General features: G+C 68.7%; 46 protein-coding genes, 1 tRNA gene and 4 pseudogenes. 32 read left to right on the plus strand and 19 right to left on the minus strand.

Going from position 1 to position 57,671, the window contains the following annotated elements; genetic code table 11:
- Positions 1-284: 284 nt before the first annotated feature.
- Both GA0115254_RS43975 and GA0115254_RS30845 read right to left on the minus strand, forming a co-directional pair.
- Complete coding sequence (locus GA0115254_RS43975; protein ID WP_141720944.1) at positions 285-557, minus strand: hypothetical protein; 273 nt, start codon at positions 555-557, stop codon at positions 285-287.
- A gap of 15 nt (positions 558-572) precedes the next feature.
- A complete protein-coding gene (locus GA0115254_RS30845) occupies positions 573-1,088 on the minus strand; it encodes a MarR family winged helix-turn-helix transcriptional regulator (protein ID WP_093898568.1) in 516 nt (171 codons plus the stop codon).
- Positions 1,089-1,205: 117 nt separating this feature from the next.
- Here GA0115254_RS30845 and GA0115254_RS30850 point away from each other — a divergent pair, with 117 nt between their 5' ends.
- Both GA0115254_RS30850 and GA0115254_RS47910 read left to right on the plus strand, forming a co-directional pair.
- The gene (locus GA0115254_RS30850; RefSeq protein WP_093898569.1) at positions 1,206-1,619 is read left to right on the plus strand and encodes an organic hydroperoxide resistance protein; all 414 of its coding nucleotides are present in this window, start codon (positions 1,206-1,208) and stop codon (positions 1,617-1,619) included.
- A 22-nt stretch (positions 1,620-1,641) separates the two neighbouring features.
- Positions 1,642-1,992: pseudogene (locus tag GA0115254_RS47910) on the plus strand (DUF6009 family protein); the annotation flags it as partial.
- Positions 1,993-2,011: 19 nt separating this feature from the next.
- Here GA0115254_RS47910 and GA0115254_RS46725 read toward each other — a convergent pair.
- Positions 2,012-2,218 (minus strand): DUF6300 family protein, encoded by a 207-nt coding sequence (locus GA0115254_RS46725; RefSeq protein WP_256102866.1) that lies wholly within the window; start codon positions 2,216-2,218, stop codon positions 2,012-2,014.
- A gap of 674 nt (positions 2,219-2,892) precedes the next feature.
- Between GA0115254_RS46725 and GA0115254_RS30865 the strand changes: the two genes are divergently transcribed.
- The 7 genes from GA0115254_RS30865 to GA0115254_RS30895 all read left to right on the plus strand — a co-directional run bounded on the left by GA0115254_RS30865 (position 2,893) and on the right by GA0115254_RS30895 (position 12,875).
- Positions 2,893-3,363: a hypothetical protein gene (locus tag GA0115254_RS30865; protein WP_370740971.1), complete on the plus strand. Its 471-nt coding sequence runs from the start codon at positions 2,893-2,895 to the stop codon at positions 3,361-3,363.
- Positions 3,333-4,751 (plus strand): hypothetical protein, encoded by a 1,419-nt coding sequence (locus GA0115254_RS30870; protein WP_093898572.1) that lies wholly within the window; start codon positions 3,333-3,335, stop codon positions 4,749-4,751. The genes GA0115254_RS30865 and GA0115254_RS30870 overlap by 31 nt, the downstream gene beginning before the upstream one ends.
- Positions 4,748-6,202, plus strand: coding sequence for a VWA domain-containing protein (locus GA0115254_RS30875; RefSeq protein ID WP_093898573.1), 1,455 nt, complete (start codon positions 4,748-4,750; stop codon positions 6,200-6,202). Before GA0115254_RS30870 ends, GA0115254_RS30875 begins: the two co-directional genes overlap by 4 nt.
- Before the next feature lie 12 nt (positions 6,203-6,214).
- Positions 6,215-7,327 (plus strand): ATP-binding protein, encoded by a 1,113-nt coding sequence (locus GA0115254_RS30880; RefSeq protein ID WP_093898574.1) that lies wholly within the window; start codon positions 6,215-6,217, stop codon positions 7,325-7,327.
- A complete protein-coding gene (locus GA0115254_RS30885) occupies positions 7,324-10,119 on the plus strand; it encodes a DUF5682 family protein (protein ID WP_093898575.1) in 2,796 nt (931 codons plus the stop codon). The genes GA0115254_RS30880 and GA0115254_RS30885 overlap by 4 nt, the downstream gene beginning before the upstream one ends.
- A 253-nt stretch (positions 10,120-10,372) precedes the next feature.
- Complete coding sequence (locus tag GA0115254_RS30890) at positions 10,373-11,857, plus strand: peptidoglycan D,D-transpeptidase FtsI family protein (RefSeq protein WP_093898576.1); 1,485 nt, start codon at positions 10,373-10,375, stop codon at positions 11,855-11,857.
- Positions 11,858-12,359: 502 nt separating this feature from the next.
- Positions 12,360-12,875: an HIT family protein gene (locus tag GA0115254_RS30895; protein ID WP_256102859.1), complete on the plus strand. Its 516-nt coding sequence runs from the start codon at positions 12,360-12,362 to the stop codon at positions 12,873-12,875.
- A gap of 305 nt (positions 12,876-13,180) precedes the next feature.
- Here the strand turns inward: GA0115254_RS30895 and GA0115254_RS30900 are convergent, their stop codons facing one another.
- Both GA0115254_RS30900 and GA0115254_RS30905 read right to left on the minus strand, forming a co-directional pair.
- Positions 13,181-14,002 carry a LysR family transcriptional regulator gene (locus tag GA0115254_RS30900; RefSeq protein WP_093898577.1) on the minus strand — a complete coding sequence of 274 codons (822 nt, stop codon included), beginning with the start codon at positions 14,000-14,002 and terminating at the stop codon, positions 13,181-13,183.
- 184 nt (positions 14,003-14,186) lie between these two features.
- Entirely contained in the window at positions 14,187-15,014 is an 828-nt protein-coding gene (locus GA0115254_RS30905) for an EamA family transporter (protein ID WP_176740373.1), read from the minus strand.
- Between the two features lie 149 nt (positions 15,015-15,163).
- Here GA0115254_RS30905 and GA0115254_RS30910 point away from each other — a divergent pair, with 149 nt between their 5' ends.
- The 3 genes and pseudogenes from GA0115254_RS30910 (at position 15,164) to GA0115254_RS30920 (ending at position 20,388) form a co-directional block, all read left to right on the plus strand.
- Positions 15,164-16,033, plus strand: a complete 870-nt coding sequence (locus GA0115254_RS30910) for a LysR family transcriptional regulator (protein WP_093898579.1) — start codon at positions 15,164-15,166, stop codon at positions 16,031-16,033.
- Between the two features lie 490 nt (positions 16,034-16,523).
- A pseudogene (locus tag GA0115254_RS30915) lies at positions 16,524-17,934 on the plus strand (amino acid permease).
- 813 nt (positions 17,935-18,747) lie between these two features.
- Positions 18,748-20,388 (plus strand): cytochrome bc1 complex cytochrome b subunit, encoded by a 1,641-nt coding sequence (locus GA0115254_RS30920; protein ID WP_093898580.1) that lies wholly within the window; start codon positions 18,748-18,750, stop codon positions 20,386-20,388.
- 9 nt (positions 20,389-20,397) lie between these two features.
- Here GA0115254_RS30920 and GA0115254_RS30925 read toward each other — a convergent pair whose 3' ends face one another.
- Positions 20,398-20,787 carry a cytochrome c oxidase subunit 4 gene (locus GA0115254_RS30925; protein ID WP_093898581.1) on the minus strand — a complete coding sequence of 130 codons (390 nt, stop codon included), beginning with the start codon at positions 20,785-20,787 and terminating at the stop codon, positions 20,398-20,400.
- Complete coding sequence (gene ctaD, locus GA0115254_RS30930) at positions 20,784-22,421, minus strand: aa3-type cytochrome oxidase subunit I (RefSeq protein WP_256102867.1); 1,638 nt, start codon at positions 22,419-22,421, stop codon at positions 20,784-20,786. The genes GA0115254_RS30925 and ctaD overlap by 4 nt, the downstream gene beginning before the upstream one ends.
- 626 nt (positions 22,422-23,047) lie before the next feature.
- Here ctaD and GA0115254_RS30935 point away from each other — a divergent pair.
- A complete protein-coding gene (locus GA0115254_RS30935; protein ID WP_141720945.1) occupies positions 23,048-23,968 on the plus strand; it encodes a helix-turn-helix domain-containing protein in 921 nt (306 codons plus the stop codon).
- A 150-nt stretch (positions 23,969-24,118) separates the two neighbouring features.
- Complete coding sequence (locus GA0115254_RS30940; protein ID WP_141720946.1) at positions 24,119-26,827, plus strand: M4 family metallopeptidase; 2,709 nt, start codon at positions 24,119-24,121, stop codon at positions 26,825-26,827.
- A 252-nt stretch (positions 26,828-27,079) separates the two neighbouring features.
- Here GA0115254_RS30940 and GA0115254_RS30945 read toward each other — a convergent pair whose 3' ends face one another.
- Positions 27,080-27,268: a DUF6381 family protein gene (locus GA0115254_RS30945; protein ID WP_093898585.1), complete on the minus strand. Its 189-nt coding sequence runs from the start codon at positions 27,266-27,268 to the stop codon at positions 27,080-27,082.
- A gap of 216 nt (positions 27,269-27,484) precedes the next feature.
- Positions 27,485-27,652 carry a hypothetical protein gene (locus GA0115254_RS44810; RefSeq protein ID WP_176740367.1) on the minus strand — a complete coding sequence of 56 codons (168 nt, stop codon included), beginning with the start codon at positions 27,650-27,652 and terminating at the stop codon, positions 27,485-27,487.
- A 228-nt stretch (positions 27,653-27,880) separates the two neighbouring features.
- Between GA0115254_RS44810 and GA0115254_RS30955 the strand changes: the two are divergent.
- The 5 genes and pseudogenes from GA0115254_RS30955 (at position 27,881) to GA0115254_RS30975 (ending at position 31,133) form a co-directional block, all read left to right on the plus strand.
- Positions 27,881-28,638, plus strand: a pseudogene (locus GA0115254_RS30955) (GntR family transcriptional regulator).
- A gap of 50 nt (positions 28,639-28,688) precedes the next feature.
- Positions 28,689-29,948, plus strand: coding sequence for an MFS transporter (locus GA0115254_RS30960; RefSeq protein WP_093898587.1), 1,260 nt, complete (start codon positions 28,689-28,691; stop codon positions 29,946-29,948).
- A gap of 97 nt (positions 29,949-30,045) precedes the next feature.
- Positions 30,046-30,180 (plus strand): annotated as a pseudogene (locus tag GA0115254_RS30965) (transposase); the annotation flags it as partial.
- A 68-nt stretch (positions 30,181-30,248) separates the two neighbouring features.
- A complete protein-coding gene (locus GA0115254_RS30970) occupies positions 30,249-30,641 on the plus strand; it encodes a helix-turn-helix domain-containing protein (protein WP_176740369.1) in 393 nt (130 codons plus the stop codon).
- Between the two features lie 81 nt (positions 30,642-30,722).
- Positions 30,723-31,133, plus strand: coding sequence for a VOC family protein (locus GA0115254_RS30975; protein ID WP_093898621.1), 411 nt, complete (start codon positions 30,723-30,725; stop codon positions 31,131-31,133).
- A gap of 15 nt (positions 31,134-31,148) precedes the next feature.
- Here the strand turns inward: GA0115254_RS30975 and GA0115254_RS44815 are convergent, their stop codons facing one another.
- Both GA0115254_RS44815 and GA0115254_RS30980 read right to left on the minus strand, forming a co-directional pair.
- Complete coding sequence (locus GA0115254_RS44815) at positions 31,149-31,295, minus strand: hypothetical protein (RefSeq protein WP_176740370.1); 147 nt, start codon at positions 31,293-31,295, stop codon at positions 31,149-31,151.
- Between the two features lie 225 nt (positions 31,296-31,520).
- Positions 31,521-32,324 carry a helix-turn-helix transcriptional regulator gene (locus GA0115254_RS30980; protein WP_093898589.1) on the minus strand — a complete coding sequence of 268 codons (804 nt, stop codon included), beginning with the start codon at positions 32,322-32,324 and terminating at the stop codon, positions 31,521-31,523.
- A gap of 48 nt (positions 32,325-32,372) precedes the next feature.
- Between GA0115254_RS30980 and GA0115254_RS30985 the strand changes: the two genes are divergently transcribed.
- From GA0115254_RS30985 to kdpC, 13 genes are all read left to right on the plus strand, one after another.
- A complete protein-coding gene (locus GA0115254_RS30985; RefSeq protein WP_093898590.1) occupies positions 32,373-32,858 on the plus strand; it encodes a DUF2000 domain-containing protein in 486 nt (161 codons plus the stop codon).
- A gap of 275 nt (positions 32,859-33,133) precedes the next feature.
- Positions 33,134-33,712, plus strand: coding sequence for a sugar O-acetyltransferase (locus GA0115254_RS30990; protein WP_093898622.1), 579 nt, complete (start codon positions 33,134-33,136; stop codon positions 33,710-33,712).
- Positions 33,713-33,726: 14 nt separating this feature from the next.
- Positions 33,727-34,311, plus strand: coding sequence for a TetR/AcrR family transcriptional regulator (locus tag GA0115254_RS30995; RefSeq protein ID WP_093898591.1), 585 nt, complete (start codon positions 33,727-33,729; stop codon positions 34,309-34,311).
- Between the two features lie 111 nt (positions 34,312-34,422).
- On the plus strand, positions 34,423-35,025 hold the full coding sequence (locus tag GA0115254_RS31000; RefSeq protein ID WP_093898592.1) for a DUF1349 domain-containing protein: 603 nt from the start codon (positions 34,423-34,425) through the stop codon (positions 35,023-35,025).
- A gap of 320 nt (positions 35,026-35,345) precedes the next feature.
- A complete protein-coding gene (locus GA0115254_RS31005; RefSeq protein WP_093898593.1) occupies positions 35,346-35,549 on the plus strand; it encodes a cold-shock protein in 204 nt (67 codons plus the stop codon).
- 314 nt (positions 35,550-35,863) lie between these two features.
- Positions 35,864-35,936 (plus strand) — tRNA-Ala (locus GA0115254_RS31010).
- Between the two features lie 628 nt (positions 35,937-36,564).
- Positions 36,565-39,930 carry an outer membrane protein assembly factor BamB family protein gene (locus tag GA0115254_RS31015; RefSeq protein WP_256102860.1) on the plus strand — a complete coding sequence of 1,122 codons (3,366 nt, stop codon included), beginning with the start codon at positions 36,565-36,567 and terminating at the stop codon, positions 39,928-39,930.
- A gap of 15 nt (positions 39,931-39,945) precedes the next feature.
- Positions 39,946-41,202 (plus strand): HoxN/HupN/NixA family nickel/cobalt transporter, encoded by a 1,257-nt coding sequence (locus GA0115254_RS31020; RefSeq protein ID WP_256102861.1) that lies wholly within the window; start codon positions 39,946-39,948, stop codon positions 41,200-41,202.
- Positions 41,203-41,470: 268 nt separating this feature from the next.
- On the plus strand, positions 41,471-43,990 hold the full coding sequence (locus GA0115254_RS31025) for a sensor histidine kinase (protein ID WP_093898594.1): 2,520 nt from the start codon (positions 41,471-41,473) through the stop codon (positions 43,988-43,990).
- A gap of 250 nt (positions 43,991-44,240) precedes the next feature.
- Complete coding sequence (gene kdpF / locus GA0115254_RS31030) at positions 44,241-44,330, plus strand: K(+)-transporting ATPase subunit F (RefSeq protein WP_093898595.1); 90 nt, start codon at positions 44,241-44,243, stop codon at positions 44,328-44,330.
- Positions 44,331-44,342: 12 nt separating this feature from the next.
- Entirely contained in the window at positions 44,343-46,007 is a 1,665-nt protein-coding gene (kdpA, locus tag GA0115254_RS31035) for a potassium-transporting ATPase subunit KdpA (protein ID WP_093898596.1), read from the plus strand.
- Positions 46,007-48,136 carry a potassium-transporting ATPase subunit KdpB gene (kdpB, locus tag GA0115254_RS31040; protein WP_093898597.1) on the plus strand — a complete coding sequence of 710 codons (2,130 nt, stop codon included), beginning with the start codon at positions 46,007-46,009 and terminating at the stop codon, positions 48,134-48,136. The genes kdpA and kdpB overlap by 1 nt, the downstream gene beginning before the upstream one ends.
- A 35-nt stretch (positions 48,137-48,171) precedes the next feature.
- A complete protein-coding gene (gene kdpC / locus GA0115254_RS31045) occupies positions 48,172-48,801 on the plus strand; it encodes a potassium-transporting ATPase subunit KdpC (RefSeq protein WP_256102862.1) in 630 nt (209 codons plus the stop codon).
- Between the two features lie 338 nt (positions 48,802-49,139).
- On the opposite strand, the gene GA0115254_RS47915 is transcribed toward kdpC, so the two are convergent.
- The 8 genes from GA0115254_RS47915 to GA0115254_RS31080 all read right to left on the minus strand — a co-directional run bounded on the left by GA0115254_RS47915 (position 49,140) and on the right by GA0115254_RS31080 (position 57,303).
- Complete coding sequence (locus tag GA0115254_RS47915) at positions 49,140-49,448, minus strand: hypothetical protein (RefSeq protein WP_176740371.1); 309 nt, start codon at positions 49,446-49,448, stop codon at positions 49,140-49,142.
- Between the two features lie 92 nt (positions 49,449-49,540).
- Positions 49,541-50,893 (minus strand): aldehyde dehydrogenase family protein, encoded by a 1,353-nt coding sequence (locus GA0115254_RS31050; RefSeq protein ID WP_093898598.1) that lies wholly within the window; start codon positions 50,891-50,893, stop codon positions 49,541-49,543.
- A 37-nt stretch (positions 50,894-50,930) separates the two neighbouring features.
- Complete coding sequence (locus GA0115254_RS31055; RefSeq protein WP_093898599.1) at positions 50,931-52,706, minus strand: asparagine synthetase B family protein; 1,776 nt, start codon at positions 52,704-52,706, stop codon at positions 50,931-50,933.
- A gap of 82 nt (positions 52,707-52,788) precedes the next feature.
- Positions 52,789-53,331 (minus strand): hypothetical protein, encoded by a 543-nt coding sequence (locus GA0115254_RS31060; protein WP_093898600.1) that lies wholly within the window; start codon positions 53,329-53,331, stop codon positions 52,789-52,791.
- 99 nt (positions 53,332-53,430) lie between these two features.
- Positions 53,431-54,342, minus strand: a complete 912-nt coding sequence (locus tag GA0115254_RS31065) for a hypothetical protein (RefSeq protein WP_256102864.1) — start codon at positions 54,340-54,342, stop codon at positions 53,431-53,433.
- Positions 54,339-55,526 (minus strand): hypothetical protein, encoded by a 1,188-nt coding sequence (locus GA0115254_RS31070; RefSeq protein ID WP_093898601.1) that lies wholly within the window; start codon positions 55,524-55,526, stop codon positions 54,339-54,341. Before GA0115254_RS31070 ends, GA0115254_RS31065 begins: the two co-directional genes overlap by 4 nt.
- Positions 55,523-56,587 carry a hypothetical protein gene (locus GA0115254_RS31075; RefSeq protein ID WP_093898602.1) on the minus strand — a complete coding sequence of 355 codons (1,065 nt, stop codon included), beginning with the start codon at positions 56,585-56,587 and terminating at the stop codon, positions 55,523-55,525. The genes GA0115254_RS31070 and GA0115254_RS31075 overlap by 4 nt, the downstream gene beginning before the upstream one ends.
- Positions 56,584-57,303: a cupin domain-containing protein gene (locus GA0115254_RS31080; protein WP_093898603.1), complete on the minus strand. Its 720-nt coding sequence runs from the start codon at positions 57,301-57,303 to the stop codon at positions 56,584-56,586. The genes GA0115254_RS31075 and GA0115254_RS31080 overlap by 4 nt, the downstream gene beginning before the upstream one ends.
- Positions 57,304-57,671 lie beyond the last annotated feature (368 nt).

The raw sequence follows: 57,671 nt of genomic DNA on the forward strand, positions 1-57,671 counted from the left end.
GGCACCGCTTCTTGCCGCTGGTTGTCGTCGCCATTGCCCTTCGGTGAGCTCAAACACTTCCGTGCCTTCGTCGGCGCAGCAACTGTGTTCATCTGCTTTTGCCGGGTGGTCGTCTGAACCGGGGGCCGGTACATGGACAAGCGCGACGGCCGTTCGGAGAGTCGTCAGAGACCGGACGGGTCGTTGGAGAGCCAGTCGGCGTGCCGGTTGAGAATCCGGTCCCGTCCTTCAGGAGCAGAGAGGGAGACGTCGGCACGACCGTCGTGGGGATGGTGCATGCGCATTCAGGGCGGCGCCGGAAGGGGCGGCTCGTTCGCCGAACGGATCGCCGCTGCCCTGGGCGCGGGGGTGCCGTAATCGCCGTCCTCCCACGAGTCGGCTTCGTCACCGGTCTGGGCGCCGACACCGTCATCGATCACAAGCCCCGGCTCTTCGAGGACCTTCGTTTGTAGCGCCAAGTGGTCGTCGGCGTGGCGGGCGTCGGCGGCGGTCTGTTCGTCGGCGGGGCAGCCGGGGCGCCTTCCCCGCTTCCCGGGACCTTCTGCAGAACCGCCCACGTCTGGCGAGGGACGCTACTTCTCGGACACCGTGTCGGCGCAGCTCGGGTTCTCCTCCAGTGCTGCCGTGTCCAGGGCTGCCGTGAGTCGGTTGAGGCGGGCTCGCAGGTTGCTGATCTCGTCGAGGTCGAAGCCGGTGGCCGCGGCGATCCGGCGCGGCACGGCCAGCGCCCGCTCGCGCAGTGCCGTGCCCTCGTCCGTGAGGTGGATGTGCACCGACCGCTCGTCCTGGGCGCTGCGCTCGCGCCGTACCAGGCCTGCCGCCTCCAGTCGCTTCAGTAGTGGTGACAGCGTGCCGGAGTCGAGCCGCAGGTGCTCTCCCAGCGCCTTCACCGGCAGCTCGCCGTGCTCCCAGAGCGCCAGCATCACCAGGTACTGGGGATAGGTGAGCCCGAGGTCCTTGAGGAGTACGCGGTAAACGCTGCCGAAGGCGCGTGACGCGGCGTTCAAGGAAAAGCAGATCTGCTGGTCGAGGCGGAGGTAATCGGCCTCGGACGGGGCCTCGCGGCTCGGGCTGGACGTGGAGGTCATGGATCCAGCATAACTCTGCGCGTCATTAGGTTGTGCACAATTTGATTGTGTGCTTTCCTTGAGTGGAAGCGGCCGGACAGCGCCGCTGGGACATTACTTTCGAGAGGAATCGCTTTCATGGAAGCGCTCTACACCGCCGTCGCCACTGCCACCCACGGCCGTGAGGGCCGCGCCGTCACCGCCGACGGCAAGCTGGATCTGCAGCTGGCCATTCCGGTGGAGATGGGCGGCAGCGGCCAGGGCACGAACCCGGAGCAGCTGTTCGCCGCCGGTTACGCCGCCTGCTTCGCCAGTGCGCTGGGGCTCGTCGGTCGTCAGGCCAAGATCGACGTCAGTGACGCCGCCGTGACCGGTGAGGTCGGAATCGGCAAGCAGGGTGAGGGATTCGGTCTCGCGGTCACGCTGCGCGTGGAACTGCCCGAGGCCGTCGACGAGGCCACCGGCCGCAAGCTGGTCGAGCAGGCCCACCAGGTCTGCCCCTACTCCAACGCGACCCGCGGCAACATCCCGGTCGAGCTCGTCATCGAGTAGTCCTGCAGGTGGCGATGGGCCGGTGCCTGGGACCAACCCCCAGTGGGGACCGGCCTCGCCGTGTGTCTGCTCCACGCCACCCCCTCCGCGATTCGGGGCCGGCTGCGCGTATGGGTTTCAGCGGTCCCGGCGGCGGCGGGGGAGCGGTACACACAGCCACGAAGCCCAAGCAGCGTGGCTCGAAGGCACCGAGCTCCTCGTCTGCGTCCGCCGAACCCCTGGCAAAGCTCCCACCGACGCAGTAGATCCCCGCTGTGCCCGCGACAGGTGCGTGATCGGGTACATCGAACTCGCCGCCGATGCCGACCTGGACAGCGGGCTGTACCGGGGTCGCGTGTCCTTCCTCCTGCCCCGTGTCCGACAGGGCCGGCGAGAAGGTCCCGCGTACTCGGTCACGGCTCCACAGCGGGCGACTCCTGCCAGGACCAGCCGTGTTCGGCCATCTGTTCCTCCGTCCACTCCATCAGCGCCCGGGCTGCGTCCTCGGTGCGCGTCACGTCCCGCCCGCCGCCTTCGGCAAACCACCGCAGCAGTGCGTCGGCGGTGACCCTGTCCGCGTCGCAGGCAACGTACAACTCCAGGTGCCGGCCGCCTCCCAGTGTCGTCCTGTGGCATCACGACGCCGGTGATCAACTGCGTTCCGGCACCCCCCGTTCATGGTCTGAGGACCGTGTGCCCGAGCGGGCCGCCCCGCCCCGGCGCACTGCCCGCGGTGCGGAAGTGGCGACACTGTGCTCAAGCCGGGCGACGACATAGTGAAGCGCGGTCGGTGCCTCCGCTGCGATGAGGAATTCCAGACCACGCCCAGCCTGATCTCCGGGAGTTACCGCATCGACGGCTCTACGGCGCGTCTGGCGTCCGCTTCACGCGGGTTGGCGGCGCGCCCCATGCTTTCGGGTGACGATCTCAACGAGTTGGTCAGCGCCTCTTGGCCGGGTCTCAGGCCGACCTCCTTCGCACCTCTGCCGGCCCGCAGCCTCGCTCGGATCGCCGGGCGCCGCGGGGGTCAACTGGTTGGGTTGCCATCGGCTCCCGTCGTCGGAGCCCGGTCACCTACTGTCCGCACCCGGAGAACCACCGCCGGATATCCGCCTCATTCCGTGGCCTTGTTGCTGGTTCCGGGAGCGGTGCGTGGCGCGGCTGTGCGTCCGCGATCGGCGTTGTCAGTGGTCGCAAGTATGTTCAGTCGTGTCCCGCCGTTGTGGCGCGGAAGTCCTCTTGGTGCATAGGAGATGGTGCGTTGTCAGACTGGGAGAGGTCGAGCACGGCACGGGTGACAGCGCCGGCACGGCCGCGCAAACTTGCCAAGGTTCCGTTCGTCGAACTGGCGGACGGACGCTTGCAGGGCGTGGTGTCCAGCGGCTCGGACATTGAGCGGGTCTATGTCTCGTCGGTCGTGGCAGGCACTTACGCGTTCGCTTGCAGCACCAACAACAACCGGCCCTGTGGTGGTGCGCGGGGCTCGTTCTGCAATCACGTCCGAGCCCTGATCAACGAGGCGGTGCTGCAGTACGGCGCCGAGCGCGTCGCCCGCTATCTCAGGGTCGAGATCGTGGACGGGGAGCCGAGCGCGCTCACCATCACCACCGACATGAGCAACAGACGTCCACCGCAGGGGGACACCAAGGCTGCCGCGCCGGTCTTCAGCAGGTTCCTGCGTCACCTGGCCTACCTGGAACTCGCCCCGACCACCGCACCGTTGCCGGAGATGCAGTGGTTCCCGCCGACCAGGGCGGTGGCGTGATGCGCGCCGACCTGCTCTGCGAATCCATTGCCGGGCTCGACGAAGCCCTGACGGCCGTCGACGCCTTCGACCGGGCTCTCGCCGCCGGCCTGCTCCGCCCGCAACCGGCCCAGGCCGCCGACCTGACAGAGCTCGCCCGCGCCGTCGAGGGGACGCCGCTGGCCGTCAGGGTCGCCGAGGCAGTCGAGAAGGCGGCGGACGGAGCGGCGAGCGAAGACCACTTCGTCGCCCTCGCCGCTGCCCGTACTGCACTGCTCGGCTCCGTCCACGACGCACTGATGACCCGCGTCGAAGAGGCGACCGGCCGGCCCGGCAGCGAGGAGACCGTCCCGGTGCCCGGCGGGCAGCAAGCGGCGAACCTGCTTGCCGCCGCCCGCTCCTGGCTGTCGGATCTGGCGCGCTCCGGATGGCAGGGCATCGACCACGACCTGGTCTCCGGGGCGGCGCACGTTGTCTCCGCGATGCTTCCGGACCCGGCCCTGCGCCGCCTGGCGACGCTCCTCGACGGCTTCTCCGCCGAACTCGCCGCATCCTGCCCGGGTGCGGCCCTGGAAAGGATTCCGGCACGCCGCTGGGCCGACCTGTGGTCGCGTGCGATGCTGCTGACGCTGCCCGGTGCGGCCGGGACGCCCATGACCGGGACGGCCACCGGCCGCCTGCTGCCCCTCGGCGTCGACCTGCAGGAACACGGGACTGCCGCACAGGCCCAGGTCCACGCGGTGTTCGAGCCCGCGGACGGTGCGGCGCCCCGCCTGTTGCGCGCCGGTGTGTCGGTGCCGAAGCCCGACACGGTCGTCGGAGCCGGTGTCTGGCAGCTGCTCCGCCCCCACATGTCGCTGCTGACGGCCGTCAGCGAGGGCCGCTCGATGAACCTCGTCGGCATGCCGGTCACCGCCGAGGGCGACCTGCTCTGGAGCGACGAGCACGCGCACCCGAGCGAGCCCGCCGACGCCTTCGCCACCGCCCGCGTTGCCCTGCCCACTGCCACCGGCACGGCGACGGCACCCCTGGACCGGCACCCGGCGCGCATCGCCGTACCCGTGTTCCTGGAGGGCTACACCGCCCAGAAGGACGACGACACACTGACGTTCACCGTCGCCGGACACCCTCTCGCTGTCGATACCGACCGCATCCCGACTGCCGGACCGCTCACACCCGACGCCGTTGCGGCGTCCGATGCGTGCATCGGGCTGCTCCGCTGGGACGCCGGGACGTATCGCGTCCAGCCTCTGGCCGTCGAGACGACCGTACGGAAGAAGGCTGTTGCGATCCATGCGGGTGCATGGGCCGGGGGAACGACCGACAAGGCCGGCGTCAAGGCCGAGAAGGCCGCCACCGACGCCGTGGCCGTGCTGCGGGAGCGCGCGGGGAGGCTGCTGCGGAAATGACGGAGCACACGACCGAACAACCGGCCGGGTACGCGACCTCACAGAACCCGGAGGCGGACCCCCACGACAACCGCCGTCAGGTCCTGTACTGGCGCCTCCTCGCCCGCCTCTTCGACCATGAGGAGCAGGCTTCGCTGGAATCGGCGAGCCTCGCCGTCGTCGATGACATCGGTCTGCCGTCCGCGCTCCTGGACCCGCAGGAATCCGTCGACTCGATCGTGCAGCGCCACCCGGAGCTGGCTGCCGAGTTCGACGGTCTGATGGCCCCCGAGCCCGACGACGAAGGTGCGTGCGACCGGGCCGCCGAAGTACGGCGCGCGGCGCTGGTGTCGAAGGTGCTGCTCAATGTCTTCGCCTCCGGCTCCGGCACGGTCACCGCCGGGCAGCTGGCGCGCTGGCAGTCCGACGCCGGCTGGCTGGAGCGTGCGCTGGGCTGCAAGCCCGGCGAGCTGCGTGGCGGCCGCGCCGGTGGGGCCGGGGGAGGCGTGGCAGGACCGGGCGTCACCCCGGCCGGCACCGGTGGCCCGGGCACGACGCCCGATCTCGGCCGGTTGATCTCAACGATAGGCCCGGAACTCGGCGCCATCGAGGCCGACCTCGTCAAGCGGATGTGTCTGCGCGAGGTGCTGGCCAACCCCAAGCTCGCCGCGCAGCTGACCCCGAGCATGTCACTGATCGAACAGCTGCTGAGAGACAAGAACAACCTCTCGGGCGTGGCCCTGGCCAACGCCAAGGCCCTGATCCGCCGTTTCGTCGACGAGGTCGCCGAAGTGCTCCGCACCCAAGTGGAAAAAGCCACGGTAGGCGCCCTGGACCGCTCCGTCCCGCCCAAGCGGGTGTTCCGCAACCTCGACCTCGACCGCACGATCTGGAAGAACCTCACGAACTGGAGCCCGGAGGAGGAGCGGCTTTACGTCGACCGCCTCTACTACCGGCACACCGTCCGTAAGACGACGCCCCAGCGGCTGATCGTCGTCGTGGACCAGTCGGGCTCGATGGTCGACTCGATGGTGAACTGCACCATCCTGGCGTCGATCTTCGCCGGGCTGCCGAAGGTGGACGTCCACCTGATCGCGTACGACACGCGTGCCATCGACCTGACGCCCTGGGTGAACGACCCGTTCGAGGCCCTGCTACGCACCAACCTCGGCGGCGGCAACGACGGTCCCGTCGCGATGGCCATGGCCCGTCCGAAGATCACCGACCCCAAAGACACCGTGATGGTGTGGATCTCCGACTTCTACGAATTCGACCGCTCCCAGCCGCTGTTCGAGGGCATCGAGGCCGTCCACCGCTCCGGAGTGAAGTTCATCCCCGTCGGTTCGGTCACCAGCTCCGGCCGCCACGAGGTCAACCCCTGGTTCCGTGAACGCTTCAAGGCTCTCGGTACGCCGGTGCTCTCCGGCCACATCCGCAAGCTCGTCCACGAACTCAAGACGTTTCTCGCTTAGAAAGGCCCTGCCATGTCCGACCTGTTGCGCGCCCCTGCCGAGATCAAGTACGCCGAGGAACTGGACTGGCTGGAGTCCATCGACGACAACCCCAAACCCTTCTCCTGGCGTCTGTCCCCGAAGATGGTCCGCCTGTTCATCCTGGGCTCCGAGCGTTCCGACGGCCTGGAGCGGGAAATCCCGCAGAAGTGGTACGGCGATCGCAGTTTCGTCGAGCGCTCCATCGTCACGTTGGCCTCCGACCGCGGGCTTCTGCTCATCGGCGACCCCGGCACCGGCAAGAGCTGGCTGGCCGAGCTGCTGTCCGCCGCGATCTCCCGCAACTCCACGCTGGTCGTGCAGGGTACCGCCGGCACCACCGAGGACCACATCAAGTACTCCTGGAACGTGTCCATGGTCATCGCCAAGGGCCAGTCGCGGCAGTCGATGATTCCCTCGCCGATCATGACCGCGATGGAGGCCGGCGCGATCGGCCGTTTCGAAGAACTCACCCGCTCCACCAGCGACGTCCAGGACGCGCTGATCTCGATCCTGTCCGAGAAGTACATCTCGGTCCCGGAACTGGACAGCGACAACATCGTGTTCGCCAAGCCCGGCTTCTCGGTCATCGCCACCGCCAACAGCCGCGACCGGGGCGTCAACGACCTGTCCTCGGCGCTCAAGCGCCGCTTCAACTTCGTCCGCATCCCGGTGGTGACGAACAAGAAGAGCGAGGCGGAGATCGTCCGCTTCCGCACCGAGGAGCTGCTGCGGCGCCACCAGATCGAGCTGGACGTGCCCCCGACGCTGCTCGACGTGCTGCTGCAGAGCTTCGCGGACCTGCGCGCCTCGGCGGCCGCGGCCGGCAGCGACGACGAGAAGCTGGAGTCCGCGCTGTCCTCCGCCGAACAGATCGGTGTGCTCGAGGACGCGATCCTGCACAGCAACTTCTTCGGCGAGCGCGCCCTGAGCGCCCGTACGCTGGCTTCCTCGCTCGTCGGGTCACTGGCCCGGCGCGAGCCCGAGGACCTCGCCATCCTCAACAAGTACCTGCATGGCGTCGTCGAACCGCGCAGCAAGGAAGAGGGCGGATCCTGGCCGGAGTTCCTGGAGGGCGGCCGCGACGCGATCGCCACCCTGTCATGAGCAGCACGCACGAGGGGCCCTTCGAAGCACTGCGCGGGCAGCTGCAGGAGGCCGCCGCGACGTTCGCCGACGGGCCCGACGCCCTGCAGGGCATCCTCCTCGGAATCGTCGACGACGTCGATCGCGCGGTGCGTGAGCCACTGGAGATCTTCCCCGTCTGCCACCACTCGCCCGCCTCGGCGGTTGCGATGGCACGCCGCCTGCGGGAGAAACAACCGAAGGTCGTGTACCTGGAGCTGTGCGAGGACATGGCGCCGCTCCTGACCGAACTGCGCAACTGCAAGCTCCCGGTGGCTCTCCAGGCGTTCGCGACCGAGGTCGACGGCTTCCCGGCCGAGTGGTCCCCGCTGTCGGTGGTCGCACCGATCACCGAGGCGTCGGCCGAATACCAGGCGATCGCCTACGCACTGGACACGCCGGGCGTAGAACTGGTCCTCGTCGACCGTTCCTCGGACCATGTCTTTCAGTGGGACGCGCGTGAAACGCGCACCGACGACCCAGCCGATCCGGACGCACCGCCCGCCGAGGAGGAGGCCGCGCTGCACGGCGACGCGGTCGGAGTGGAGATCGGCGACCTGCGGCCGCGCTTCGCCGAACTGGAGGAACACCTGCTGCGCCACGGCAGGGTGCGGCACTGGTCGGAATGGTGGCACCAGTATGTCGAACTGCCGCTCGGCGACAGCGACCACGACACCTACCGCCAGGTCATGCTGCTGATCGGCAGCCTCTTCCGGCGCCTCGCACCCGGCGACCCCCATAGGGTGCGCGTGGACGAGGACCGGGAGCGCTACATGTGGACCAGGATGCGCGAGCACCTGGCCGCGACCGGCGCCGACCCTGCGGACTGCCTCTACATCTGCGGCGCCTTCCACGCGGCCAGTCGCGTCGGCGAGTTCGGCGTCCACGGCACCGACGCCTTCGAGATCAGCTCGCGCAGCGCCACCAAGTGGCAGCACGGGTTGATTCCTTCCAGCCACGCGGCGATCGAGGCACAGTTCGGCCTGGCCGCCGGCTCGGTGTCGATCGCCGCGACGGTCTGGGCGAAGAACGTCAGGCGCACGCGCGTGGAGCCGTACCGCCTGGCGGGACAGGTGGGTGTGAAGAACACGAAGGCCAGGAAGACCGCGGCCGCGGCGGTTCCCGAACCGACGGTCGAGCCTTCGGACAAGCTGACCGGGTTCCTGCAGCAACCGCCCGTCCTGGACCGTCTGGACGAGACCGAACTGCTCGGTTGGTCGGTGGAGATCGTGCGCGCCGCGCGCCGATGCGGCTACCTCGCCTCCACCGCCGACGCCATCGCGGTGTTCGAGACGTCGATCCTGCTGGCCGGGATGCGTGACCGGGCCCGGCCTACGCCGTACGACTTCCAGGATGCGGCCGTCACCTGCATCGAGAAGGACACTGTGCCCGGCCGACGCGACGTGCGCCGCCTCGTGGAGATCATGATGGGTGGCGACCGGGTCGGCCAGGTCGGCTACGACGCGCTGCCACCCCTGGCCCGCGACGTGCACGACCGGCTCGCGCCCTTGAGCCTGAAGCTTCAGCAGCGCGGCGTGCAACGCGCTCTGCTGGACATCGCCTCCGAGCCGGAACTGGAGCGGTGTTCCGACATGCTGTGGATGCTGCGCTTCCTGATGCCGCAGGGCGCGGCTCGGCCGATCATGGGCGAGCGGAGACTGGGAGAGCGGCCGATCCAGGAGTCGTGGGACCTGGCGCTGGGCACCCATCAGCGGGCGCTCATCGAGCTCGGCTACGAGGGCGTGAGCATCGAGCAGGTCCTGGAGCAGCGACTGCGCCGTACGGCGTACGGCCCGCACGCCACCGCGGCGACCGTCCTGGAGGCCGTCGAGGACGCGACGCTGTACCTGCGCAGCCGCCGCCTCGCCGACGACTTGGGCACACGCGCCCTGGAGGTACTGTCGGCCGAGCGCAGCGTGGACGGCGCACCGGAGGTGCTGCGCCGGGTGCGGCGGTTGCTGGCCTACTACCGCACCAGTGAGCCGGTTCTGCCGCCGTGGATCGAGTCCTTCGTCAAGACGGGATACGCGCACTACTGCACCCTGCTGCCGACCGCGTTCACCGACGACGACGCCACCGTCCGCCAAGTGGCTGCGATGCTGGGCTTCCTGTTCAGCATGGAGAGTCTGGCGCTTTCGCTGGGCTGCGACCGGGCCCAACTTGAACTGGCCGTCGCCCAGTCGCATCCGCAGGACCCGTCGAAGACTGCGCTGCTGTGGGCGGCTCAGGTGCAGCTCGGGTACCTCTCTCGCGCGGACCTTCGGGCCAAGTGCGACGAACTGCTCGGCAACCCCTTGGTGGTACCTGCCTATCCGCGCTACCTCAGCGGCTTCGTACACGCCCTGGAGCCCGTCCCGGGCCTCACCGACTTCGTCGTGGAGGCGGTCTCGAACGCGTTCGGACGGCTGCCGGACCCGGTGCTCCTGCCTTGGCTGCCGACCCTGATCACCACCTTGCGATCGGGTGGCGCCGAGCTGGCCCCGCTGCTGATCCGTGAGGCCGGGCGGATCTTCCCCAGTCGGCTCGCCGTGCTGGACGAGTGGGTACCGCCGTGGCGGGCGCAGCCGCAAGCAGTGCATACGGCGCGGCGCGCGGACGTCGGCCGCGGTTGCACGCTGCTCGTTGCCCATCCTGCGGCGTGCGACGCGGTGGCGAGCCTGCTGGGCTGTGACGGGACGTGGGAGACGGTGGACCCCGGTCCGTCAGGCGCGGCACTGGCCGGTCGCCATCCGGATACGGCTGTGGCGCTGGAGGTGCTGCTGGCCGGCGCATGATCTCGGCGGGGTGGAGGCCCGCGCAGCGGATCCGCCCTCTGCGGGGACCGGTCCCGCGGACGGCCCGACGCGGCACGGCAAGCGGGTCCGGGTCCGGCCGCAGCAACGTCCTTTGCAGCGGTCGGCGTATCAGGGATCTGCCGTCGCCGCGCGGTCCAGGGGCAGGAGCAGCAGAGGTGCATTGGCGCAACCATGCGGCCCTCAGGTGCATCTGCATAATTGAAGATCAAATGGTTCGGATATCGGGAGAACGATGAACAGGCCGTTGCGGCACATAGCCGTCTTCTGTGGGCTGCTGGTGCTGGCCTTGCTGCTCCGGGCGAACTGGATCCAGTATTTCCAGAGCGATGCTCTTGCCACTGACGAGCACAATCGCCGGGTGAAGATCGCTCAGTTCGCCAGCCCGCGCGGCGACATCATCGTGGGCGGTGCCCCGATTACCGGCTCGAAGGCCGTCTCCGGCACGGACTTCAAGTACCAGCGGACCTTCAAACAGGGCGCGATGTACGCTCCGGTCACCGGGTACGCGTCACAGGCACAGGGCATGTCCCTGCTGGAGAAGACGTACGACAGCGTGCTCAGCGGCCAGGACGACCGGTTCGCCTTCCGGCACGCCAAAGACATTCTCACCGGCGAGCAGCGCCGCGGCGGTGATGTGATCACTACGATCGACCCGAAGGCGCAGAAGGCGGGCTACAAGGGGCTGACCGACCTCGGTGCCCGCGGCGCGGTTGTCGCCCTCGACCCGCGCACCGGAAAGGTCCTCGCGCTGGTCTCCACCCCTTCCTACGACCCGTCCGTCTTCGCGGGGAACTCGTTCAAGGAAGGCGACAGGTTCCAGGACCTCGTCGACGACAAGAGCAAACCTCTGGCCAACCGTCCCCTGCGCGAGACCTTCCCGCCCGGCTCCACCTTCAAGATCCTCACGGCGGCCGCCGCTCTGGAGAACGGTGTGGTCACAGACGTCGACGCGGCGTCCGACGCCGTTTCCCCGTACCCTCTGCCGCTCTCCTCGAACAAGATCAGCAGTGAAGCCGGCGACGCGGTCTGCAACAAGGCGTCCATGAAGACCGCCATGCAGTACTCCTGCAACAACGTCTTCCTCGACGCGGCCTCGAAGGTCGGCGCGGACAAGATGCGCGAGACAGCGGAGAAGTTCGGCTTCAACGCCGATGTCTACTCCGACGAGTTCGGCGACATGCTCGCCACCAAAAGCCTCTACCCGAGCCAACTGGACAAGCCCGGGACCGCGCTGACGGGTATGGGCCAGGGCAGCCTCACCAGCACCCCGATGCAGATGGCCATGGTGACCGCCGCCCTCGCCAACGACGGCAAGCTGATGCAGCCTTACATCGTCGAAGAGTTGCGCGGCCCCGACCTGTCGACCCTGGAGAGGCACGAACCGAAGCTCAAGAGCCAGGCCGTCTCGGAGGAGACCGCGAAGAAGGTCCAGGAAATGATGGAATTCACCGCCAAGGAGGGCAGCGCCCAACGTGCCCTGATCGACGGCGTCACGGTCGGTGGCAAGACCGGCACGGCACAGCGCGGTGTGAACGTGAATGACGAGGTGCCGTACGGCTGGTTCGTCTCGTACGGCAAGAAGGCCGACGGCGCGTCGGTTGCGGTTGCGGTCTTCATCGACCCGACGGACATGGACATCTCCCGCTCGGACATCTCGGGCGGACGGCTGGGCGGACCGATCGCGAAACGTGTGATGCAAGCAGTGCTGGGAAGCTGAGGAATCAGCTCATTTGATGTGTCTGCGGTCTGATCCGCCGGACAGAACCAGGGCTTTGTCAGGATATGGCCAGGGCGTGGTTCTGGTGGTTCCGCTGCTGGTCCGGGGCGCATCAACTCGCCTCATCGGCGGTCGGCGCAAGCCGATGCAGCCAATGGCCGGACGGCTTGAGTCTGATCACCGGGGGGCAGGTCCGTGATGTCGAGGCTCGTGGTGAAGTCGCCTTCGTTCAGAAGCAGCCGGACGGCCGCAGTGTGCACCCCGGGCCGTGCCGCGCACGTCGCCTCCCGCGGGGTCCGGATACGCTTCGGTGACTACGACGCCCCGGACACCCTGCGTACCGCGTTCAAGGACGCCGACCGCGTTCCACTGATCTTTTCCGCGGAACGTCGAGGTCTGAGTGAAATGTGGCGGCAGGGGCGGCGGGGATGTTGCGTACACGGCCCCCGCGCCCGGCGACTTGCGCTGTGCCGTCTCGGCGGATCGGCGGAGAGGAGAGAGCGTGTCACCGGAGCAGCTGTCCCATGACGTCGAGGCCTACGAGGCCAGGGTGCGTGGCGGCCCGTGCTTTGTGTGCGAGTTCGTGGCGGGTGCCCCTGGTTCTGCGCATGTCACGGTGTATGAGGACGACCAGCATGTCGCCTTCCTTGACCGGTATCCGACAGTGCCGGGGAAGGTGCTCGTGGCCCCAAAGGCTCACATCGAGCACGCGGTTCGCGATCTGAACGAGTTTGCTTACCTGCAACTGATGTCGGTGGTCCGAAAGGTGGCCCTGGCGGTGGAGGCGGTGATGAAGCCCGAGCGTACGTATCTGCTGTCCCTTGGGAGTCAGCAGGGGAATTCACATCTTCATTGGCATATCGCCGGCCTTCCTGTGGGAACCCCGTACCGGCAACAGCAGTTTCACGCTCTGATGACCGAGAATGGTGTGCTGTCCTTCAAGGACGAGGAGGCTGCCGCGATGGGTGAACGCCTGCGCGCGGCACTTTCCGAGGGCTGGGCGGCCGGCAGCGAGTAGGCGGCGCTGCCGCGCGGCCCGGACCCAGGCGGTCGCCGCAGCCGCGACAGCCTCGTTCTCCAGGTCCAGCGCGATACCGCCGGGTGCGCTGCCGGTGGTGGAGGAATTGCGTGCGGAGTATCGGCGCCCGGCGTTCAAGCACTGGATCCGTGCCGCGGATGGGTGCCACAGCTGCACGGAGGTCCTGAAGGAGGAGACCTTCACGACGCCCGCCGCCGGCCCGAAGCACAGCATCTCGGCGGCGTTGGTACAGCTCGTACGACGACACCTACGCCGATGACGCCGAGACCCTTGCGTCCCTCCGCTCAGATGGCAGCTCGTTCCGCGAGGACCGTTTCGCGGAACGGGGCCACCATGGGCCGAAGATCGCCCCGGTGCCAGGCCGCCCGTAGATGCGCCGATCCCGTGTACCAGGGAAGCTCACACACCACGATGTCGTCGTTCGTGCCACGTACCATGTTCCTCCGAACGAACGCAAGGCTGAGACCGGAGGCGGCCAAGCCCAGTGCGATGAGCGGATCGGCTGCACCGAGGCGGATGTCCGGCGTGAAGCCGGAGGCCACGCACGACGCGACGAACGTGTCACGCCGGGCCGGGGCCTGTGAGTCACTCACCGCGATCCAGGGCTGCCCGTTCAGGGAATCGGGCATCAACTCCACCTGTCCGGCCAGGAGATGATCCGCGGGCAGCGCGAGCAGCAGCGTCTCCTGAAGCAGAGGAACTGCCTTCAGATCCGGGTCGTCCTCGGGTGACGGTGTGCGCACCAGCTCGATGTCCAGACTGCGCCGGCGCAGGCCCCCGAACTGCTCGGCCGACTCCTGGTCGTACAGCGCAACGTGGATACCGGGGCGTTCCTCACGCAGGGCGCGAAGGGCGGTGGGCAGGACGCCTGTGTGCATGGCGTCGGTTACGTATCCGATACACAAACCGCCCTCCTCGCCGCGGCCGAGTCGTCGGCCGAGGTTCTCCAGCCGGTCGGCGTGACGCAGCAGAGCGCGGGCCTCGAGCAGGAAGACACGGTCGTCGGAGGTCAGCCGGATGTGCTGTTGGCTGCGCTCGCAGAGGGTGAGGCCCAGGTTCTTCTCGAGCTGAGCGATCTGCCGGCTGAGAGGCGGGCTGGGTTCCATGTCCCGGAGTCGTGCTCGGGGCGGCCGCCGTGGGCACGGGTGCGAGCGGGCGCTGCGCCATCCCGGTCGAGTCGGACGAATGTGGGTTCGCCCTTCGAATAGGCCGCCGACGACCCAGACACCGATGGTGGTGTCCTTGATGGCGGCGTTGAACGAGGCAGGATCCGGGTGGGTGTGATCGGTTTTATGGGGCCGTCTTCTCCTTGGGGTGCTGAGCGACTGTGCCCACGACGACAGCGTTGGCGGTCACGATCACGACGATGGCCAGCCACGACGTCATGTCGAGGTGCTGGCCCAGCACGAGCAGGCCGACCAGGGCGGCGAACACCGGATTGACGCTCATGAAGATCCCGAAGAAGTGGGCCGGGATCCGTCGCAACGCGAGCAGGTCAGCCAGGAACGGTACGGCGGAGGACAGCACTCCGGCGGCCAGCGCGCACAGCAGAGCGGGGGCCGTGGGGCGGTGGAGCCAAAGGACTGCGACGCCCACGGGCAGGTAGAGCAGACCGGAGACGGCCGCGGCCGCAGCCGAGCCCTGCAGGCCTGGCAGGCGCTCGCCCACGGTGCGATTGAGAAGGATGTAACAGCCCCAGCAGACGGCGGCCAGCAGGGCCAGAGCGATGCCGAGGTAGTCGGTGCTCGGCCGGGGGCGCGTGAGGACCACCACGGCCGCAGCAACGGCGAGTGCGCAGACCAGATTGGTACGGCGGCGGGAGCCGGCCAGCGCCACGGTGAGCGGGCCGAGGAACTCCAGGGTGACCGCGAGACCGAGCCCGATCCGGTCGATCGCCATGTACAGCGTGAGGTTCATGGCGGCGAACACCGCCGCCAGGCCCAGCACAGGCCGCCATTGCGCGGTGGTGAACGACCGCAGCTTCGGCCGGCCCGCGCCCAGCAGTACTGCGGCGGCCACCCACTGGCGCACCGCCACAACGCCTACCGGTCCGAGGACCGGGAAAGCGAGGGCGGCCACCGACGCTCCGACCTGATTGGACAGACCGCTGCCCAGCATCAGGGCGATCCCGGACGGCCGGGGCGGGCCCGTCTGCGGTGCGGTCCCGGCTGTCATTTCCGTACGAGCATCGGTTGCCATGGCACGACGATCCGACACGACGATGCATGCGCAAAATGCATCGGATGCGCCATCTATACACTTGGCGCATGGATGGTCGTACGGAGCTTGAGCTGCGGCACCTGCGCTGCCTGGTCACCATCGTCGACACCGGCGGCTTCACCGATGCAGCGATCGAGCTCGGTGTCTCCCAGGCCGCGGTCTCCCGCACCCTGATTGCGCTGGAGCGAATCCTCGGCGTACGGCTGCTGCACCGCACCAGCCGTACCGTCACCCCGACCACCGCCGGCGTACAGGTACTCGCCGGCGCCCGCCACCTGCTCGCCGACGCCGATGAACTGGTGCGCCTGGCCACCACTGGCCACACCCGCCTGCGCGTCGGCCACGCATGGTCGGCCATGGGCCGCCACACCACCGAGTTCCAGCGGCGCTGGCGCGACCGCCGCCCCGAGGTCGAACTGCACCTGATCCGCCACAACACCCCCACCGGCGGCCTGGCCGAGGGCCTGTGCGACCTGGCGGTCGTCCGTACCGCCATCGACACCCGCCGTTATGCCCACGCCCTTGTCGGCCAGGAGCGCCGCTGTGTGGCCCTGGCCTCAGACGACCCATGGGCCAGGCGTCGCAGTGTCCGGCTGGAGGAAATCCGCGAGCGCACCCTCGTCGTCGACCGCCGCACCGGCACAACCACCCTGGACCTGTGGCCCGAAGGCTCCCGCCCGGCCGTGGAGTACACCCAGGACATCGACGACTGGCTGGCCGCCATCGCCACCGGCCGATGCGTCGGCGTCACTCCACAGGCCACCGCCACCCAGTACCGCCGTGACGGCATCACCTACCGGCCCCTGCGTGACGCCGACCCCGTGCCTGTCCACCTCATCTGGCGCCGGCATGATCCCCACCCTGCTACTCACGCCGCCGTCGCCCTGCTCTCCGACCTCTACCGTGAAGACGCCTGACACCGAACTCTCGACACGGAGCCTCGAACCGGTTCCGGTGGGCCGGGCACGTGCGGAGTCACCGCCGCAGGCCCGGGAGTCGGCCGCCGGTCGTCCTCAGGGGCCGGAACGCTGCAGGCGCCTTGCCCGGGGAACGCAGGCCGGTGGCAGGTGACGCCAGTGCCTCGGCAGCTACGGGGACACGGCGCTCGACCAGCGTGCGCGCCGATCGCAGCCAATTGGGTCGGTTCATTCCGGGGGTGCGGAGAAGGATGCGCGGTCGCGCGGGCTCCGTTCCGTCCGATTTCCGGTCGCGGCCAGTACCTCGGTGAACTTTCACCGGCGATTTGTTGTGCGGTGTCCGATAACCGAGCATGGAAGCCTCCCCCGGCGGTTCCCGCAGCAGGCGTGCGCCCGCACGCTGGGCTGCCGCTGCACGGGCCGGGGGCCGTGGCGCTGCCTCGCCGGGGCAGGCGACGGTACCCAGCACGATGAAAGGCGCACCATCCCCATGCATGACACCGGAACCGTCGCGCAATCGGCTCCGGCCCCGACCCAAGGCCCCGACTCGGCCCCGGACGGAGCACCTCCCGCCCCCGGAGCGGGAAGGGGGCAGCCGACACGCCCGGCGCTTCGGGCTTCCGATCGCCACCGCACTGGTCATGGGCAACATCATCGGCGGCGGCATCTTCCTGCTCCCCGTGTCCGTCGCCCCGTACGGCACCATCAGCCTCGTCGCCTTCGGCGTGCTCACCGTCGGCGCCATCGCGCTCGCTCTCGTCTTCGGGCGGCTCGCGCGGCGTGACCCGCGCACCGGCGGGCCGTACGTCTACGTGCGCGAGGCCTTCGGCGATTTCGCGGGCTTCCTGGCCGCCTGGTCGTACTGGATCACCTCCTGGGTGAGCAACGCGGCGCTCGCCGTCACCGCTGTGGGCTACCTGGACGTGCTGCTGCCCCTGCACGGCTCGCCGTGGCTGATGATGACTGCCGCACTCGTCGTGCAGTGGCTGCCGGCTCTGGCCAACCTCGCGGGGACCCGTTACGTCGGTGCGGTGCAGCTCGTGTCCACCGTGCTGAAGTTCGTCCCTTTGCTGCTGGTCGCGATCGGCGGGCTGTTCTTCTTCGACCCGGACAACCTCGGTCCCTTCCAGGCCACGGAAGGCGGCGCCCTCGGAGCGGTCTCCGCTTCCGCCGCGATCCTGCTCTTCAGCTATCTCGGTGTCGAGTCGGCGGCGGTCAGCGCGGGTGAGGTGCGCAACCCGCGGCGCAACGTCGGGCGGGCGACCGTCCTCGGCACGCTCGGCGCGGCACTGGTGTACCTGCTGGGCACCCTCTCCGTCTTCGGCACCGTTCCGCACGACAAGCTGCTCACCTCCAGTGCCCCCTTCACCGACGCCGTCAACGCCATGTTCGGCGGCACATGGGGCGGCACGGCGGTCGCCTGCGCGGCGCTGGTGTCGATCGTGGGCGCGCTCAACGGCTGGACGCTGCTCAGTGCCCAGACCGCGTACGCCGCCGCCTGCGACGGCCTGTTCCCGGCACGATTCGCGGTGAAGCGGCGTGGCGTGTCGACCTTCGGCGTGACCGTCACGGTTGTCCTCGCCTCGCTGCTGACTGTCTACAACTACATGGCCGGGACGGCCCGGGTGTTCGACATCCTGGTACTGGTCACGACCTTCACCGCGACCGTCCCATACCTTCTGGCGACGGCGGCCCAGCTGTACTTCCTCATCTCGGGACAGCGCGACCGGGTCCGCCCGGCTCGCCTCGCCCGTGACGCCGTGCTCGCGCTGGCGGCCTTCGGCTTCTCCATGTGGCTCCTGGCGGGCTCCGGCTACGCAGCCGTCTACCAGGGCGTGCTGTTTCTCTTCGCGGGTGTCCTGGTCTACGCGTGGATGTCGGCCCGCAAGGCGCGCGCCTGACGCCTCACCGGGGGACCGGTCAGCCGATCGGCCAGGTGTGGACGCGTGCGTGGGAACGCATGTGCTCGACGTGCCGGCAGGTCATCAGGCGCAGCTCTTCACAGCCGCATGCGGGCTTGCCCCAGGACGGCTGACGGCGGCCATGCCGACGGCTCGGTCCAGGCGGCGCCGGCTTCCTCACGTACGGCGTGCGGTTCGGTGCGCCACAGGTCCGCGGCGACGACGCGGGCCGATGGCGCATACGCGATGGCTAGCGTCGAACTCGTGGGCCGTCTTCATCACGTGCGAGGCGGCCGTGCAGTCGCCGCGCCGACGGACCGCGGCCCGGCGCCCGGCATGGGCAATCCGGAATCGGACGGACTGCGGGCCACTGCACGCCGGTGGCGCACACCTCGCATCCCACTCACGGAAGACCGGCGGTGTGGCGGCGGTGTGCGCCCGGTTCCGAGAGTTCCCGTCGGGGGTGTGACGCGGACCGGAGGTGCCCGGAGACAGCCGGCTGAGGGGGAAGCCGCCGACGTTCAGAGTTCCGCCAACTGCCCATGAAGATCGCCGGTCGGGTGAACGGAGTCATGCCGTCGAGGGCGACGGGGCAACGCGCCCCACCCCTTGCGGCGGCGGGACCCCGCACATCGCTCGCGGGTGGGCCCGACGCACCGGCCCGGCACCACTCTGCACGTCAGGGCGAAGTCGGCCGATCAGGTGCCGATATCGCGATTCTGCGTAGTCCCTTCGAGTAATGCGTTACCCATAAAGGGCGAACCGGAACAATGGGGGCGGGGGGTGGAAGGAAGATCGACGGGAGAGTGGTGCATGCCCCTGCGGAGGCGTAAGGCGCAGCTGAAGGCCCGGGCCGGGCAGGCGGCGGTCAGTGGATACGGTGCGGTGGATGCGCGCCTGCCCGTCAGTGAGCTGGCCAGGCAGTTGCTGCGCAAGGCCTTTCCCGACCACTGGTCTTTTCTCCTGGGCGAGATCGCCCTCTACTCCTTCGTGGTCCTGCTCCTCACCGGCGTGTACCTCACCCTGTTCTTCGACCCGAGCATGATGGAGAGCGTCTACACCGGTTCCTATGCGCCCCTTCAGGGCGTGAGGATGACGCAGGCCTACACCACCACCCTCGACATCAGCTTCGCCGTGCGCGGGGGTCTGCTGATCCGTCAGATCCACCACTGGGCGGCACTGGTGTTCGTCGCCGCAATCGCCGTCCATATGCTGCGGATCTTCTTCACCGGCGCCTTCCGTAAACCGCGGGAGGCCAACTGGATCGTGGGCGTGACACTGTTCGTACTCGCACTCCTCGAAGGATTCGCGGGCTACTCGCTGCCCGACGACCTGCTGTCCGGTACGGGCCTGAGGACGGCGGCCACCATTGTGGGGTCGATCCCTGTCGTCGGAACGTACTTGGAGCTGTTCGTCTTCGGCGGACAGTTCCCGGGCAATGACGTGATCCCCCGTCTGTATCCCGTGCATGTCCTGCTCGTGCCCGGCCTGATCGTGGCGCTGATCACCGCTCATCTCATCCTGGTGGTCTACCTCAAACACACGCACTGGGCGGGTCAGGGGAGGACCAATGAGAACGCCGTCGGCTCACCGGCGTTTCCTCATTTCACCGCGAAGACCACAGGTTTCTTCCTCATGGTGTTCGGCGTGCTGACCTTGCTGGGCGCGCTCGCCCAGATCAACCCCGTATGGAACTACGGCCCCTACCGCGCCAACCAGGTTTCCGGTAACGCACAGCCGGACTGGTATGTCGGGTTCCTGGAGGGGGCGCTCCGGCTGATGCCGCCATGGGAGACCGACATCGCGGGCCACACCATCATGTGGAATGTGTTCATTCCGGCGGTCGTGCTGCCAGGCGTGGTCTTCACCATGCTGTTCCTCTATCCCTTCTTCGAGAAATGGGTGACGGGCGACCGCAGGGAACACCATCTGTGTGACCGGCCGCGCAACCGGCCGACCCGTACGGGGCTCGGCGTGGCGGCCATCGTCTTCTACGCCGTTCTCCTGGTCGCCGGCGGCAACGACGTCGTCGCCTTCTCGTTCAGGGTTTCGGTCGAGGCCATGACCTGGATCCTCAGAGCCGCGCTGATCGCCGCTCCGCTCCTGGCCTTCGCGCTGACCAAACGCCTCTGCCTGGCCCTCCAGATGCGGGACCGCCGCCGACTGGCCGAGGGCGAGGAGACCGGCCAGGTGACCCAGTCGATCAACGGCGACCTCTCGGAGAGCCGCCGCGGCCTGAGCCCGACAGCCCGCTACCGCATCCTGATGCGTGATGTCCCGACGCCCTTGGAGCTCCCCGCGCAGGGCCCGGTCTCGCGTCGGCGACGGGTTCGGTCCGTATTGAGCGGCTGGTACTACGGGGACCGCGTGGAACTGCCCGTCACGGACGAGCAACGGTCCCGGATCGCCGAGCGGACCGCGCCGCCGGAGCGGGTCCGCGAGCCCGAGGACTGAGAGCCGCCCTCAGCCCTGGGCACGGCCGTATTGGAAGACCATTCCGAACACCCCTGCCAGGACCACGCCCAGCCCGATCACGAAGAGCCACAGACCGAACACCACGCCGAGAGCGAGCACGGCCGTTCCTGTGGCTGTCAGCGACGGCCAGATGCTGTGCGGAGGAAAGAAGTCCACCGGACCGGACCGCTCATGGATGTGCCCGTCCCCGCGGTCCTCGGGGCGCAGTCCCTTCCTCCGGTAGTTGGTGGCGAAGAAGAACGTGACCAGCGACGCCATGAGGAACGAGATGGTAAGAGCCGCCGTGCCTGTCGGATCCCGGGACCACACGGCGTAGAGAACATCCGTCACGAGAAAGAACCCCGCGACTCCGGCGAAGAGAACTGCCTCGGTCTTCATTCGCCCGACTCCTCTGCGGCGCCCGATGTGGAGTGGGACCCGCCTCGGCCGAGGCCCGGCTGCTCCGGCGTGAGGGGGTGGTGCAGGTCGAAGGCCGGCGAGTCGGAACGTACGCGAGGCAATGCCCGGAAATTGTGTCTCGGGGGCGGACAGGAGGTCGCCCACTCCAGGGAACGGCCGAACCCCCACGGGTCGTCCACCTCGACCTTCGGCGCGCAACGGCTGGTGTGCCACACGTTGTACAGGAATGGCAGTGTCGACAGACCCAGCAGAAAGGAGCCGATGGACGAGATCGTATTGAGCAGCGTGAAGCCGTCCGCCGAGAGATAGTCGGCGTAACGCCGGGGCATTCCGGCCTCGCCCAGCCAGTGCTGGACCAGGAAGGTCAGCTGAAAGCCGATGAACAAGGTCCAGAAATGGACACGTCCGATGCGTTCATCCAGCATGCGTCCGGTCAACTTGGGCCACCAGAAGTAGAAGCCGCCGAACATCGCGAAGACCACTGTTCCGAAGAGCACGTAATGGAGGTGGGCGACGATGAAGTACGAATCGGTGAGATGGAAGTCCAGCGGGGGTGAGGCGATCAGCACTCCACTGAGGCCGCCGAGGAGAAAAGTCACGAGGAAGCCGATCGCCCAGAGCATGGGTGTCTCGAACGAGATACTGCCGTGCCACATGGTGCCGATCCAGTTGAAGAACTTGACACCGGTGGGCACGGCGATGATGAACGACATGGCGGAGAAGAAGGGCAGGAGAACGGCTCCCGTAGCGAACATGTGATGGGCCCAGACAACCGCCGAGAGCATGGTGATGCTGATCGTGGCCATCACCATTCCGAAATACCCGAACATCGGCTTCCGGCTGAACGCCGGAATGATCTCGCTGACCACTCCGAAGAAGGGCAACGCGACAATGTATACCTCGGGATGGCCGAAGAACCAGAACAGGTGCTGCCACAGCAGTGCCCCGCCGTTCGCGGAGTCGAAGACATGCGCCCCGAACTTCCGGTCGGCTTCGAGGACGAGCAGTGTGGCCGCGAGCACCGGAAATGCGAGCAGCGCGAGGATCGAGGTGAACAGGACGTTCCAGGTGAAGATCGGCATCCGGAACATGGTCATACCCGGGGCGCGCAGACAGACGATCGTAGTGATGAAATTGACCGATGCCAGGGTCGTACTGATCCCAGACAGCACCAGGCCCATGGTCCAGAGGTCTCCGCCGGCGCCGGGCGAGAAGACGGCACTGTTCAGTGGGGCGTAGGCGAACCAGCCGAAGTGTGCCGCGCCGCCGGGCACCACGAATCCTGACACCACGATGATTCCGCCGAAGAGGAAGAGCCAGTAGGTGAGCGCGTTGAGGCGGGGGAAGGCGACGTCGGGCGCGCCGATCTGAAGCGGCATGACGGCGTTCGCGAAGCCGCCGAACATCGGTGTGGCGAACAGCAGCATCATGATGGTGCCGTGGATGGTGAACAGCTGGTTGTACTGTTCCGTGCTGACGATCTGGAGTCCTGGCCGGGCCAGCTCCGTTCGCATGACCATGGCCATCACTCCGGCCAGCAGGAAGAACCCGAACGCGGTGACCATATAGAGATTGCCGATGACCTTGTGGTCCGTGGTCGTCAGCCAGCCCATGAGCCTCACACCGGCATCGATGCGCTTGTTGGCCACAGGCTCGGCCGACGGGGCTTCCTGCAGGTCCTGTGCCATCGGTTCTCCGTCCCTCCCGGTTGACTCGATGGTGGAGCCTGCCACCATGGAGGGCCCGTACGACTGGCGGTGACACCTCGAATTTCACCAGTTCACCGGTGCTCCGATCGGGTGTGCCGGCCTCCCGCTGCGTCCAGGACGCCCGGCGGTCATGAGTCAGACCGTCGTCACGTCCGGTGCGGGCGCCGGGGCGGGCCGGGTGACGGCGCGTCTGTCCGGGCGGGAACGCATGACTATGCCCTGGCAGCGGACCCGACGCCTACCAAGGTGAGCAACGTCTGGCCGGAGCAGAGCACTCGGCTCAGATGTATCGAGTCACGCCACCGCGCACGGGCAGGGCATCGTAGGCGGCCCCCGGGCCGAAAGTTCCCCGCGACCCCGGCGTACCGGACCGCCCTCACGACCGTCTCTCGGCTGTTCCGAAAGTCGTTGTATCACGCACGAGGTCTGCCGGATAGTGTGTCCATCCGGGTGGAGGCGGTGCAACAGCGAGGGGGCGGGTCAGTGGCGGACGGTGTGGCAGGGGCCGGAGCACTGCGGTGTTGCGGGGTGTGTCCGGTGTGGGAGTCCGGTCGTTCCGGGTGCGGCTGCGTCGAGGGACGGCGCTGAGCGCCGAAGGTCCTCGCCCGTCCGGCGTGGCGCTGGATGCGGCAGAGGCATCCCTGCTCACGTTCCTCGGTCTGGAGCCGTTGGAGGATGCGGTGTACCGGCTCCTCGTCGACCGGCCCGACAGTGAACCCGCCGCGCTCGTGGGCGAGTCGACGGGGTGCGTCGAGGAGGTCGCGCCTGCCCTCGATGCCCTGGTGGAGCGCGGTCTCGCCAGCGTCCGGCCCATCGCCGACGCCGACGCCGTGCGCTATCGGGCCTCCTCTCCCGTGCTCGCTCTCGGCCCTCTGCTGGAATCCCGTCGGGCGGCCTTGCATCGCGTCGAGTCGCTCGTGACGAACCTGGCCGAACGGCACCGTTCCGCCCAGGCCCACGCCTCGGGGGCACCCATCGAGGTGCTGTCGGGGGCGGCTGCGATCCGTCGCAGGCTCCTGCTGATGCAGGATCAGCGGGTGGCCCTGCTGCCGCTCGCGCCGGAGCGCGACGACGTCGATCCGGTCGCGCTGGCCGTGCACGGTACCGGACTGCTCACGGCGCTCAGTTCGCTCTTCGAAGGGCATTTCGAGAGAGGCTGGCGCCTGCTGCCCTCCGGTGCGGACCCCGGTGCCGGGCACACGGGCGGGGCCGGACTCGACGCAGTGGACCGGCAGATCGTCTCCCTGTTGTACGTGGGACTCACCGACGCGGCCATCGCCCGTCAGCTCGGCATGGGGCACCGTACCGTCCAGCGCCGCCTGCAGTCCCTCATGGCCGAGGTGGGGGCGGCCACCCGTTTCCAGCTCGGCTGGCACGCTGCGTGCAGCGGCTGGTTGGACGAGACGGACACGCAAAGCACCCCGAACCGGCGGGAAAACAGCGCCGTCTGAGGCGTATTTACGCCTCGGCGTGTTCACGCCAGGGACATCTCTTGTACGCCCCACCGACGTGACGAAACATCTAGGCACCGAACGCGTGGGGCCCTCGCACCTCACGCGGCTGGGCGAGTTCACGTATCTGTGCGATAGGGGAGGGTTCACGTGTTCCCGATACGACAAAGACGGCTCCGCCGGGTCCTGGCCGCGGCAGTGGTCGTCGCCGCCACCGGCTCGACGCTGCTGACGTCACCGGCCTGGGCCGAGGAGGACGCCCCGCCGGCCACCTCCGTGGCCGGTGACCGGGTGCCGGTCGCGCCCGCTATGACTCAGCGTCTCGACGACACGGTCCGTGAGGACACTCCGGCCCAGGCCGCACGGGCGCACCTGAAAGCCCACCAGGACACGTACAAGGTTCCGGTCACGGACCTCGAGACCGTCAGCACCAGCAAGGACGGCAAGCAGTCATCCGTCCGCTTCCAGCAGAAGCACAACGGCGTGCCGGTCTTCGGTGCCGAATACGCCGTGCAGACCGAGGCAGCGGACGGCGGTCAGAGCGTCACTTCCGCCACGGGCACCCTGTACACGGACCTGTCGGTCTCCACCGCACCGCGCGTTTCCGAGGCCACCGCCAAGAAGCGGATGTTCTCCCTCGACGGAAAGCTGCCGCGGGTCAAGGACGCCAAGACCGAGGGCCACGGCCTCATCGTCCTGCCGGACGCCCGAGGCGGCAAGCTGGCCTGGCACTTCACCGTCACGGGTGCCCAGGCCGATGGCAGCCCGGTGCGCCAGGAGGTGTACGTCGACGCGAACATCGGCGGCATCGCCCTCTCGTACAACAACATCGACGCCGCGGATGCCGCGCCGGTCAAGGGGACGGGCGTGCGCGTGGACGGCTCCGAGGCGGAGCTGGACATCAACAAGGAGGCGGGCGGGTCGTACACGCTCGTCGACTCCACACGGGACATGTACGCGCGGACCGGCGGCCAGATCCGCACGTACGACGCCCAGCGCAAGAGCTACTCGCTCGTGGCGGGCGGTCCGGTCACCGAGGACATTCCCCTGGCGACCTCCGCGAGCGACCGGTTCGAAGCCACCAACACGTCCTCCGGTGCGGTCGACGCGCACCTGAACGCGGCGAAGGTCTACGCATACCTCAAGGACAAGCTCGGCCGTGACGGTGTTGACGGCAAGGGCGGCACGATCTATTCCGTCGTCAACGTCGCGAACAACGGCAAGGACTACGCCAACGCCTTCTGGGACGGCTCCAAGATGGTCTACGGCCACATGGATGGCGTGCCGCTGTCCGTGGGCCTGGACGTGGTCGGCCACGAGATGACCCACGGCGTCACCGAGCACTCCGCAGGGCTTGTCTACCTGAACCAGTCGGGCGCCCTCAACGAGGCGATCTCCGACTACTTCGGCAATGCGATGGAGACCGCCGACAAGGGCGTCGCGATGAGCGACCCGACGTCCGGCCTCATCGGTGAATATCTCTGCAACGGCACGAAGCCGCTGAAGGAGTGCGCGCTGCGCGACCTCAACGACGGCCGCAACGCGCAGACGGACTACGAGCCCATCACGCTCGACATCGACAACGGCGGCGTACACTCCAACTCCACCATCGTCGGTGGCGCGCTGTGGGACATCCGCAAGAACATCGACGCCGGCCTCGCCGACCGCATCATGTACCGGGCGGCCCAGAACTACCTCACCCCGCTGTCCGGCTTCACCGACATGCGCAACGCGGTCACCCTGGCCGCGAAGTCCCTGAAGGTCTCCGCTGCCGACCTCGACACCATCGGCCGGGCCTTCGACGACCACGGCATCGAGCGGGGCTGGGAGCAGAAGTCCGGCACCCACGACGGCACCACCATCGGCGCCGATGTCCTGCCCGCCTACGAGGTCTACAGCGGCATCGACGAGCAGGCCGCCCAGATCAGCGGCGATGTCTACGCCATTGGCCACGGTGACGCGATCGCCTGGGACCAGGGCAGCGCCGCCTTCGGTATCACGGTCGGCCGCTTCGGCAAGAGGCCCCAGCACGAGCTGGCGCAGTCGGACGCCTACCTGATGGACCCGTCCCTCGACGACGAGCGGGTCGTCTTCACCCGGATCTCCGCCGCCGGTGTCGGCATCTACCAGGCCGGCGACAAGGGGCAGGGCGCGATCAAGAAGCTGGTGGACACCCCGGACGCCGACGAGACCGAGCCGGTCACCGAGAACGGTGCCCTCGCCTACATCAGCACCACTGCCGACGGTGAGCAGGACGTCATGCTCCTGAAGGCCGACGGCACCACGGTCAACGTGACGCCCGAAGCCGGCACCAAGGCCTCGCGCCTCGCCATGAAGAACGGCACCATCGCCTGGGCCGGCGGCGACGGGACGTACCTGTACGTCTACGACATCGCCACGGGGACGACCCAGAACAAGCGGATCCCCGGCTTCCTGTTCAACAGCATCTCCGACATCCAGCTCACCTCGGACCGCGTCTTCTACCGCACCAGCGGCGGGTTCCTGATCCCCAGCACCACCATCGGATCGACGCCGGCCGCCGACGTGACCCAGATGAAGAACCTGACCTACCCGAAGAGTCTGTACGTCGCCCAGTTCTCGGTCAGCGACGAGTACTTCGCCTACTCGACGTACGACATCTGGGGCGCTCTCGGCGCCTGGAACGGCCCGACCAAGGTGAAGGTCTCCACGACCGAGGACGTGCTGGCCGGGCTGAACAACTTCAGCCTCGCTTCGTGCTCCTCCGGTTCGCAGCTGGCCCCGTCGCTCGGTGACGGACAGCGCATCGTCTGGCTGGACACCACAGCCGCTGCGACGGACGTGGTGACGCGCGGGACGTTCGCGGGCACCTGCGAGTAGCATCCGCCACACGCCGGAGGTGGTCACCGGATCTTCCGGTGACCACCTCTTCGCATGCGAGCAACGGAATGCTCGCCAACTTCCTGGCGGCGACAGTGCGTACCGGACCTGTGACGCCGCTCGCACATCGCCTTTCGATGAACCGTAGCGCTCCGGCAGGTCACGTCGTTCACGGTGACACATGGGCCGGCCGGTGTTCTCCGACGCTCAGGGCGCCGGAGAACACCGGCCGGCGTGTTCAGCGGGAGCCGGCTACATGGGGTCCATGTTCTGGTTGCCGCCGCCGCGGCTCTCCTGCTCGCTCTGCTCCTGCAGTCGGCGGGCCTGGTCCGTCAGCCGCTTACGCTCCTTCGGGTCCGAGGTGCGCGCGGCCTCGTCCTTCATCTCCTGCGCCTTGGCACGCATCTGCTGGGCACGGCCGGATTCACCTGCAACGCTCATGATCACTCCTGGATCTGTCGGGAAGAGCGGGCCTCATCAGCGAAACAGCGCCCAGGCACCCACGCATCTCGAACGGTCACCCACCGCTATCCCCACAGCTCAAGCCTGCCCCGCTCGTATGTCGGGGCGTGTCTGCCCGTTGCTTCCTGTGCCGGCGTCTTTTCCCGACCAAACCCCCGGCAGGTGGATGACCCGATCGCGGTCCGGCCCCCATCGTCACAGGACCTCGGGGCCCTGTGTGCGGCCGAGGCCGTTGACCAGCAGGTCACGGACGTCGAGACCGCTGACGGTGCCCACGCCCTTGATCGCTCCGGTGTACAAGGTCCCGGCGCGCTCGGTCGGCCCCGTGCCAGGGGCGGTGCCCGGCGCGGGCCGTGGGCTCACCAGAAGCCGGTGTGGGAGCGCCGCTGGTGCGGCGCCGGGATGCCCGACCAGGCCGCGAACCGGCGGGATCGCGTCGAGCAGCGGCAGCAACTGGCTTCACATGAACGTCCGCAGCCGCTTGAGCACCGAGCGTATTTCTACTCCAGCAGCTTTCACCCGGTGCAGTAGCTTGCCAACGCCGCCTGGAATCACCAGCTGCCGCGCAGCAGAGCAACCGGAGGGTCACAAATGCCCCGAGAGGCCCCGTACCTTGCAGTAGCCGACGCGCTGCGTGCACGGATTCTCGCGGGAGAGTGGGAGATCGGGGCGCGCCTGCCGTCCCGGGCACAGCTCGCAGAGGAGTACGGGGTCGGGCGCAACGTCACGCAGAGGGCCGTGGATCGCTTGATCGGCAAGGGACTCCTCGAAGGACGCGCGGGCTCGGGCACCTACGTCCGCATGCCGTGCGAGCGCCTGCGGATGGTCCGCTCGCGGCAACGCGAACGCCGCAACGGCTCCCCTCCCTCGCCGGTATGAAGGAGCGGGGCAAGGCCGGCGCCTGGGATTCGCACAGCCGGACACGCGTCCCCGCTCCTGAGGCAATCGCCGAGCGTCTTGCCATCAGCCCCGGAGACCTCTGCGTCAACACGCACTATGAGTTCCTCGCCGACGGGCAACCCGTCCAGCTTTCCGAATCCTGGGAGCCGATGGCCATCACGGACGGAACGCCGATCGTACTGCCCGAGACGGGTCCCCTTGCGGGAAAGGGGGTGGTTGAGCGCATGCGCTCCATCGGTGTTGATATCGAGACCGTGGTCGAGCTGCCCCGCCCGGCTCGTGCCACCCAGGAACAGGCGAACCTACTGGGGATCAGCGTCGGGGACCTGGTGCTCCAGATCGAGCGGACCATCTACGACACCGACGGACGTCCGGTGGAAACCGCCGACATCGTCATTCCGGACGTGCGCCGTGAAGTGGCCTACGAGTTCGTGGTCGACCAGCCGTAGCCGCTGAAGCCGGCAGAGCGATATTTCACATCCGACAGTAGGTGACTCGAATGTCAATACCCTCCCGACTCGGACTCCTGCACGATCCGGACTTCCGGCGGCTGTTTGCGGCCACCGCGCTCGGTCAACTGGGCGATCGCATTATCTTTCTCGCGTTGCCTCTGGTTGCGATCGTGGCATTGAATGCTGACGAGTTCCAGGTTGGATTACTGTCCGCGATGACCACGGCAGGCTCGCTCCTGGTCGGGCTGCCGGCAGGTGCGTGGGTGGACCGTATGCGGAAACGATCAGTGATGATCAGCACTGATCTTGCTCGGGCGGTGGCCCTCTTGACGATACCGGTGGCGTGGTGGTCGGAGCTTCTGACGATCTGGTGGCTCTACGCGGTCGCGTTGGTTCATGGGGTGCTGACAGTCTTCTTCGATGTCGCGTACGTGAGTTATCTGCCGCACCTGGTGGGGCGCGGCAATCTCCTTGAAGGAAACTCAAAGCTCTCGGCGATACGTTCGGTAACCAGTATCAGTGGACCAGGGATGGCAGGGCCGCTTGTCGGCTGGCTCGGAGCCCCTGTAACGCTTGTGGTGAGTTCGGTCGGGATGGTGATGTCAGGGGTGCTTGCGACCGGCATCCGCAAACGCGAACAGAAGCCGGAGTCGAGTGAGCACCCTCAACTGCTTCGAGACATCAAAGAAGGGTTGAAGTTTGTTCTCAAGCATCCCGTCCTGCGTGCAATCATCCTGGGGGATGCAATATTCAACCTCTTCCTGGTCATGTATCAGACCATGTTGCTGGTCTTCTTGGAGAGGGAGATGGATCTCGAGTCCTTCGGTATCGGCCTCATCCTGTCGGGAATGGGCTGTGGTGCCCTGCTGGGCGCGCTGTGGGCGACCAGGGTCTCGAAGCGGATCGGGCAGGGTCCGGTCATCTGGCTCGCCCCACTTGTCACCTGTCCGTTGACAGTGCTGATGCCATTGGCGCATCCGGGTTGGAACGTGTACGTGGCTGCACTCGGACTCGCGTTCCTTTCCCTGGGCGGAGTCATCCGCTTTGTTGCTCAATCAAGCCTCCAGCAGACCCTCACACCAGATCGGCTCTTGGGACGGATGAGTGCGACAGCCCGGTTCGTGTCCTGGGGCGGCATTCCGCTCGGCGGGCTTTTGGGGGGAGCTTCGGGGATTGTGTTCGGAGCAAAAGCTACATTGTGGATCGGTGCCGCCGGCATGACGTTGAGCACCATCCCGTACTTTCTGTCGCCGCTTCGAAACATGCGCGAATTGCCCGAGGGAGAAGATCCCGAACTCGTGCGCTGAGGCTTTCGACGGCTGACACCATGAGGTGGATCGGTCTTGATGGCCATGTCCGGCAGGTGAGTTGAGTGTTCGGTCCGGTGAGGAGACGCCGCCGTGAATCGTGTCGGATGAGCTGTGGGACCGCCTTGAGCCGCTGCTGCCGCAGCGCCACTGGCGCTTCCGGTATCCGGACCGCAAGCCGTTGCCGGACCGGGAGGTGCTGTGCGAGATCCGGTACATGCTGCACACCGGACCGGCCTCAGCCGGAGTTCAGCCGATGGATCTGCCACGGACGGCGGTGAGCCGTGGTGTGATGACGCCGTGAGCCGTGCTGCAGAAGAGACGAACCGCCGCATGCTTCGGGCACGGGATGCGATGGACCGCGCCTATGCGCAGCCGCTGGACGTTCCGGCCCTGGCCCGGATCGCCCATGTGTCCCAGGCGCACTTCACGCGCACCTTCCGGGCCACGTTCGGCGAGACGCCACACCGCTACCTGCAGCGCCGCCGTGTCGAGCGTGCGATGTTCCTGTTGCGGGAGACCGACCGGAGTGTGACGGACATCTGCTTCCAAGTCGGCTTCGGCAGCCCAGGAACCTTCAGCCGCACATTCCGCGACATCGTCGGCCGGTCACCGAGGACGTACCGCAAGGAAGCGGCGGCCACGAGCGTACCGACGTGCTTCACGATGGCGTGGACGCGGCCGAGCGCCTGAGCGTCCGCACTGCCTGCACCGTCCGTCTGTTGAGCAGTTTTGGATAAGTTTCCGTCCGGCTTGCCCGGTAGCGTGATGCACATGTTCAACGCCATCACGCACTCGCAGATCTATGTACTCGACCAGGACGAGGCCCTTGACTTCTACGTCGGAAAGCTTGGCCTGGAGGTCAACGCCGATGTCGATCTGGGCTTCATGCGCTGGCTGACCGTCAGCGTCCCGGGCCACCCGGAGCGCCAGATCCTGCTGGAGAGGCCGGGCCCCCCGGCGATGTCCGAGGAAACGGCGCAGCAGGTCCGCGAACTGGTGACCAAGGGAGTGATGGGTGGCTCCCTCATCTTCAGCACGGACGACTGCCGCAAGACGTACGAGACGCTGCTGGGCCGGGGCGTCGAGTTCACCGAGGAGCCGACCGATCGTCCGTACGGAACCGACTGTGGCCTTCGCGACCCCTTCGGCAACAGCATCCGCTTCACCCAGCCGAGGGCCTGAGGGCTGTCCTACGGGTTACGAGCGGAGCCAGAGCAGAATCGCGGCAACGGCAACGGTGCCGTGAAGGGCATGGGTGGCCGAGTCCGCGACGGCGGTGCGGTGCCTGCGCCCCAGCCGCAGACCGGCCGGGCCGACCTGGCGCATGGCCCGGGCAGTCTTCATGTGGTTGAGGCGCTCGCCGTATTCGCGCAGTTCGGCGGCGATCCTCGGGACACCGTAGTGCCGTCCGAGTCCTGGCGAATCCTGCCCATCCGGGCGGCGAGCTCCGCGTCGGCCGTCCGGCGGGCCGCCCGGTCGGCTGCCACGACATGTCCGTTCTCGGATCCTCAAGATCCGCGTCTCAGGTGTCCAGGCTCCGGGGCCAGGGCCCGTGCGGGCGGCCCTTGATCAACTGGCTGCCCCGGTACGCGCGTACTGGCCTGGAGTGATGCCCATGACACGCTTGAAGTGCCGGGTGAGGTGGGACTGGTCGTAGAAGCCGGTGGCGGCCGCTACTGCGCCCGGCGGCTGCCCGTCGAGCAGCAGACGGCGGGCCAGGTCGACGCGGCGGGACGTCAGGTACTGATGGGGTGCGATGCCGAATGCGGCGCTGAAGGCACGCACGAGATGTGTGGGATGGGCGTGGACCAGACGTGCGGCTTCGGCCAGGGTGATGGCTCCGAGCAATCGCTCGTCGAGGAGGTCACGCAGGTCCTGGGCGACACCGCGGTCGGGCCCCGCTCTGCCGACGGCCAGTTTGGGGCGCAGGTGCTCGCGCAGACGCTCGCTGATGAGGGCCAGACGGCTCTCCGCCTCGAACGCGTCGCCCCGGTCGGCGAGGGCTGTGTGCAATTGTCCGATGCGTCTGCGCAGGACGCAGTCGGCGAGGTCCGGGCCGTCCACCGCCGGGCCGATGAAGCGCTCGTCCAGCTGCGACATGTCGAGATAGAGAACACGCTTGCGGAAGCCGTGAGGGGTGGCAGGTGAGCCATTGTGCGGGACCTGCGGCGGGAGCAGGCTCACGGTGTCGTTCGGGGTGGCGCGCTCATGGCGGTCCAGGTCGTAGCGGACCGCGCCGTCGTCGACAATCAGCAGGGTCCAGGCGTCGTGGACGTGCATGGGGTACGCGTGCTCGGTGAAGTGGGCGTGGAAGACCTCCACGACACCCGCGACCGGCGGGCGCCAAGCGGAGATTTCCTGCCGGGGCACCATGCAAAGAACGTACAAGACGGAGAAGGCAGAACCCTGGAGTCTCGAAGCATGAGAACCAAGGATGAGACCGAGACCGAGACCGGGGTCCGGGGCGAGAGCGGTGCGGGCGATGAGCACGTGGTTGTCCGGTTCGACACGAAGATCGCCGTTCTGCTGCGCGACGACCTGGAGCCCTGGCAGCGGCTGAATGTGACCGCCTTCGTGGTCAGTGGGCTCGGCACGGCATCCCCGGAGATGATCGGCGAGCCGTACACGGACGCCGACGACACCGCGTATCTGCCGATGTTCCGCCAGCCCGTACTGGTCTTCCAGGGGACGAAGGAGACACTGACCACCGCGCACGGTCGTGCGCTGTCCCGCTCGCTGCCGAGAGCGGTGTTCACCTCGGATCTGTTCAACACGGGCAACGACCGGGACAACCGGGCAGCTGTACGGGCCGTGGGCAAGGATCAGCTCGACCTGGTGGGGATGGCTGTCTACGGACCGCGCAATCTGGTGGACAAAGTCCTCAAGGGCGCACGGATGCACCCCTGAGCAGCGCGACCTCACCGACCGGCAGCCGACGGCGATCAGGGCGGCTCCGGCGCCGATGACTGTCCTGCCTCCGTAGCGACGCACGAGATGTCCGGAGACCGTGCCCCCGCCCAGGGAGCCGATGGACAGCCCGAACAGCCCGAACAGCCCAGCCCCATGGTCCCGGTGGACACCTCAGGTCCGTCCCGGACGGCAGGGGGTGTGCGCCACCCCCTCGGAAGACGAAACGAGAAGGAGTGCGTACGATCGTACGCTTTGAGTGTACGATCGTACGCATGCCTGACTTCTTCGAAGGGGACTCCCGTACCAACCACGAGCGGATGCTCGCCGGGGACCTTTACATCGCAGACGACCCCGACATCGCGACGTCCCAGCAACGGGCCGTGCGCCTGGCCGCCCGGTACCAGGCCGCGTACGCGGAGGACACCGAAGCCGCGCGATCCGTCGTCGCGGAGCTCATCGGTGATCTCGGCGTCGGTGCCCACATCAGACCGCCGCTGTTCGTCGACTACGGCGCGCACATCACCGTTGGCCAGGACACCTTCATCAACTACAACCTCACCGCCCTGGACGTGGCTCCCATCACCATCGGCCGGGACTGCCAAATCGGCCCCAACGTGCAGCTGCTCACCCCTACCCACCCCGTGGAACCGCAGCCGCGCCGCGACAAGCTGGAGGCCGCCAAGCCGATCACGATCGGCGACAACGTCTGGCTCGGAGGCGGAGCGATCGTCCTGGCGGGGGTGAGTATCGGCGACAACAGCGTCATCGGTGCCGGAGCCGTCGTCACCAAGGACATTCCCGCCAACGTGGTCGCTGTGGGCAACCCTGCCCGCGTGATCCGTTCGATCTAGCGCAAGGAAACACCGTGGCAACCGGACGAACCGACCCCGAGCGGCGGGAAAACATCATTACAAGCGCGCTCGACCTGATCGCGGAAGAGGGAGTCGCGGGCACCTCGCACCGCAAGGTCGCCGCCCGCGCCGGAGTGCCTCTTGGGTCGATGACCTATCACTTCGCCGACATGAACGAGCTGCTGCGCGAGGCGTTCACCCGCTTCACCAGCAGCATCGTCGCCGTATTCGAGGAGCGACTCGGAGCCGCCACCACACCCGGCCAGGCACGGGAAGCGGTCGCGGACCTCATCCACCACCTGTCCGGCGGCAACCAGCGTGAACTCGTCCTCACCCACGAGCTGTACACCCTCGCGGCACGCAAGCCCACCTACCGGGAACTGACCCGAGAATGGATGCGTCGCAGCCGCCACGCTCTGGAACGGCACTTCGACCCGGCAACAGCCCGTCAGCTCGACGCCCTCATCGAAGGACTGTCCATTCACCGCGCCCTCGACACGGAACCCCACGAACGCGCCCTGACCCTCGAAGCCATCATCCGTATCACCAGTGGAGGCACCGGCCCCGGCGCGCAGACGGCCGCGCGGCCGGACGCCTGACCGCCCTGCCCCTCAGACGCCTGACCGGTGCCACACCTGACCACGGTGCCGGCGCTCCTCACCGCCCCAGAACACCGGCAGACCGCCTCGCCCGCACAACGGAGCAGACACATGAGCAACCAGCACACCATTGGCTGGGACGACGCCACCTGGCTCAACCCTCCCCTGGACGCCGTCAGCGACAGCGCCGGACTGCTGGTCACCACCCGGAACCGCAGTGACTTCTGGCGCACCACCAGCTACGGCTTCATCCGGGACGACGGGCACGCGCTGCTGACCGCCCTGCCGGACACCAGCGCCATCGAAGTGACCTTCGTCGCCGACTTCGACACCCTCTACGACCAAGCCGGACTCATGGTCCGTGTGGACGAGCAGACGTGGATCAAGGCCGGCGTGGAAATGACGGACGGCGTCCCACACCTCGGCGCCGTCGTCACCCGCGGCCGCTCCGACTGGTCCCTGGCCCCCGTGCCCGACTGGAACGGACATCACATCACCGTCCGGGCCAGCCGCGACGGCGACGCCGTGACGATCCGCGCCCGCCGCGACAACGAACCATGGCGCATGGTCCGGCTCGCCCCACTCTCACCCGAGGCGACGGCATCAGCCGGCCCCTTCTGCTGCTCCCCACAGCGAGAGGGCCTGAAAGTGCGGTTCACCGGCTTCTGCCAGGGGCCGGCCGACGCTTCACTCCACGACCCGGCCGCATCGTAGAGCAGAGGCAACACGCACTCGGCGTCAGAAGCGCCTCCGCTCGGAGTAGACCCGTTCCTGCCGCGCGACTTGCATGTGCGCAGGCAGGGCCCGGATTACTTCCTGACTGTCGGCGGACATTCTGAACTCGGGATCGCTGATGACCCATTGCTCTCTGGTGATGGGCGGTCTCGCCATGTAGTGTCACCGGCAGATGTCGTGGTTCGCAGTACCTGCCCGCGCTCCGGCGCGGGCACTTTGCTGTGCAGTGCCTGAGAACCAGGGCGATCACCTCCGGGTCCGCGCGGTGCGGATCCGACTATCGACTGAGAGGCACCGGCATGGCCAGCGGAACCGTCAAGTGGTTCAACTCGGAAAAGGGCTTCGGCTTCATCGCTCAGGACGGCGGCGGCCCCGACGTCTTCGCGCACTACTCCAACATCAACTCCACCGGCTTCCGTGAGCTTCAGGAAGGCCAGGCCGTCACGTTCGACATCACCCAGGGCCAGAAGGGCCCGCAGGCGGAGAACATCACCGCCGTCTGATCCGGCGACAGGCACCGCCAGGCCCCCGGAGCATCCCGCTCCGGGGGCCTGGCACATCCCGATCGGCCCAACACCGGACGGGCCCCGGGCCGCGGCGTGCAGACCGCCGGCAGGACTCCGGGCAGAAGACCTGGGGCCCGGAGCCGCCGCATGCTGCCCTGCTCAGTCGAGGGCTGAGCAGGGCAGGAGCCAGCCGCCAATCCTCGGCGTCAAGCTGCTCCGCGCCACGGCCGGCCAAGCCGCTGCTCGGAGAACCCCCCTCGGACAATCCGGCAGCACGGAGCGCAGATGGCTTCTGGGATCACGAGCAGGGTGGGGCTGTAGCGCAGTGGTCGTCGCGCCTTCACGGCATGTAGGAAGACGCCGGTTCGAATCCGGTCGGCCCCACCCAACGCCTCATCGTCCCGCGTCTGCTCGCATGCGGTCGGGTGTTTGAGTCCGGAGCTGGTCGTCGTTACGTAGTGCCTGGCGCTTCGCCGGTTCTCCTTGTCGAGGAGGACGGCGAAGGGACCGGCTTTCTCTGTGCGGGACGTCGTCGGTGTTGATGACGTAGATCTTGTCGAAGAACGCCTGGTCGAAGAGACGCCGGACGGGGTCGGGAGCTTGCCGGCAGTCGGCCGGGAGGCCGAGGCGTCCGTTGATGAACTGCCAGCGGATACGGGGGAATCCCAGGCTCCCCGACGTCGTGCTCGCGGAACGGCGGTGCGGTGGCAAGTGCGCGACGAACCGGCCGCGTCAGCTGTCCTGGGCGGCGTTGAGCAGGTCGAGGGCGCTGCGCCAAGAACCCTTGCCCGTCACCGTGAAGGACCCGGTCCAGCGCGGGCCGTACTGGGCCGGTGAACTCCGGTTGGTCGGCGTCCGTGCGCGCGGTCCGCAGACAGCGCGCGCATGGCATGTCGCAAGAGCCCCGCGTGACCCAACAGCCATGAACGGGACGTTGAACACTTCCGGACGGCTCCGTGAAGTCGCTCAGGACCGGCAGGTAACCGAACAGCGGATCATTAACGTCCGCTTTATGAAACACATATGCAGAGCAGCCGGGCTCGCCCTCGCGCTGCTGTTCCTCGTGCTGGGCATCGGCGCTCAGGCCGCGTCCGCTCATGTCACGCGCGAGCATGCGGAACTCGTGGTCGCGCCCGGTGACGCTGTCACCAGCGGCCGCCTCATCGTGCACAACGCCGTCGTGGCTCCCGAGCAGGCCGGTGCGTGGGCGGCCGGGTTGCTCTCGGCCCCCTGCCCGGCCACCGGCTCGGGCGTGCCCGGCGACAACGGCGGTGTGCCGGGCGGCGTCGTCATCGAGCTGGCGTGGAGCTGCCACGTCGACGCGCTCGACCTGAGCCCGCTCATCGACAAGGGCGGACTGACCCAGGTCGTCGTCGAGTTCGGCGGCACGGCGGTCGACGCCTCTGCGGCCACCCCGCTCGTCGACGTCCGTGGCGCGCACGCCCTGCCCTCGTTCCCCTGGCTCACCGTCGCGCTCGGCACGGCCGCCGGTGTCGTACTGCTGTTCGTCGTCTGCCGACTGCCTTTCCTCGTCCGTGGACTGCGCCGTACCCGGCGGCGTTGGCAACTGGCGACCGCCGGAGCCGTCGCGCTGTCCTTCCTCGCGCCCCAGGCGGCCTTCGCCGACGACAGCGCGGATCCGGTCGGCACCGTCACTGTCGAGGGCACCGTCTTCAAGGACCGCAACGGCAACGGCGAGCGGGACAAGGGCGAGCAGCCCATGCCCGGCATCGATGTCACCGACGGCGCCGTGTGGACCACGACCGGCGCGGACGGCTCGTACAGCCTGCAGATCGACCCGAAGCGGCGCGAGACCGACCTCGTCAGCATCGTCTCGCCCGACGGATACACGCCGGCGATGCGCAAGGACTACATCCCGCAGTTCTTCCACAAGGTTCCCGAGACGGGCGGCAAAGACGTCGACTTCGCGCTCGTACCCGACCGCAACGCCTCGAACCCCACCGAGAAGTGGGTCATGAACTCCGACCCCGAGGTCGGCAACCGCTCCGACGACGAGGCCCGCCGCGCGCTGCCCCAGTGGACCGGCCAGGTTCAGGCGATGTCCGAGGTCGACGGCGCGACGATGCAGATCGCGACCGGTGACCTCACCGTCACGGACTACGCTGACGAGCCGCGCCGCCAGGGCGCGTACGACCTGTTCAGCAAGGGCCTCGAAGAGGGTCGGCTCGGTCACCCCTTCTATCCGGTGATGGGCAACCACGACTTCGGCGGCACGGCGACCTCCCAGGGATACGCCGGCAGCATGGAGTACTACCGCCGCAACCTCGCCCCCGAGTGGTACAGCTTCGACCGCAACGGCCGCCACATCGTCGTCCTCGAGGACAACTACGACGCGAGCGGGCTGAAGCCGCAGCTGGAGTGGCTGCGCCGGGACCTCGCCCGGCACGCGGTCGGCAAGCAGGTGTTCGTCTTCGCCCACCGCTCCCTGTTCACCCAATGGGGCCCCGGCGCCGGCATGCAGCCGACGATCGACGAACTCGCCAAGTACGACGTACGGATGGTCGCTGCCGGTCACAACCAGCAGGCCGAGTTCCGGCGCGGTGCCTTCAAACGGTCCGTCGAGATCAACAATCAGGGCACGTACGGCATCGACGGTGCCCACCCCGACTACAAGGTTCTCGACTTCGGCGCGATCACGGACGATCCGCGCACGCCCCGCAACGAGGACACCGGCCATGTGACCGGCATTCACCGGCAGTTCGAAATCGACGACGACGCCGCGCTGGTCAGCCCCGCGCAGGGCAGCGTGCACGGCGCCGAGACCGCAGTTCCCGTCGAGGTGTACGCGGAGGACGACGGCCGCACGCCCGCCAAGGCGGTGCTGACCATCCGCGACAGCCGGGGACATCTGGTGAAGCGTCAGGACGTGCGCTTCGACAAGGGGGCGTCCCGCCCCGGCATCGAGAACTGCTACACCCCGCCCGGCGGCACGCCGGAGCCCTGCCCCGACGCACGCGGCGCCTGGACGCGGGCCAGCGGTACCCTGCACGGGCTGCGGCCCGGCACGTACACAGCCGAGTCGGTCGCGTACGACACCCGGGGCAAGCAGTTCCCCGCCGTGAAGAACACCTTCGAGATCGTGCGCGACGCCGAGCTCGCGAAGCCCAGGACCGGGCAGGACTGGCTGCGGCAGGGCGGCGACGAGGCCGGGCGGTCCGCGAGCGGCGACGAGCCCGGCGCGAGGCTCGACCTCAGGTGGGCCCGCCACACCGGCGAGCAGTTCAATCTCAACGGCTCGGTGGTCGCGGACGGCAAGCTCATCGTCTCGTCCCGCGCCTTCGACTCGCCGTACAGCATGATGCTCGCGTACGACATCGCCTCCGGGCGTGAGCTGTGGCGTACGTACCTGGACGGCGATGCCGAGTCGGCACCGACACTCCACGACGGCACGGTCCATCTGACCACCGGCGTCGGCCGGATCTACGCGCTCGACGCGGCGAGCGGCCGCATCGTCTGGCAGTCGATCGACCGAGAGGAGACCCACGGGGACACCGTGCGCCGCTACGGTCGCGCGGGCGGACCTGTCAGCGTCTTCGCGCTGGCTGGCGCGGAGCGCCGCTCGGTCGCCGTCTACCAGGACGCCTACACGGTCCGATGCCGGGACGCCGCGACCGGAGCGATGCTGCCCGGCAGCTTCGACGCCGCGTTCTCCTGGGGACAGGCACACAGCACAGTGATCCGCGAGCCCGGCTCCAACACCGCTTACCTGCAATCCATGTCGAGCAACACCGTCATCGCCATGGACCTCGCGTCCTGCACCCAGCTGTGGGTGAAGGACACCGCGGGCGACATCGACAGCCACTCCTCGCCCGTCCTGACCGACCCGGCCACGGGCGAGGCCGAGCTGGTGACGTTCACGGCGTACGGCGTCCGCGGACACGACCCGAAGACGGGCGCGGTGACCTGGGAGTCCAAGCTGGGCGGCGGCAGCACCTGCGAGCCGGGGCGCGCTCCGCTCACCAGCCCGGCCGTGTGGGGCGACAACGCCTATGTCGCGGGCCGGGACGGTGTCGTACGCGCCTACGACACGAGTGCGACCGATCCGTCGAAGCCGGTGTGGGAGTCCAAGTCCGGCTATCTGGCGGGGGAAAGCCCGCTGGACGACAAGTGGCGGGTCGCCATGGGCTGTTCGGCCGGTGCCGGTTCGCCGACGATGCACCCGCTGGTGACGAAGTCCCATGTGTACGTCGGGACGTGGGACGGTCGCCTGCTCGTCCTGGACCGGGCGAGCGGGACGCAGGTCGCCTCGTACAACCTCGGCGCGGGAGTGGCCTCGGCCCTCTCCGTGAGTGGTGACTGGGTCTTCGCCCTCGCGGACGACGGCACAGTTCACGCGCTCGCCGCACGCCGGAAGTAGAGGGGAGGCACCACCGTGCGATCACCTCGCAACGGGGTGCTGCTCCTGCTGGCCGCCGCCCTCGCGCTGCTCCTGGGCAGCGCGGGGACGGCACAGGCGCACCCCTTCGGAACCCCTCCCGTCGTGAAGATCGAGGCGGCGGGCACAGCCGTCGACGCGACCTGGTCCGCGCAGCGGGACGACATCGCCGTGCTGAAGAACGAGTCCGGCGGTGACGAGACGGGCTATCTGCGCTCGCACATCGTCGTGCGCCAGGACGGCAGCCCCTGCCGTGTGGACCGGGCGGACGGAATGAAGCTCCACTTCGTCTGCCCGCGACCGGTGGACCGCATCGAACTCACGGTCACCGCGCTGACGGACGTCGACCCGGCGTACCGGACGCTGTCGGTGACGGGTACGGGCTCCGGCGGGCTGCACACGGCACAGGACCCGACGCGGACGCTGACCCTGAAACCGGGGGCCGCGGAAACCGCCGCGGCCTCACCGGCCGCTGCGGGCCAGGGGGCCTGGACAACCGACCTGACGTCAGTGCTGGACCACGGCGCGGCCCTCGCGCCGGCTCTGCTCGTGGCCGCTGCCGTAGGAGCGCTCCACGCCTGCGCGCCGGGGCACGGGAAGTCACTGGCCGCCGGGTACCTGGTGGGCGGCAGGGGCAGGCCGCGCGACGCGGTGTGGCTGGGCGGGATCGTCGCCGTGATGCACACGTTCTCGGTCGCCGTCCTGGCGGTCGGCTGGTGGCTGGCGGCGAACAGCACGCCGGACATCGCGGCGCTGACGGGGTGGCTCCAACTGATCGCGGCGCTGGTGGTGGCAGGGGTGGGGGTGAGCCTGCTGCGGAGGCATCTGCGCCACCGAAGGCACCACCGACCCCATCACGGGCCTGGTCACGCGCACAGGCATGACCACGGGCACAGCCATCACATCCCGGACGCCCCGTCCCTCCTCACCTGGCGAGGCCTCGTGCTACTCGGTGCGTCGGGCGGCCTGCTGCCCTCGCCGTCCGCCTTCCTCGTCCTGCTCACCGGCCTGCTGACCGGCAAGGTCGGCATCGCTCTCGCGATGGTCGTCGCCTTCGGCCTCGGCATGGCGCTGACGCTCACCGGCGTCGGCCTGATCGTGCTGCGCGGCCGGGACGCGCTGCTGGACCGTGTCTCCCGCTCCCGGACGCTGCGGACGTGGACGCCGAGGGTTCCACTGCTCGCGGCCTCGGCTGTGGTGGCCGGAGGGACCGTGGCCTCGGCGGTTGCCGCAGGCCACCTCCTCGCTCCGTGATGTCCGTGGCTCTGTGAGTTCCTTGATGTCCGCGTACGACAAAGGCGCCCCCGTCCGGCCTGAAACCGGGCGGGGGCTACGTGCTCCGGCAGGCCGGATGGCGTGAACCGGCAATCGTGCGCCTGACGATGCGCCGTGGGCCCGGAGTCGCGGACTCCGGGCCCACTCAGCCGGTCGACGTCGGTGTCGTCAAGTGGAACGGCTGTGAGGGGCGCACCATGGAAGGGCGCGAGCACGACACGGGGGTGACCTGGGCAGGAGTCCGCCGGTGGCACGTGGACGGTTGAGGATCTACCTCGGGGCCGCCCCCGGGGTCGGAAAGACATACACCATGCTCGCCGAGGGGCAGCGGCTGCGTTCACGAGGCGCGGACGTGGTCGTCGGCTTCGTCGAGCCGCATGGACGTCGGCCGACAGCGGCCATGGCCGACGGTCTGGAGACGATTGCCCGGCGTACGTTGAGCCACCGCGGTGCGCTCTTCACCGAGATGGATCTCGACGCGGTGCTGGCCCGCAGTCCCCAGGTCGCGCTGGTCGACGAGCTCGCCCACTCCAACGTTCCAGGGGCCCGCAATGCCAAGCGATGGCAGGACGTGGAGGAGCTCCTGGCCGCCGGCATCGATGTGGTCACCACGCTCAACGTCCAGCACCTGGAATCCCTCAACGACGTGGTACGGCAGATCACGGGGGTCGCGCAGCGGGAGACCCTGCCCGACGAGGTGGCCCGCCGGGCCGACCAGATCGAACTGGTCGACCTGCCACCGGAGGTGCTCCGCCGCCGCATGGTCCACGGCGACATCTATCCGCCGGACCGCATCGAGTCCGCCCTCACCCACTACTTCCGGGTCGGCAACCTCACCGCCCTGCGCGAAATCGCCCTGCTGTGGCTCGCCGACCGGGTGGAGGAGGGGCTGCAGCGCTACCGTGCGGAACACGGCATCGTCGCTCCCTGGGAGACCCGGGAACGCATCCTGGTGTCCCTGAGCGGCGGGCCGGAGGGCGAGACCCTCATCCGCCGTGCCGCGAGGATCAGCGCTCGTACCCCCGGCACCGAGTTGCTGGCCCTCCACGTGGTCCCGGAGGACGGGCTCACCGGCGTCGACCCGGCGGTACTGGACACCCAGCGCACCCTTCTGGAGTCGCTCGGCGGCACCTACCACCAGACCACTGGCGAGGACGTTGTCGACGCCTTGCTCCAGTTCGCCGAGGCGGAGAACGTCACCCAGATCGTGCTGGGCGCGAGTCGGCACGGCCGTCTCGCCTCCCTCCTGAGAGCAGGTGTGGGAGAGCGGACGATCAAGAGGTCCGGCCCCATTGACGTGCACATCGTCACCCATGAGGAGGCAGCAGGGTCTGCTGTGGTGAGGCTTCCGCGCCCGAGCCGTGGCACGGGCCCGAGACGGTACTGGGCCGCGCTGGCCGGCGCCGCGGTGCTGCTGCCCGTACTGACGCTCCTGCTGACCGCGCTGCGTGGCCATTTCGACCTCTCCAGCGACCTGGTGATCTATCTGCTCGCCGTCGTCGTGGTCGCCCTGGTCGGCGGGCTCCACCCCGCGCTGTTCGCCGCGGTTGCCGCAGCACTGCTCGCCGATTACTACTTCACCGCACCGGTGCACTCGCTGGCCATTGAGCGTCCGGACGAGATCACCGCGCTCGTGGTCTTCATCGCCACAGCCGCTCTCGTCGGCACGGCAGCGGGAGCGGCTGCGCAGCGTACGTACCAGGCCGTACGCGCGACATCGGAGGCGAGGGCGTTGAGCCGCCTGGCCGCCGCCATGATGCGTGGCCAGGATCTGACGGCACTGGTGGAGCAGATCCGGGAGAACTTCGGCCTCAGTGCGATCAGCCTGCTCGAAAGGGATCCGGAAGCATCCCCCGTGCCCCGCTGGTACGTCGTCGCCAGCGCCGGGGAGCGGCCGCCGGAGAAGCCCTACGAGGCGGATGTGGAAAGCCCCGTCGACGACAATCTCACGCTGGCTGCTCGCGGCTCGGGACTGAGCACGGAGGACCAGCGCGTCCTCGCCGCATGCGCCGCCGAATTGGGGCTGGCCCATGCCCGAGGGCGGATCGCCGGGCGTTCCGGCGGCACGGACACTTTCGCCGACGCCGAACGCACCCGGGCATCCCTGCTTCTCGCGGCAGGCCGTGATCTGCGTGCTCCGCTGCACACCGCTGAAGCAGCGCTCGTGCGCTTGCGGCGTCGACACGCCGACGCGCCTGCTCCTGAGGAGGTGCGGTTGTTGGACGCTGCCCGCGCGGCGGTGCACCGTGCGGCGCAGTTGGTCACCGATCTCGACGATGTGAGTCGTCTGCACGCCGGTGCACTCGATCTCTACCTCCGTCCGGTCGACCTCAACGAGGTGCTCGGCGCTGCCTTGGACGACCTCGGGCCCGGCGGCCATTCGATCGTTCTGCATCTGCCGGAACAGCTGCCCGACGTGATCGCGGACGCTGCTCTCCTCACACGCTCCCTGACCGCCCTGGGGGCCGACGCATTGCGGCACAGTCCGCCGGACCGGCCCCCCGTCTTCACCGCCGAGGTCCGGGCCGGCCGCGTGAGGATTCGGGTGGACGACGGCGTGCCCGTCAGAGGTCCGGAACTGAGCGCCGCGGCCTCCCGGCCTCCGAGTACCAGGGCCGACAGCCTGGCTCTGCGGCTGTCGCGCGACTTGGCCGAGGCCATGGACGGGACCCTGGAGACGACCCATGAAGGCCCCGCCTTCTCGGCGATGCTCACTCTTCCGAGTTCCGCGCCCGGCGGCAGTGCGACATCGGGCCGCACCGAGTGAATCCCCGCACCCCACCGTCATCCCATCGGCGCACAGGGCGGCAGGGAATTCTCGAACTCAACTGATATAGCGTCAGAAACGAATCGACCTCATATTCCGGATCAACCCCATGTTCCGACCGGGAGGGCTGAACAAGCCTGCCCCTGATGACTCTGCGGGGTGCCTTGCGCATGTCGGACGTCGCGTACATCGGCCTCACGGTAGTGGTGTTCGTCCTCATCGGCCTGGCCGCCAAGGGGGTCGGACGCCTGTGAGCGTGGAAAACATCGTCGGCCTGATCGTTGCCGCGTGCCTCGTCATCTACCTGGTCATCTGCCTGATCTTCCCCGAGAAGTTCTAGGAGAAAGCCCGGATGAACGACACTCTCGCGGGATGGCTCCAGGTGCTCGCTCTGGTGGTCGCGCTAGGTCTCTCGTTTCGCCCGCTGGGCGGCTACATGGCCCGCGTCCTGAGCACCGATCACCATGGGCGGGCCGAGCGCCTGATCTACCGGGCAGGCGGAGTGAACGGCGATGCCGACCAGAAGTGGTCCGTCTATCTGCGCAGCATCCTGGCCTTCTCCGCAGTGTCGGTACTGTTCCTGTACGCATTTCTGCGCCTGCAGAACCATCTCCTGCTGTCCCTGGGAATGAAGCCGGTCACCACGGACCAGTCGTTCAACACCGCGGCATCCTTCGTCACCAATACCAACTGGCAGTCGTACTCCGGCGAGTCGACCATGGGCCATCTGGTCCAGATGGCGGGCCTGGCGGTGCAGAACTTCGTCTCCGCGGCCGTGGGTATTGCCGTCGTGGCCGCGCTGATCCGGGGCTTCAGCAGGAAGCAGACCGATCGCGTCGGGAATTTCTGGGTGGACCTGACGCGGATTGTGCTTCGCGTTCTGCTGCCCCTTGCGTTCGTCTTCGCGATCGTTCTGGTGGCCGCCGGTTCTGTTCAGAATTTCCACGGAATCCACGACATCACCACCATCGCAGGCGGGCACCAGGGCGTGACCGGAGGCCCCGTCGCCTCCCAGGAGTCCATCAAGGAACTGGGCACCAACGGCGGCGGTTTCTACAACGCGAACTCTGCACACCCCTTCGAGAACCCCAACGCCTTCACCAACCTGATCGAGATCTACCTCATGCTGGTCATCGCGTTCTCGCTGCCCCGGACTTTCGGGACGATGGTCGGCGACAACCGACAGGGCTACGCGATTGTTGCCGTGATGGCATTGATCTGGGCCGCATCGGTCGCCATCGTGACCGCCAACGAACTGCACAGCGTCAGCAGCACCGCCGGTCACGCGGCCGGCGGAATGATGGAGGGCAAGGAGACGCGGTTCGGGATCCGGGCCTCGGCCCTGTTCGCCGTGTCCACCACCCTCACGTCGTGCGGAGCAGTCAACTCCTTCCACGACTCGTACACGCCGGGCGGCGGCGGAATGACGATCTTCAACATGATGCTGGGGGAGATCGCGCCCGGCGGCACCGGCTCCGGGCTCTACGGGATCCTGATCCTGGCGATCGTCGCGGTCTTCGTCGCCGGACTGATGGTCGGCCGTACGCCCGAGTATCTGGGCAAGAAGCTCCGGGGACGGGAGATGAAGTTCGCCTCGCTCTACATCCTGACCACGCCCGCACTCGCGCTGGTCGGTGCGGGGCTGGCGATGGCATTCCCGGGGGAGAGGGCGGCCATGCTCAATTCCGGTCCGCACGGCTTCTCCGAGGTTTTGTATGCCTTTGCGTCGGCTGCGAACAACAACGGCTCGGCGTTCGCGGGGTTGAGCGTGAACACTGTCTGGTACAACACCGCACTCGGTGTGGTCATGCTCGTCGGCCGGTTCCTGCCGATGGTGTTCGTCCTGGCGCTCGCCGGCTCGCTCGCCGGGCAGCAGTCCGTTCCGGTCACCGCGGGCACCCTGCCCACTCACCGGCCGCAGTTCGTCGGGCTGTTGACCGGAGTGATCCTCATCGTTGTCGGTCTGACGTACTTTCCCGCGCTCGCACTCGGCCCCCTTGCGGAGGGTCTGCACTGATGTCCACGTCAACCACTCCCGCTCCCACCCCGCCCGGCGCCGGGCGTCAGCAGCACCGGGTCTCGGGCGGACTGCTCGATCCCAAGCAGCTTCTGACGTCCTTCCCCGACGCCCTGCGCAAGCTGGATCCGCGCTCGATGGTCCATAACCCCGTCATGTTCGTGGTGGAGGTCGGGGCGGTGCTGACCACGCTGTCGGCCGTCAGGACGCCCAGTGTCTTCGCCTGGGTGATCACGGCGTGGCTCTGGCTGACGTCGGTCTTCGCCAACCTTGCCGAAGCCGTGGCCGAGGGACGTGGCAAGGCCCAGGCGGAGACCCTGCGCCGCACCAGGACGACGACGATGGCCCGCCGCCTCAGTGGCTGGCGGCCCGGCGCGACCGACGCCGCAGAGGAGGAGGTTCCGGGCGTCGACCTCCGTCTGGGCGATCACGTCGTCGTCGAGGCCGGGCAGACCATCCCCGGCGACGGCGATGTGGTCGAGGGCATCGCGAGCGTCGACGAATCGGCCATCACGGGCGAGTCGGCGCCGGTGATCCGGGAGTCGGGCGGCGACCGGTCGGCGGTCACGGGCGGCACCAAGGTGCTCTCGGACCGGATCGTCGTGAAGATCACCTCGAAGCCGGGGGAGACCTTCATCGACCGGATGATCGCACTCGTGGAGGGGGCCGCGCGGCAGAAGACGCCGAACGAGATCGCGCTCAACATCCTCCTGGCATCCCTCACGATCATCTTTCTGATCGCGGTGGCGACCCTGCAGCCCTTCGCCATCTTCGCGGGGGCCGAGCAGCCCATCGTCATCCTCGCGGCCCTCGTGGTGGCCTTGATCCCTACGACGATCGGCGCGCTGCTGTCGGCGATCGGCATCGCGGGCATGGACCGGCTCGTGCAGCGCAACGTGCTGGCGATGTCCGGGCGCGCGGTGGAGGCCGCGGGCGACGTCAATACCCTCCTGCTCGACAAGACCGGCACCATCACCCTCGGCAACCGCCAGGCCGCCGAGTTCCTGCCGGTGGACGGGGTGAGCGTCGAGGAGCTCGCGGACGCCTCCCAGCTGTCGTCGATCGCCGACGAGACGCCCGAAGGCCGCTCGATCGTCGTCCTCGCCAAGCAGCAGTACGCGCTACGCGGCCGCAGTGAAGGAGAACTGGACCGGGCACAGTTCGTACCCTTCACCGCTCAGAGCCGGATGAGCGGTGTCGACCTCAACGACCCTCGGGAGAACCTGTCCTTGCGCAAGGGAGCGGCGACGGCAGTGATGCGCTGGGTCCGTGACAACGGCGGCCACCCCACGGCAGAGGCCGACGGCATCGTGGACGGCATCTCCGCGAGCGGAGGCACCCCACTGGTCGTCGGCGAGGTGACCCGGCACGGTGGCGCGCCCGGCGCCCGCGTCCTGGGCGTCATCCACCTCAAGGACGTCGTCAAGGAAGGCATGCGCGAACGCTTCGACGAACTGCGCCGCATGGGCATCAAAACCGTCATGATCACCGGTGACAACCCGCTTACCGCGCGCGCCATCGCCCAGGAGGCAGGGGTGGACGACTTCCTCGCCGAGGCCACCCCCGAGGACAAGATGGCCCTGATCCGCCGCGAACAACAGGGCGGCAAGCTGGTCGCGATGACCGGCGACGGTACGAACGACGCGCCCGCGCTCGCCCAGGCGGACGTCGGCGTGGCGATGAACACCGGTACCTCGGCCGCCAAGGAGGCCGGGAACATGGTGGACCTGGACTCCAACCCGACCAAGCTCATCGAGATCGTCGAGATCGGCAAGCAGTTGCTGATGACCCGCGGCGCGCTGACGACCTTCTCGATCGCCAACGACGTGGCGAAGTACTTCGCGATCATCCCGGCGATGTTCGCGATGGTCTACCCGGGCCTGGACAAGCTCAACATCATGCGCCTGCACAGCCCGACTTCGGCGATCGCTTCCGCGATCGTCTTCAACGCGCTGATCATCATCGCGCTGATCCCGCTCGCGCTGCGCGGCGTGCGCTACCGGCCGTCCTCCGCCGCGACACTGCTCAGCCGCAACATCTGGGTGTACGGGCTCGGCGGGCTGGCACTGCCCTTTGTGGGTATCAAGCTGCTCGACCTCTTCATTCAGTTCATCCCCGGCCTGCGCTGACAGACGGCCTGACGAGAGAAGAAGGCGATCCCACGGTGCGTACCCACACTCCCCCCGTACTCCAGCACCATCTGACCGCCTTGCGGATGCTGCTGGCGTTCACCGTGATCACCGGCATCGCCTATCCACTGCTCGTCACCGGCATCGCCCAGGCCGGTCTCTCCCACCAGGCCAACGGCTCCCTGCTGACGACGAACGGTACGCCCGTGGCCTCCACCCTGATCGGCCAGAACTTCGCCCTGCCGAAGAGGAATCCCCGGGACGCGAAGGAGCCGCTGCGCCCCGACCCCAAGTGGTTCCAGCCCCGCCCGTCCGTCGGCGGCTACGACCCCACGATCTCCGGCGCCTCCAACCTGGGCCCGAACAACGCCGACCTGATCAAGACCGTCAGGGACCGCCGTTCTGCCGTAGCCGCCTTCGACGGGGTCCCGCCCGAATCCGTCCCCGTGGACGCCGTCACCGCCAGCGGCTCCGGGCTCGACCCGGCGATCTCCCCGGCGTACGCCTACGAACAGGTCGACCGTGTCGCCAAGGCCCGCCACCTCCCCGCCGCCAAGGTCAGGAGGCTGGTCGCCCACCACGTCCAGGGACGTGTTCTCGGATTTCTGGGTCAGGAGCGCGTCAATGTCGTCGAACTCAACCACGATCTGGCCAAGCTGATGTGACCAGAGGTTGGCCGGGGTCACCGACACAGTGTGCCGAACGCTCGTGGACAGCGCGAGACTGGCGTTCGCCCGGCGATGCCGTGGACGCACCCCACGCAGCCCGTGACTTTGTCGCCCTCAAAGGTGCGCCACGAAGCATGCTCCGAGCCTGTCGTGGTGATGATCGTTACTGCGCCGGCTCTCTTGAGGAGCAGCCTGCGTGCGGTCGAGCAGTACGAACGCGGGGTCGTCCGACGGCCCCGTCGAGTGGCCGTCGTCAATCGTGCGTCAAGGGTCTGGTGTGCGGGATCAAGGAGCCGCTGACGGAGACGTCCGGGCCGGTAGGAGCGGGCACAGCGTCACATGACCACAACACTGCCAGGACTGCCGGCTCCGGCGCCGGTACCGACCATGCCGCACGTGGCTCCCGTGCCGCCGGGCAACGCCGCAAGTCTGTCCGTCCGGCCCGCTTCGGCGCGGCTCGCCTCCCGCGGTGCTGTCGCGGTGGGGGTGTCTCCCTCGTCGAGGCGGCCGAGCGGTCCGGAACCCCGGTCCATCTCCTCGACGAGGGCGAGGTGCGCGAACGTTGCCGCACCTACCTGCGGGCCTTCCCGGACACCGATGTCGTCTACGCGGCGAAGGCATTCCTGTGCCGCGCCCTCCTGCACGGCGGCAGCCGGCACCCGGCATGCGAGCCGGACCGGCGTACGGGCACGAGAGAATATGCCCCACCGGTGACCTCTCGATCAGAGACGGGAGTTCACATGCGGGGCGCCAGTCGTACCGTCACCGTCTTGGGCCGTTGGTACTCCTGGAGCGCCAGCGTGCTCAGGTCCGTTCCGTGGCCGGATGAGCCACGCCCGCCGTGCGGGAGCTCCGCCGTCTGCACCAGATGGCAGTTGAGCCAGGCCTCGCCCGCGTCGAGGCGAGCTGCGAGATCGAGCCCCGTGCCCAGACCGGTCGTCCAGACACTGGCCGCCAGGGCCTGCGGGACACTGTTCGCCAGGGCCAGAGCCGCCTCCACCGTGTCCGCGTGCTGGACCGTGAGGAGCGGGCCGAAGACTTCCTCGGTGACCGTCGGGTCGTCGTGCGGGAGATCCGCGAGGAGAAGGGCCGCGCGCCAGTGGCCGTGCTCCTCGCCGGGCGGGGTGGCGATGTCCGCCGCCAACTGTCGCTTCGCCGACGAGGAAGCGACGAGGGAGTCGTAACGCGCCACCTGGTCCGGGTTGTTCAGCGGGCCGAAGTCACGGCCTGCCAGCCGGGCACCCATCGCCTCCGTCAGGTGGGCCACCGTCGACTCGTAGTTCTCCGTGAGCGTGATGACCCGGGCCGGCGCCGCGCAGCTCTGGCCCGCGTTGTACGTGGCCGCTTCCGCGAGCGACGCATACGTGTCCGCCGGGGCGTCCGGGAGGACGACGGCCGGGGCGTTGCCGCCCAGCTCCAGGCTGATCCGGCGCGTCCCCGCCCGTGCCGCCACATCCAGGCCCGCCCGGCCGCTGCCCGTGAACGCGACCATGTCCACCGGGGACTCGACCAGCAGCCGACCCGTCCGTCGGTCTCCCGGAAGCGACTGGAGCACGCCCTCGCCCAGGGTCTGCGCGGCGTGCTCCGACAGCAGTTCCAGCGTGTCCGGAGTGGTCTCCGCAGGCTTCACCACCACCGTGTTGCCCGCGGCGAGCGCCGGGGCGCAGCGCCAGGCCGCCATCATCAGCGGGTAGTTCCAGGGGACGATCACCCCGACCACGCCCATCGGCTCCCAGCGCACCCAGCTCTCGTGCCCGGACACCAGCCGGCCCGCCGCCGGGGCCGTCCGGGTCCGTGCCGCCGTCGCGTAGAAGCGGAACAGATCCGCCACCTGCTCGATCTCGCCCGCCGTCTCCGCATCCGGCTTGCCCGTCCCGGCCCGCTCACGAGCCGCGTACTCCGCCGTGCTGACCTCGATCAGCGTCGCCAGCCGGTCCAGGCGCCGCGCCCGGTCCCTGGGGGTCAGGGCGCTCCAGCTGCCCAGCGCCGTCCGGGCCGCTGCCACGGCCACAGCCACCTCGGGCTCGCGGGAGACGGGCGCCGTGCCGCGGGAACGGCCCGTGCGAGGGTCGGTGAGTTCAGTGTTCATGGTTGCTTCCCGCTCGTCGCTTCCTGCTGCTCGTTCCTCACAACGCGTACGATCGCAGCCACAGTTCCAGCGTCAGCACCAGCCACAACTTGCCGCCCTGACGGGGCAGAAGCGTGCCCTCACCCTTCATCCAGGTGCGGACCGTGTCCGGGCGGAACAGGCCCCGGTCGGCCGACTGCCGGCTCAGCAGCAGATCGTTCCCGAGATCGCGCAGAGGACCCGTCAGCCACTGCTGCACCGGCACCCGCATCCCGCTCTTCGGGCGGTCGACGACCGTGCCGGGCAGGAGGTCGCGCACCGCCTCCTTGAGGATCCACTTTTCCGCCGAGCCACGGAGTTTGTACGTCGGCGGCGTCGCGAACGCGTGGTCGACGACCCTGCGGTCGAAGAGCGGTGCCCGGCCCTCGATGCCTTGCGACGCCGTCAGGCGCTCCACCTTGGTCAGGATGTGGTGCGCGCCCTTGGTCCGCAGATTGCAGTGCAGGAGCTGGTTGAGGAGATGGCCCATGCGGTGCGGGCTGTCGGCGCCCGGAGTCAGATACGGCTCCACGAACCGCTGGGGGCGCGGGGCGTCCCGCAGCGCGTCGAGCGTCTGCGCGGTCAGCAGCGTCGGGAGGTCAGTCCAGCACTTGCGGTACGAGCGGAGATACGCCGTCGCACGGTCCTCGTCCCAGGGCGCCCCCGGTTCACGGTGCATTTCCTGCACCAGCATCGGGAGGTTCTTCGGGCCGCCGAACACGGGGTCGCCCCCCTCGCCGTTGAGGACCACCGAGGCGCCGTCCGCGGCCACGGCCTCCGCGAGCAACAGGTTCGGGACCGTCAACGGATCGCCCACCGGACTGTCCAGGAGCGCAGCCGCCTCCGCGAGCCGTGAGGCGACGGTCCTTCCCGACACGTTCAGGACCCGGTGGCGGGTATGGCAGTGGGCGGCCACCAGGCCCGAGTAGCCCAGCTCGTTGGGGAGTTCGTCGCCGAAGCTGATCGAGTAGGTGTGTACCGGATGGCTGTGCAGCTTCGCCGCCAGCGCGGTGACGAGGGAGCTGTCGATTCCGCCGGAAAGAAGGACCGCAGCCGGCTCCGCCTCCGGGAGCCTGTCGGCCGTCGCCCGCTCCAGGAGCGCCCGCAGGGCCAGGACATGCTCCGTCGGATCCTGCGGCACCGGCCGCGCGATGTGCTCGCGGGGCTCCCAGTGCACCGCTTCGGTGACCGTGCCGTCCTGTGACAGCCGCAGCACCCGCCCGGGCAGGACCTCCCGCACGCCGGTCAGGAGCGTCTCCTCGCCCGGCAGATAGGCGAAGGTGAGGAACGAACGGACCGCGGACAGATTCATCGACGTGCCGAGCGCGGGCCAGCGCCGCAGCGCCCTCAGCGAGGTCGAAGCCGCCCAGGCTCCGTCGGCGCGGGCGTAGAAGAGAGTCCGGGCGCCCACCTGGTCGCGGATCAGTATCAGGTCCGTGCCGTCCAGCACGGCCAGCACGAACATGCCCTCGGCGAGCGCCACCCCCGCGTCGCCGAGCCGCGCCCAGCAGCGCAACAGCAGTTCGCCGTCGGAGCACCGGGCGGGTACGGGGGTCCCCTCGGCGTGCAACGCGGACAGGAGGGCCGGGCGGTTGTGGAGGGTGACCTCGCCCACCGCTGTCAGGCCGTATGCCGTGAACGGGCCTTCGGCCCGGCCGGGTTCGCCCGCGATCAGTGCCAGATCAGCCCCGGCGACATCCACGGCTGCCCGGGCGTTCCCAGCCGCACCCATCGCCTCGACATGGGACCGGGCCTGCCGGGTTGTCGGGGCCAGGCAGACGCAGAAGCGTGCCATGGACGGCTCCTTTCCTGTGTGTTCTCCGGTCCGTACTGCTACCGCCGCCGCTACGGCTTCCGGTGGTGTCGACGCGGTCGGCTCAGCCGAAGTCGTCGTCGCTCCAGGCGTCGTCGCCGTCGTCCCAGCCCGCGTCCCAGTCGTCCGTCTCGTCGTCACCGGAATCGCCGCTCCCGCCTGCGCCCGAGTCGCCCGAGGACGACGACTGGTTCTGTGCCTGCTGCTGGCGGAGCTCCTCTTCCTCCTCCGGGCTCATGCTCAGCGGCGGCAGCTGGGCGGCGGTGATGGCGAGGCCCGCCACGCCCAGGCCCGCGAGCATGACGCCCATCCTGCCGCCGAACGATGTCCGGTTGACCATCACCGTCTCGCCACGGCCCCACAGGGTGCGGCCGTATCCGATGTCGCGGGCATACGTCACCGTGCCGTCGGCGAGGGTGCGCTTGATGATGTGGTTGCCGAGGAGCTCGTCGGTGCCGGAGGCGTTCCGGTTGTCGTGCCAGCGCACGAGGCCGCGGTGGGATCCCTCACGGTGGCGCCACTCCTCCCGGCCGTCCTCGTAGCGCCGGTGGACACTGCCGTCGGCGAGCAGTTCGTCGGAGTAGCCGGTCTCTTGAGGTCGGATCATCGTGTGCGTTCCTCGGGTCTGTGGGGCGGTCCCGGCCGCGGGTTCCAGGGCCCGCTCGGACGGGTCACCGCGCGGTTCACGGGCGGATGACTCGGCGGGTCATGAGGCGGGCCAGGTCAGGAATCCCGTGGTACGCAGCCCGCGCAGTTCGGTCCACATGGAGTTCCGGGGCGGTCGGGGTCCCCGTGTGAGGCGCAGCACCGTACGCACCAGGCGGGGCGGTGACACCGCCGCGATCTGCGCGAACCGTCCCCGCGCCAGCCACATGGCCTCCTGGGGGCGCAGTGCCGGAGGCCAGGGCCCGAGAGGCGGAGCCGGTGCCGGACCGCGGCCGGTGGGAAGTCGCAGGGCCGCCGCGTGACGGGGCACGAGTCCGATCGACGCCACCCGTATGCCGGGGACGCGGCCGAGAGTGGCCCTGATCCGCGCCGGGAGCTCGATGCCCTCCGGGCTCGCGTCGTGCAGCACATGGACCGTAGCGCCCTCCGCCCGCTCCAGCGCCGCGACGAGTCGAGGGGCGAGCGGCAGAGCATCGATCGCCGCGAGGACGGGGCAGCCCGCCTCCAGATGCACATGGTTGGAGAGCAGCATGCCGGCGATGGAGCGGTCCTGGCAGACGAGAAGCCGGGGCAGTCCGTAGGCGTACACGTCGGGTTCGGAGGAATCGGGTGTGGCCGGGGGCCGTGGGCGCGCCGACGGCACCGGCGGGAGCAGACCCTCCACGGTCTCCCTGCCCCGCGCCTCCAGTGCGCGCGTGAACGTGCGCAGACGCAGGGGAGGGGCCGGGGTTCGCGGGATGTGGGTGAGCAGGGTCGCGGCCGGGCTCAGGACGCGGCAGGTCTCGTAGTAGAGCTGCCGTTCCGTGAACCTGATGCCACCGGGGCCCGCGGCTCGGGCGGCGGCCCCGGTGATCGCGAGATCGAGGAGGCGGGCGCCGGGCTTGCGGCCGGTTCGGGGAGCCGGGGCGATGGAGGGCCCGCTTCCGGGAGCCTGGGGGCGTCGCGGGGTCATACCGATCTCGGGCCTTTCTTCTTGGACGTGCCGGCGCCGGGTCGGCCGGTGTCCCGCGCCCCTGGGGTCTGCGGTGCCTGCGGCCAGGTGAGGAAGCCGTTGGTGTGGGCGTCCCGGGGGCCGGGCAGCGGTGCGGCCAGGGCCCGCTCCACCGCCCGCACCACGATCGATTCGAGAAGGCGCGGCGGCACGGCGGCGATCGGGCTCCAGAAGCCGTCGGCGAGCCATTCGGCGTCGGCCCCGGACAGACCCGCGACCGTGCGGAGCTGCTCCGCGTCGGCGAACCGATCGTGCCGGGCGAGTCGTACGACGCCCTGCTTGCCCCTGGCCGCGGAGACGGGGAGACCCGCGTCCACCACGACCCGGTCGGGCTGTGCGGCGCGGATGAGCGGTGCCAGCAGCACGCCCAGCGGGTCGGCATCGTGCAGGACGACCACTGGGAGCGCGCTGCGGTACTTCGCGAGTTCCTTGAGGGCCTCTGCCACGATGTCGGAGCGCCCTGCGGTTTCCTCCGTGCCGGCGGCCTCCAGAAGGACGGCCCCCAGACGGCCGGGAATGTCATTGGCCGTGAGGAAGAGAGCCGCCACCCGGTCGGTGCAGAGGATCACGGCCGTGGGCCGGGACGATGGAGCAGATGCACGGGAACGGCTCGCGCTGCGCCGCCGGGGTACGGGGCGCGCGTCGTCGACGACGCCTTTCGGCAGCCGGCCGTACGCCGTCGACCAGGCGCCCGTCATCAGCTGACGGAAGGTCTCCTCGGAGGGGATGATCTGCGAACGGGGCGGTCGACCGGGGCGATGGCGCAGGGCCGATGCGACGACGAGGACGGCGCACCCGCCGGCTCCAGTGACTAACGCGGGGACATTGTCGGTCAGGACCGCGCACAGGAGGAGGGCGACGGCCACCGGCAGAGCCACGAGCCAGCGGATCCCGGTCGGCACACCCTGCGGATCCTGCTCGGCCCACGCGTAGTTGTGGGTGCGGGACAGGTACCAGAGCTGGGTGAGGGTGATCTTCAGGCGGCCGTGGTCGGTGGCGCGCTCCGCGATGCCCCGGATACGGATGTCATGCATGCCGGTGCCGTGGACCGCAGGGTCGAGCGCGAAGCGCTTCCCGCAGCGCGCACATACCCGGCCGGTGCGCTCCTTGCCCGTGAGCGAGGCGGCGCAGCCGGGGCAGATCATCGCTCGCCCGCCCGGTCCTGGGCCGTCGGGCCGGGCCAGGTCATGAATCCCACGGACGCGGCGCGGCGCCGTTCCGGATCGACGTTCCGGGTGACCTGTTCGGCGATCCGGGTGACGGCAGCGAGAAGCCGGGCGGGAGGCATGCCGACGAGCGGGAACCGCCAGCCCTTTCCCAGCCACTTCAGCTCCTCCTCGGTGAACTCGCCGAGTGCGGTGAGCCGCGTCATGGTCTCCCGGTCGGGCCGACTGTCCCGGTCGCGGTAGGGCACGGCCTGGGCGAGACCGCGGACGGTGCGCAGCGGCAGTCCGGCGTCGATCACCGTGCGTTGCCCCAGACTGTCGCGGACGCGCCGGACGAGGAGCTCCCCGTGCGCGTCGGCGTCGTGGAGCACGATCACCGGGCCCTGCGTGGGCAGGGCGCGGACCGCGTCGAGATCCTTGGCCGGCGCGATCCCGTACCGGGTGGGCAGGCCATCGGCGATCAGGAACGCTGTGATGGAGCGGTCGGGGCACAGGAGTACGGCACCGGGCCGAGCGTCGGAGGGTGTACGAGCTCCGGCCCGAGAGGGGACGGGAGGGGTGTCGTCGACCACCCCGGGCGGCAGCCCGCCGTACACGTTCCGCCAGGGCGCGAGCGCCTCCGAACGGAACGCCGCACGGCTCATGACCGGAAAGCCCCGGCTCACCCCGGCGGCTCGTGCGAAGGCGAAGCCCGCGGAGGCGAGCAACAGGGCGCCCGAGATGAGGAGGAGGTACGTGATCCCGGAGAAGAGGGCGAAAACGCCGGCGAACAGGCCCGCGCCGAGCGAGGCACTCGCACACCCCGGCGCGAACCGGCTCTCCTTGAGGCGTTTGCGAGAGAGCGCGTACCACAACTGGTCCGGCGTCACTGCGATCCTGCCCTCCTCCGTCACCTTGGCGAGGATCCTGCGCACCCGCAGGTCGCTGAGGCCGAGGGAGTTGGTCTTGGGATCGAGCGCGTACGTGCGCCTGCAGTGGGAGCAGGTGTTGTTGGGACGCTCCTTGCGGAGCAAGTTCTTCTCGCAGTGCGGACAGATCACCGGCGGACCTCCAGTGCGGTCGCCACACGGCGCAGTCGTTCGGCCAGACGTTCGCGGACGGTGGTGGTGGCGATGCCCCGGTCCCGCTGAAGGCGCTCGATGTCGCGCAGGGCGGCGGCGAGTGCGTGGTAATCGGTGGCGGTGGCCACGGCCACCCGGCCGGCCGTCGGGGTGCCGCCCGTGGCGCGGCGCTCCGCCTCCCCGGCGGTTATCGCGTAGTCCTCGTGATCGATCCCGTATCCGGTGTTGGCTGCGAGGATCGTCAGCGGATCGGTGCCCCTGTTCGCGAAGGAGTGGGGCATCATTTCCGGAATTCGTATCAACATCCCGGGAGTCAGCGGGACTTCGGTGACCCGGTCGCGGTCCGCGTCGTGGAGGCCGCATGCCGCGTGGCCCAGGCTGAGGACGAAGTGTTCACCGCCGTGGGCATGCGGCGTGAAGGCGCTGCGCGGCCCCACCACACCGAGTTTGACCGTGGCGTTCGAGGGCCGTTCAGGGGAGGTTGCCGCGTCCCCCACCAGATAGTGGGCGAACTGCCCGTCATCAATGAAGCGGAGGAACTCCCGCTCGGGACCCAGCTCGCGGGCGCCCTCGCGGTCGGCCAGTTCGATGCCTCCGTCCGGCCTCAGGTGGTACAGCTCCACACCTTCGGGGAGCATGTCCCACGCTCCGCCCGGCATGGCGTCGGATATGCCGTCATGCGGTCTCCCGGACATCGCGCCTCCCCCTGTTATTCCTGTGCGCGGCGCGCGCTTCGCAAGCGCATCGTATGGCCTTGATTCACAACAGGGGGAGCCCCTGGAGCAACTCTTGGACAACGTGCGTGAGAACGGTGGGTGAACGTGCGCCGGGCGGACGGCAGCGCACGTGGGGGCGTCCGTAACCGCCTCGAACACCTCCGGCAACGGCCCGCCACCCTTGACGGATTCACAGCCGGAACCGGTCTCCGCCTTGACCCGTCAGCATCGCTCTGACACGTCGAGATCAATAGGTGGGGGCCTCCCGTCGGCGGGAGGCCCCCACCTCGACACCGTGGACAGCTGAGGGCCGGAAGCGGGTGTGCGTTCCCGGGTCGGGACGAGGA

Source organism: Streptomyces sp. Ncost-T10-10d (assembly GCF_900091955.1).
In the GTDB taxonomy this organism is placed as follows: domain Bacteria; phylum Actinomycetota; class Actinomycetes; order Streptomycetales; family Streptomycetaceae; genus Streptomyces.

Bases quoted from the DNA above. Each gene is read 5' to 3' on its own strand.
- GA0115254_RS30910 (WP_093898579.1), top strand. From the start codon at position 15,164: ATGGATGGTCGTACGGAGCTTGAGCTGCGGCACCTGCGCTGCCTGGTC.
- GA0115254_RS31080 (WP_093898603.1), bottom strand. From the start codon at position 57,303: ATGTCCGGGAGACCGCATGACGGCATATCCGACGCCATGCCGGGCGGA.
- GA0115254_RS30900 (WP_093898577.1), bottom strand. From the start codon at position 14,002: ATGGAACCCAGCCCGCCTCTCAGCCGGCAGATCGCTCAGCTCGAGAAG.
- GA0115254_RS30985 (WP_093898590.1), top strand. From the start codon at position 32,373: ATGAGAACCAAGGATGAGACCGAGACCGAGACCGGGGTCCGGGGCGAG.
- GA0115254_RS30885 (WP_093898575.1), top strand. From the start codon at position 7,324: ATGAGCAGCACGCACGAGGGGCCCTTCGAAGCACTGCGCGGGCAGCTG.
- ctaD (WP_256102867.1), bottom strand. From the start codon at position 22,421: ATGGGCTGGCTGACGACCACGGACCACAAGGTCATCGGCAATCTCTAT.
- GA0115254_RS31000 (WP_093898592.1), top strand. From the start codon at position 34,423: ATGAGCAACCAGCACACCATTGGCTGGGACGACGCCACCTGGCTCAAC.
- GA0115254_RS30905 (WP_176740373.1), bottom strand. From the start codon at position 15,014: ATGCTGGGCAGCGGTCTGTCCAATCAGGTCGGAGCGTCGGTGGCCGCC.
- GA0115254_RS31005 (WP_093898593.1), top strand. From the start codon at position 35,346: ATGGCCAGCGGAACCGTCAAGTGGTTCAACTCGGAAAAGGGCTTCGGC.
- GA0115254_RS31055 (WP_093898599.1), bottom strand. From the start codon at position 52,706: ATGGCACGCTTCTGCGTCTGCCTGGCCCCGACAACCCGGCAGGCCCGG.
- GA0115254_RS30925 (WP_093898581.1), bottom strand. From the start codon at position 20,787: ATGAAGACCGAGGCAGTTCTCTTCGCCGGAGTCGCGGGGTTCTTTCTC.
- GA0115254_RS30845 (WP_093898568.1), bottom strand. From the start codon at position 1,088: ATGACCTCCACGTCCAGCCCGAGCCGCGAGGCCCCGTCCGAGGCCGAT.
- GA0115254_RS30850 (WP_093898569.1), top strand. From the start codon at position 1,206: ATGGAAGCGCTCTACACCGCCGTCGCCACTGCCACCCACGGCCGTGAG.
- GA0115254_RS30975 (WP_093898621.1), top strand. From the start codon at position 30,723: ATGTTCAACGCCATCACGCACTCGCAGATCTATGTACTCGACCAGGAC.
- GA0115254_RS30875 (WP_093898573.1), top strand. From the start codon at position 4,748: ATGACGGAGCACACGACCGAACAACCGGCCGGGTACGCGACCTCACAG.
- kdpB (WP_093898597.1), top strand. From the start codon at position 46,007: ATGTCCACGTCAACCACTCCCGCTCCCACCCCGCCCGGCGCCGGGCGT.
- GA0115254_RS30960 (WP_093898587.1), top strand. From the start codon at position 28,689: ATGTCAATACCCTCCCGACTCGGACTCCTGCACGATCCGGACTTCCGG.
- GA0115254_RS30920 (WP_093898580.1), top strand. From the start codon at position 18,748: ATGCCCCTGCGGAGGCGTAAGGCGCAGCTGAAGGCCCGGGCCGGGCAG.
- GA0115254_RS44815 (WP_176740370.1), bottom strand. From the start codon at position 31,295: ATGAAGACTGCCCGGGCCATGCGCCAGGTCGGCCCGGCCGGTCTGCGG.
- GA0115254_RS30890 (WP_093898576.1), top strand. From the start codon at position 10,373: ATGAACAGGCCGTTGCGGCACATAGCCGTCTTCTGTGGGCTGCTGGTG.
- GA0115254_RS31015 (WP_256102860.1), top strand. From the start codon at position 36,565: ATGAAACACATATGCAGAGCAGCCGGGCTCGCCCTCGCGCTGCTGTTC.
- GA0115254_RS31070 (WP_093898601.1), bottom strand. From the start codon at position 55,526: ATGATCTGCCCCGGCTGCGCCGCCTCGCTCACGGGCAAGGAGCGCACC.
- GA0115254_RS31060 (WP_093898600.1), bottom strand. From the start codon at position 53,331: ATGATCCGACCTCAAGAGACCGGCTACTCCGACGAACTGCTCGCCGAC.
- kdpA (WP_093898596.1), top strand. From the start codon at position 44,343: ATGAACGACACTCTCGCGGGATGGCTCCAGGTGCTCGCTCTGGTGGTC.
- GA0115254_RS30990 (WP_093898622.1), top strand. From the start codon at position 33,134: ATGCCTGACTTCTTCGAAGGGGACTCCCGTACCAACCACGAGCGGATG.
- GA0115254_RS31050 (WP_093898598.1), bottom strand. From the start codon at position 50,893: ATGAACACTGAACTCACCGACCCTCGCACGGGCCGTTCCCGCGGCACG.
- GA0115254_RS30980 (WP_093898589.1), bottom strand. From the start codon at position 32,324: ATGGTGCCCCGGCAGGAAATCTCCGCTTGGCGCCCGCCGGTCGCGGGT.
- GA0115254_RS31065 (WP_256102864.1), bottom strand. From the start codon at position 54,342: ATGACCCCGCGACGCCCCCAGGCTCCCGGAAGCGGGCCCTCCATCGCC.
- GA0115254_RS30880 (WP_093898574.1), top strand. From the start codon at position 6,215: ATGTCCGACCTGTTGCGCGCCCCTGCCGAGATCAAGTACGCCGAGGAA.
- GA0115254_RS30945 (WP_093898585.1), bottom strand. From the start codon at position 27,268: ATGAGCGTTGCAGGTGAATCCGGCCGTGCCCAGCAGATGCGTGCCAAG.